Here is a 42,074-nt window from a genome sequence, read left to right as displayed (position 1 = left end):
TGGTAAAATGGGCTGAGATGGTTATAGTCTCACTGCAGAATATCTAGCCCTTGATCGCTCATAAATTTACAATCAAAGTTTGTTTAAATGGTTAACCGTGACGAACTAAAAATATCAAATATCCAATAGCAAATATCAGATAGCAAATATCAAATATCGACCTCAACTATTAGTCAGAATACTAGTAGAATGACAGTCGTTTAGTATCTAATAAGAGCCGTTATTATGCATTCAAAAATACAATTAAGTAAAGAAGACCTCAGACAAGATAAACCGACCCGCGATGAATATGTAAAGCAGGCAAAAATCCCTTTAGTATTGGTTTTAGATCATGTCACTAATAGCTACAACATTGGTGCATTTATTCGTTTAGCGGATGCTTTTGCTATTCAAAAAATTATTATTTGTGGCGAACTCACAATTTCAGATAAAAAATTGAAAAAGGCCTCTAGAAATGAAGCGAAATGGGTCGATATTGAATACAGTGATAGCACAACGGCAAGCTTACAATCATTAATAGACGACGGTTATACTGTTTTTGGGGTAGAACTCTGCCAGCAGTCGGTTGACTATAAAGAGATCACATATCCCACTGCTTGTGCATTAGTGTTAGGTAATGAACGCAAGGGAGTAAGTGAAGCGGCATTAAAACTAAGCCATCATCAAATACACATCTCTATGTTTGGTATGGGTAATTCTCTGAATGTATCAACGGCCGGTGCTATCGTCTTAGCTGAGTGCGCTGATCAAATCCGCAAAATATCAGCAAATATAGTTACGGATTAACCCGTTATAAAACGTTAGTCATTAACGCAGAACGTTTATTGGCTTAACTTGTTTCACCGGGCTTTGGTACATCACCTTTACTGACATTTTGTTGTTCAGATATTTCTTGTGCCCACTTATGCTCGGCCGTGTCTGCTTTTATACCAGCTTGATTATTACAACGCAGTGCAGTAAACGATAGTTGGGTTAACAGCGGAAAATGGTCTGAACCAATTGACGGTAAACGCTTAATTTTTTGCAGTGTAAAATGTTTGCTGTGAAACAAATGATCTAAAGGCCATCGAACCAATGGGTAGTCGACATGAAAAGTGCTAAATACTCCTCGTCCAACGCGAGGATCGAGTAAACCACTAATTTTACGAAACAGTCGTGTGGTAGCAGACCAAGCAACATCATTAAGATCGCCTGTCACAATAACGGGTTGCTCACTGTCAGCAACACTTCGAGCAACAATCATCAGCTCAGCATCACGCTCTGCAGATTCATCATTCTCTGTTGGGCTTGGCGGCGCAGGATGAAGAAAATGCACTCGCACTTTATCGCCGCTACGCAACTCTATTGTGGTGTGTATTGACGGAACATCTTTTTCAACCAAATAACAGATTTCTTGTTCGGCGATAGGTAATCGTGAGAATACATGCATGCCATAGAGGTTATCAAGTGGGCATTTAACGCTATAAGGCATGTCAGTTTCTAGGACGTTAAGCTGTTCTTCCCACCATAGGTCTGATTCTAGTGTGACTAGCACATCGGGCTGATGTTTTTTAATCAGTGCTATCAGTGCATCGGCATTACGATTGGGTGTCAGAACATTTGAAGTAATAATGCTAAGTTGTTTATCAGCATCACATTCAGTAGAGGTTTTAACCTCTTTGGGATAAATAAAAGTATAGGGTATTATCCAAGATAACTGCCATATCAAACACAGCGTTGTGCTAATAATCAGTGCCTGCGTACTTACTCTTTGCGGATCAAGAAAAATAAAATGGGCGAGTAACAAAATCGTTGCAAGTATAGTGAACTGTAAGCGAGGAAAATCCATACCTCTAACAATCCAATGGGGATGTCGAGACAAGGGCAAAAGGGTTGTTAGCACAGTAAACAGGGTGAAAAATATGAGTATGGTTAACATTGAGAGCCTAATCTTGTTCGCTTAATCTTAATGTCTTGCGACTGTCGATATTTTCGTGATTGATTTTTACTGATGCTTATAATAGTTGAAAATATAATGGGCTATTTATTGAAATAAATAGCGCTAAGCCTAGTTTACAAGTAAACACTTATAGGTGTTTACTTGTAAAAATCAACGGTTACTTTACTCTTGTGATACCGATAACAACAGCAATAACACCACCGATCATTCCTGCCCAAGCTTCAACAGGCGTATCACCGCTTAACGTACGAGTAAGTTGAGCGCTAGCTGAGTCATAAATGTTATAACCCCAAATCGCGACAGCAACACCAATAATGATAAGGGTAATACCAATAATTTTATTATTCATTTCTACTCCAAATATTTATAAGACGATAGTCTAATCGCGTTAATACTAACGAAAGCACATAACGCTATGTTAACAGTTTATCTACCACTTTCACCAATCAAAATATAAGTCGACAATTTAATCACGTTGTAAAACGCTAATAAACTTAACATCAGCTTAAGTTATAGGCCTACAAATGAAAATTTCTCATCGAAATTTCCACTTTAAATATGACTTATAATTAATTTTTACTACTTATATTGTAGTTTAGCCGAGCTGACTTACCTTATGAATGTAAGACATAACTTACATAATTAAGTGTATATAGACTACATTTAGCCTTTTTTATACCTGTATAATATTACCCTTAAAATTTTTAACTATTTGTAGTTAATACAATTTTATTAAGACGTTAACGATACATAGAAGTATCGATATTATAAAAAAGGAACGTACCACCATGAAAAAATTGTTAATTGTTTCATCTTTGCTACTTGCATCAGGTTGTGCAACTGTAAAAGATTCAACCGTCACGGAGACGAAACAAAAAAAGGCGGCTGTTAGCCAAACATTGCAAGCGGATGTCGTTAGTAAAAAATACCTTAAGCGCAAAGTCGCGATAGGTCGTTTTACTAATGAAACTAAATACGGACAAAGCTTCTTTATTGATAAAAATAATGATCGTATTGGTAAGCAAGCTATGGATATATTATCGGCTAAGTTGTTTGAAACCGATCGATTTATAATGCTTGAACGTGCAGATCTAGTGCAAGTTGAAAAGGAACTTTCTATTGGCGGTGAGACGAGTCTCAAAAATGCGGCTGACTTTTTAATTGTTGGCTCTATTTCAGAGTTTGGCCGTAAAAACACCAGTGAAGTAGGAATTTTTTCAAGAGTTAAAAAACAAGAAGCTAATGCAACGGTAAACATTCGATTAATAGATGTATCAACAGGCCAGATAATCTATTCTGAGTCTGGTAAAGGGATCGCATTCTCTGAAGCGGGCAGTGTCATGGGCGTTGGTGATAAAGCAGGCTATGACAGTTCGCTTAATGATAAAGTGCTTAATGCGGCTATTACCGACTTAGCCTCAAATGTTATTGAAAACATGCTTGATAAACCTTGGAAATCTTACATTCTCTCTTCAGATGAAGGTAACCTCATTATCTCTGGCGGTAAATCACAAAATATTTCTGAAAATTCTAAATTTACTGTTTATAAATCAGGTAACAAAGTTAAAAACCCACAAACAGGAATGTTTATTACCTTACCCGGAAAACCTATAGGTAACATTGTTGTGCTGACTTCTATGGGTGACACCCCAGAAAGTGAGATATCAATTGCTTCAATTTCAACAGGGAATTTTAGTCAATACATTGCATCAGGTGACTTCTCTTCGTTATACATTCAAGAAAGTAAATAAAGGATTATAAAATGAAATTATTAAAAATATCATTGTGTGTGTTTATTGCCATGTACTTAAGTGCTTGTGGTTATAACGAGGGAGTTCGAACTGCTGAGCCCGTATCATATGTTTACTTCACTGGAAATGCCGAAGGGGCAGAAGTGACAGTAGGTAAAGGAGAGGCTTTCGTTGTTGATAAATTAGGTGCACGTAACATTTATAAGGTTGCTACGGGTAAACAGCAAGTAACCATCACCAAGAATGGTGTAACAGTAGTTAACAGGATTGTACTGTTAGGTGACGGCCAGTCAAAAGAATTTAATGTACCTAAATAACAGCTAAGGACTCACAATGAAAACTAAAATTTTAATGATGGCTTGTGCGGTACTGCTAGCAACTGGTTGTGCAAGTGGCCCTAAGCCGATGTATGACTATGGTGAATATTCAGAGTCATTTTATGCAATGAAAAGGGATGCGGGTGAAATTTCTGAAGGCGAATGGAAGTTTGCGTTAGAAGATGTTATTCAACGTTCTGGTAACCAAGGCTTACGTGTTCCGCCTGGCGTATACGCCAATTTAGGTTATTTGCACTTAAAGTTAAATGATACCACAAAGGCAATTTCCTATTTTGAGTTGGAAAAAAGTGTTTATCCAGAATCAGTTATCTTTATGAATAATTTGATCAGTAAAGTTAAGGTACAGGGATAGTGATTATGTTTAATAAGACTAGAACGTTGTTGGTTGCTCTCGTTGTTGTTTTTGTTTCAGGCTGTGTCAGTAAAAACCTCGTCACTAAATTAGACGAATTCCCAGAGATGTATAATGAAAAACCACGTTCATTATTAATAATGCCACCGATCAATTTAAGTACGGCAGCAGATGCGAAAGATTATTATGCGACTACGGTCGAAATGCCTATCGCGTTTCAGGGGTATTATACTTTTCCATACGAGCTAACATCAGAAATATTGAAACAAGAAGGTATTTATGATGCTGAACTTGTTTACGACATGCCACTTAATAAATTTCATGAGTACTTCGGTGCGGATGCGGTGTTATTTACCAAAATACTTAAGTGGGACACTAGCTATTTGGTTATTGCTTCAAGCTTAACCGTATCAATTGAAGCAGAAATAAAATCAACAAAAACATCTTCGACGTTATGGAAATATACCGGCACGGTTGTTGTTGATCTTAGTGGTGGAAATAATGGTGGTGGTTTAGCAGGGTTGATTGTTGGCGCAATAGCGACAGCGGTAAACACAGCAGCAGCTGATTACACCCGTTATGCAAGACAGGCTAATAGCCAGTTTGTTGGTACAGTTCCGGTGGGGCCTTACCATCCGCTCTACCTTAAAGACCAGAAATTTCAAATTCTGCAGCAAGCCTCAGAAAATAATAGTGCTAATTAACTTACTATAAATAATGCAGGATATTGTGTGATAATAAAATATAAAAGTGGCTTAGTTTCGCGCCACTTTTATATTCTTTCATTGACTCAAATATCTCAGCTTGTGCAATGAAACCATCAGGTAAGCTAGTCGAGTGTTTTCTTAAAACGCAGTGCTGAAACAAGTAAACCAAAACAGGTAAAAGCAATTAACCATAGCATATCAAAACTCATCTCAATAACGGCAACATCACGTAATACTACACCTCTTATTAAGCGAATAAAGTGTGTCGCTGGCAGTGCTTCAGCAATATATTGTGCGGGCAGTGGCATACCTTCATAAGGGAACATAAAACCAGATAATAATATAGATGGCAGTAAAATAAATATTGTCATTTGCATTGATTGTAATTGGTTCTTAGCAATTGTCGATATAACTAAACCCAGTACTAAGCTGGCGCAAATAAACAGTAAAGTCGCAAGTGCTAGTTGGGCAAAACCGCCATTAAAGGGGACGTCAAATAGCCAATAACCTAAACCAAGAATAATACAGACTTGAATCGCACCAATAAAAATATAGGGAAATATTTTACCAATCATCAGCTCAAGTGAGCTAAGTGGTGTCGTAATTAACATTTCCATATTACCGCGCTCTTGCTCGCGAACAATGGCGGCCGAGGTAAACATTATCATTGTCATTGTTAATATCACGGCAACAAGTCCAGGCACTATATTAACCACACTTCGTTGCTCTGGATTATAAAGTAAGGTCACTTCAAACGTTGCGGTATTTCGGTTGGCGGGCTTATCTAATAACTCTGTAAGTGGCATATTACGTAAACTTTTAATACTACCTGCTATAACAGTATCAGAGCCATCAACTAACCACTGTGCTATTGGCCTGCTCGTTTCTTGTTTACTCGAGGGTGGCAAACCAAAACCTACACTTGGGTGTCGAACTAAACGGTGGCTAACATCTTGTGGGATAATTAATACTGCACGCACTTCACTGCTATCGATGGCGGCTTGTGCTTCCTTTACCGAGTAATAACTGTGAGTAAATTTAACAATGCCTGTTGCTGCAACGGTTTGCTGTAATACTCTACTCAAAGATGTCTGACTATGATCTACAACACCAACTGGGATATCTCGCACATTGGTGTTGATGGCAAAAGCGAATAGCAGTAATTGTACTAGGGGGATCATTATGACCATGCCAAAGGTCATTCTATCGCGTCTAAGTTGCAGTAGTTCTTTTATAACAATGGCTTGAATTCTTAATAGTGATATTTTCATTACTGTGTCACCCCTTGGCCGGTGCAACTAACAAAGACATCTTCAAGACTGGGTCTAACAATAACAAGTTTAGCTGTATCATTTAAGCAAGGCTGGCGCTGCAATAATGCGATAGGGTTACTTTCTTCTTTATTTACTAATACACGCAAGTGGGTACCGAGCTGGGCGGCAGAAATCACTTGTGGCAATTTGATCAAGTTCTCTTTTATTTGACGTATATTGCTTGCGCCTACCTCAACCACTTGAGCAGCCATATTATTCATTAAGTTTTGTGGGCTATCATCCGCTCTTTTTATACCATTTTCTAAGATGGCCAGCTTATGACAACGCTCCGCTTCATCCATGTAATGCGTTGAGACTAATATTGTGGTTCCTTGATCGCAAAGATCAAATAATTGTTCCCAAAACTCTCGTCGGTTTTGCGGATCAACCGCCGAAGTGGGCTCATCTAAAAAGAGTAACTTAGGTTTATGTATCACTGCGGCGGCAAGCGCTAGCCTTTGTTTTTGACCACCACTCATACTGCCAGCAAGTTGCTGACTTTGCTGTGTTAATTGATGAATACTTAATAATTCACTCAGTCGTGATTTTTGTTGATTAGCCGTTAGACCATAAATTCGACTGATAAATTGCAAGTTCTCTTTAACGGTAAGATCCTCATAGAGAGAGAACTTTTGCGTCATATAGCCAATTTTCATTCGCAGTTTATTGGCCTCTTGCGGTAAATGACAACCCAAAACGTTAACCTGACCACTCGTTGGAATTAATAAACCGGTCAGCAATCGAATTGCCGTGGTTTTACCTGAGCCATTGGGGCCTAAAAATCCGTAAATAGTTTGCTTCTCTACAGATAAATCTAGCGCAGATACTACCGTTAATTCGCCAAATTTTCGAGTGAGCTTTTCTGCGTTTATCGCAAAAGAGCTATTAAGATTTTTTTCTTGGCTATCGTTTAAGTGCTTCATGGCATTATAACTTGCGCTGGCACACCCATTGGCAGCTCTGCAGCACTATCAGGTAATTGTATTTCAGCCAAATACATAAGATTTGCACGCTCTTCTAGGTTTAATGCAAAGTAAGGGGTAAAAGCAGGTTCAGAAGATATCCAGCGCACAGTACCAATAATCGTATCTGTTAAACCATCAACTTGTACGGTTAATTTATCAGCGACTTTAATTTTTACTCGGTAGGGCTCTGGCACATAGACACGTGCAAAAGGAGCACGTCCCGCTAATACAATTGCTACGGGGCTTCCGAGTGTGACACGTTCACCGAGGTTCCATGGAAGATTGTCTAATAGACCATCACGTTTTGCGGTAATGGTTAAATCATTGAGTTTTTTATTTTCACTGTCGAGTACCGCAACCGCGGTTGCTAAAATAGCTTCAGCTATTTGTAAGTCTTCGATACGAGCACCATTAATTAGTTGTAATAGTTTTTCTTGAGCGCTGTGTAATTTAGCTCTATTTTCATCGCGTAATGCAAGGGAACTTTCGAGCGTTACCTGACTAGATAATGCTTGTTTTATCAGTATTTGAGTGCGTTTATAGTCTGCCTCACTTTTGATCAGTGCGGCTTTCGCGCCCTCGACTTCTGCAGATGCCGCGGCAACTTCTTCTTTACGCGCCCCATTATGTACTTTTTCTAAATTAGCTTTTGCTTGTTGCATCTGAGCTTGGGCTTTAGCAACGAACGCTTTTTGAAGGGTGTCGTCTAGCCTAACCAATATTGTACCTTCAGTAACTTGACTACCTGCACTAACAGGTAATGCCGTGATAACTTCACTCACTGTTGCTGTGTGCGCTATGCGTTCTCTTTCTAACGTACCTAAGGCAATACCTGGTTTTTTGTTATCACAACCGCTAAGTGTTGCTAAGGTTATAAATAATGTGAATAGACAAGAACAAGTAGCGAAAGCTTTAGTAGACATAATAATTTATCTCATTGAAATATAAACTAGTTTTTAGTCTATTCTCAATCAGTTAAAAGTCAATTTATTCTCTAGTATAAGCTAGCTGTTAACTAGGCTGGGGCTGAATATCAAGGTTAACTAGTAGGTCAATAAGAGGGGAGGTAATAGCAGTATTCGTTAAAATAACCTTTAGCAATCAAATTAATGGCTAATAGCGTGCTTATTTAAGATCAAAAAATCAAAGATAGCATCGAAAATATCTAAACTCATTTATCAGCTGAGGTCATTTTTTATGTTTGTTATTATACATAGCTTTATCTGCTGTTGCGATTAAGCTATCGGTGGTAATACCATCGTCAGGATAAATTGAAACACCAATACTACAACTCACGGTTAACTTTTCATCGTTAATCTTAAAGGGTCTGCTAATCGTATCCATAATAGTCTTAATCACAGAATCTACATTAGATTTATCAATCATATTCTCAAGTAAAATAACAAATTCGTCACCTCCAATTCTTGCAACGGTATCTGAATTACGAATTGACTGCTTAAGACGTAAAGATACTTCTACTAGCACTTGATCACCAAACGCATGACCCTTGGTATCATTAATTATTTTAAATTTATCTAAATCAATAAAAAGCAACGCAAAAGTTCTCATATCACGTTCAGACTGATCAATTAGGTGATCAATTCGGTCAAACACTAGGTATCGATTTGGAATTTCTGTCAGTTGATCATAATGAGCTAGGTGCTCAAGACGTTTAGTCTCTTTTACCCGGTCTGATATATCTCGATTTACACCTAATGCGCCGACGAGCTGATGATTAGCATCAAAAAGTGGCACACACATAGATTCAATCCAGCCAATATGACCATCTTTATGGAGCATTCTAACTTCACCAGTCCATTTTCCGTACTTCTCTACAGAGCTGATAACTTCTGAAGTAATATGTTCGGTGTCTTCGGGGAGATGTAAAATATCAACAGGCTGACCAATGATCTCTTTTTTGGAATAGCCGTATAAATTTTCAGAGCCTTTATTCCAGTCAGTAATAATGCCTTGTAGGTCAGTGATCACCAATGAATCAAAGAGGTAATCGAATGCTTTATTAATTTGTTTAAATTTATCTAAATCCATAATTCTTATAACTGCCGTTTTTATATACGATTCCCTAAAAATAATAATATATTACGAATGAGCTTTAGTCATGTTAGTTTGATAAAATTTATTCATTTTTCTTAGCTTAAATATCCAACAGCTACATTGAATGAGAAGGTGATCACTTCCTAATATACATTATGACTAAAACGCCTAAGTGACTATAATCCTAGAACATTATAAGAGATATGATGATTTTGACCGGTTTTTAGAATGGGTGAAATATCTCATTAAATGTCGAAAAATTAATATGTAAATAATACTTTAAGGCCAGTTATTGACGATTCATGTTCGGTTTAAAGGAATTAAACTTACTGTTAAATAACTCATGTATATGAGCTTTTAATATCCAGGGTATTAGCGTTGTTATTAGAAGAAGATAGTGAGCCACTAAAAGTAATTTCACTTAATATGACTATTGTAGGTAACCTAAGAGTGCAATCTTCATTGCTCTAATAATAACTAATGCCACGTTGGCGGCATTAGTTATTTATTTGAAAGAGCACATTTAGATTTTTTATCAAAAAAAGCACTTTAAATTTTAATAAGTGAAACATCACATTTAGCATAATTGGCAACACCATTTGCTGTTGACCCAATCAAAGCATGAATACCTTTTTTAGAGTGGGTACCAAGTATAATTAAGTCTGCCTTTTTTCTTTCTGCAAGTATGCAAATTTGCTCGTAGGGTTTCCCAAATGTGACCGAGACATCTTTCTTTGATATACCTAATGATGCGGCATTTAATTCAATTGAAGGTAATGCACTTTCTTTTAATTCTTTTTGATAGTCTTTAGGAAGCAATGTATATGGGATGATATGAGTAACAAACAATTTAGCTTGGTATAGTTGAGATAACTCATGGGCTTTTGAAAGTACTTCCTGTCCTTCATCACTAGCTTCTATTGCGCAAATAATAGTTTTATACATATTACAGCTTATTCTCTTGAGCATATCGATTATGTTTTGTTAAAAAAAATATAATAAAATATGACTAAGTTTAGTTTACGTATCAGTGTTTCTTAACCTGATAACTAAACCCTCTATTTAAATCAATATTCAGTCGTTCTGAAACAGATATATTCGCTTAGCCTGATGTTGAAATAATCTCATAACCTGGTCTATTCAAAGTTATAACAAAGGTCACTGGTATGACTAGCGACCTTTTTAGGCTTAGTGCTTTAGAGGATAGGCGATAACCCAGTCAGTTGGTTCATTACCTTGTTTATCAAATTTATATTTAACAGAGTCAAATCCACAGCCTTTTACGAGCCCGTTAAAGTCAAAAGGTTGCTTTACGCCTGCTTTGGATTCCATGAATGCCGCATCGCTTGGTATCATAACTTTTGCATGTTCGGCTGAGATCACAAATGCAGCTTCGGCTAATATCAGATCGTTATTATGGCGCTTGATAATCTGAGCATTTCCTAAGCTATTTCCATCTAAATCTTTGAACTCGAACTCTTCTGGATGATTAATCTCGATAACATCACCGCCATCAAGTTGATATGCAATTAACATGTTTACCATTGTTTATTTATCCCTATTCTATTTGTTTTTATTTCTTAGAGGGCTTTGAAAGATCATAGCCTAGTAAGCAAGTCCGATCTTATACTACATTAAAAATAACAAGTTATTATTGATATGAACGTACTTAAAACAAAGTTATTGCTAATAATTTACTATTAACCATGATAATCAATAAGCCGGCGTGAGAATAAAAACCTCTCTAGCTTAACTGAAGCAGCAGAAGACTTTTTTAGAGTAACAAAATAGGGAGTGCTAAAGAGTAAATAATCTACTTAGTTGTGTAGATACAAAATTTGTAAAGCTAAACGCATTTTTATACACAACTAAACCGCTTAGTCATTCGCTTCATTAACACTTTGTGAGTAACGTTAATAGGTTTATTAGAAACCTAAAGCTAGAGGTCGTAAACCACGTCAGAGTATTCCATTACCGAATTTTATAAGAACAGAATAGGGTTGGGATTAGGCGTATAGTAATAACTATCATCATCCTACATGTCAAAATTTAGCACTCACCTTATATTCACACAGTGGATTTTTACACCAATACCACTAGGGTAACCCTAGCGTTTCGGGATATCTTAAAGGGACGGGGTATTCGTACAAATTTCCGACACGGCAAGAGCGAGTGTTATCGTACATAACTTTATTGGAGTTACTACTACAGTGATAACTAAAGTTAATTTCAGATTAAAATATTCTTTAGTAAATTCTTACGAGGATAGTAATATTTGAAATGGTGGCCCCTCCCTGACTTGAACAGGGGACCTGTCGATTATGAGTCAAGCGAAGTATAGTTTTCATCAAATAACATCAAGCAACAAACCCTATATAAACCCTTGATTTAAATGGGTAACAATTCCTTGTGGGCTTTCCTCCTGTTTTATATCCTTTCATTAAGTTACACTCTAACTAGACCCACAACTAGACCCCGTTTCAAATAAGGTCTAGTTAGCAACAAGGATGAAAGATGGCAAAATTAACCCCAAACAAGATCACAGGACTACTTAAAAAGAATTCTGCATACTATGTGTCAGATGATGACGGAACCAAAGGAATGGGGCGCTTATGCGTTAAAATTTATCCTAGTGGCAGTAAACGCTTTGTATTCAGGTATTTTGTTGGAACTAAAGCCAATTTCATTTTAATCGGCAATGTACCGAACGATGGCGGAAAGACTAGCGATAAAGCACTTGGTATGAGCTTGGCAGATGCTAGGGAAAAGGCTAAAGAATACGGAGCTATGTTACAGCGTGGGGTTGATCCAAGACTTGAACAGGGGATCATAAATCAAGAAAAAGAAAACCAAGTAAAGCTTGAAGCACAAAAGGGAAGTATTGAACAATTATTTACAAGCTATACTGCACAAATGGAAAAAGACGGTAAGCGTACATTTAAAACCGTACTATCTGCATTAGAAAAAGAAACCTATCCATTTATACCGCCAGCAACCAAAGCCAAAGACGTAACCAAAGACGATTTAATTAGTGTATTGGCCCACATGATAAAGCGTGGGGCGAATACTCAAAGTAATCGAGTAAGAAGTTATTTGATGGCGGCATTTAATTATGGCCTGTCACATGATAACGACCCTGCAAATTATATCGGCACTGCTAAATTTGGTTTGTTGTATAACCCAGTATCGGCAATTCCTAAGCAAAAATCAGCAGAAAAGGTTGGTGAGCATTTTCTTAGCAATGGAGAGGTTAAGTTGTTGCTCTTGGATTTAGATAGTGAATTTATCCGCTTTCAAATGGGCCAGCATATCCGAAACTTAATGAGCTTATGTTTTTATACAGGTGGTCAACGACCTTATGAGCTTGCTAGCTCAAAGTGGGACGCTATAAATTGGGAGGCTAAAACCTTACTAATCACCGCTGATTTATCAAAAAACAAAAGACCTCATTTAATCCCCCTAACAGATTCAGCTATAAATATTTTAACCAAGCAAAAGGTTGGGAGCTGTAATGGTTTTATATTTCCGCACAGGCTCTCTGAGGAGCGTCATATTAACTTAGACTCATTATCTAAGGCTGTTAGTCGATATTGTGAAAACAGCGAGATACGCTCGTTTATACCTCGTGATATTAGACGAACCTGTAAAACATTAATGGGGGAGTTAGGAATTAGTAAGTCTATTAGGGATAGACTGCAAAATCACGCCTTACAAGATGTTAGTTCAAAACATTATGACCGTTATGAATATATGCCTGAAAAGCTAAGGGCATTAGAAATATGGGAGCGTGAATTGAACAATGTTGCTGTTAACAATGTAATAGCTTTAGGTGGTCAATAATGAACGATAACTACATAACTTTATTCGTAAAGATGTCGGATGAAGATGCTCTTTTAGAGCAGAAGCTTGAGCAACAAAAACTGGATGTTAGTAATAAAATTCATATAGCAATTAAGCATCAAGAACCACTTAAGGAATTACAAGACTTAGAAATGAAATTGCATTGCTCAATACGTGATTTAAAAGGTGGTGTATATGCTAATAAAGGGCAAAGAATGCCAATAAACTCGACTGAGCTGGCGCAGAGTTTATTGGAAAAAGCTAAAAGAGTGGCGAAGTTAGAAATAAATTTTATTAATGATCAATTAGATGAATTAAGAAAAAAAATGAGATTAATAAAAGATCGCATTGAAAGCATAGTGTCTTTTTCTATAGAGCATGAATTAAACAAAAAATTTGATGATTTCGAGTTTATCATTAAATGTTGGGAATTTGAAAAGTCAGATATTTTTGACAAACCTGAACGTTGCGAACGTGCATTTGCTATTAACAGTATACCTATGATTGCCAACAATCTAATAGGTTACTACATTAAAAAGTTAAGGTTAATTCAATTTAGAATTGGTGAGCTTAATTTATATAAAGATAATGGAACTCAAGTTGATGCACTGATTTCAGATTGTGGAATAGTAATGAGTTGTGATGATGACAATCTTGTATTTAATGAGATATTTTTAATGGGGCAAAGAGCTGGAAATTTAAATAATATAGAATCAAATATTAACGCTTTAATCGCAACAGGTCGCTCACAACGAGAAGCATCTTCAAAGTCAGATTGGGCCAATGAATTAGCTCAACAAGTATATTTAAATTTTTGGATATACGGTAAAGCACCCACGACAAATGAAGTCGAAAGAAAATTTCCAAGCTTAATAAATGATAGAAAAACAAAAACTGTCGGTGATCAATTAACTAAACAGAGAAAATATTACTCTAATATCGATAACAGAGTCCCCATTGTAAAATCCAAAGGAAGAAATAAAAAAATTTAATACACCATAAGCCCTTTTGGTGTTTTGCCCTCAGTGTCTATTTTTGATATCTGCGTAGAATTACACGTGCTTTCAACAAACTTTAAGGAATTATAAAGCATGTCAAACAATCAAATAATGACTCTGGCTGACTTAGCCAAACTGATAAATAAATCAAAAGTTACAATTTGGCGATATTGGAAAAAAGATAGAGTATTGCCACCCCCTATTTTACTTAACGGTAAATGCCTTGGATGGAAGACCTCAGTAATCACTCAATGGTTAGATGATAACCAAGGGAGTGTCTAATGAATAATCCAACGCTAACACAAGTGAAAATCATACAAAATCATCTTGAGAATATAGGGCCAATCAACACAGATGAAGCTCGGTTAATGTATGCAATAGTAGACGTGCCAAGAGTTGTTTCTACATTAAGTAAAATAATGAACATTCGGCATATACCTATAAATAATCGTAGCCCCGTAACAGGGAAAATAAGGGGGATTATGAAATATGTATTAGAGCAAAAAGAAAAACCTATATCCGATAAAACATAAATGAATAATCGAAAATAGGCTTAGGTATTAATACTGGTGGTTCAAGTTTGACGGCAAGGGCCACCAGCTAACAAAGGATTATATACATAAATTAGAATTATGAACAACCACCTGATAAAACCTCAGTTAAAAATACTATATTGTGTATGTAATAAGGTGAAATCTGATTATGGGGTTTTAGGTATGCGATTATTTTTATTATCACCTAGCACCTTATTATTTACAGGATTTAAACTGCGATAGTAATTACTAACTTTGGTGGGGGTAATTAATAATATCTAACTATGTCTTTTTATTATGGGTAAATATTCCACTACATCAGAATACATTATTGTAGATAAAGAAATTTGGTCAATTAATGCAGGCTATAGCAAAGCTGGATATCCGTTAGCTATTTATACCAAGCCAATGAAGGCAATCATCAATCAACTTAATGCAATGACTAAGCAATACAGCAGAGTGTTAGTTATTAGGTTTGATCTGCACTTAGAAGAATATACTGGTAACAATGAACAGTTATCAAAATTCATAAAATTACTTTTTAACAGGCTCCGAGCGAAATACAAGCTTAATGATATTGGTTATGCGTGGTGCAGGGAACACGAACGCTCAAAACAGCAACATTATCACATGGCAATATTCATTGAGGGACGAAAAGTTAGAACACCATTTAGCTTATGGGAAATGATTCAAGATGCATGGTGGTTTGTGCGAGGTGGTCACATGACAAAGATACCCTATCGTATGGTTAATCGAGATGACTTTCAATCACGGCAAGATGCCATTTATCACTTATCTTACTTAGCTAAAACGAGAGGTAAAGGGTATCGGTCTTTACAAACAAAAGATTATTCTAATAGTAGATTAAAGTGATGATTTTAAAATTGAAGGGGTCCGAACACAGGCATAATTTCATGTGTCGGACCTTATAGCTTTACAGAATAAATCTATTTAGCAACGTGAACTATTGCGTGTATATGTTTATCTACTTGCTTTAATGACTGGATCATCATTGGCCTTCAAAGTGGCAACTTCTAATCTTAAAGCACTTAACTGCTCGTTAGTTTTTTTAGATTCAGCAATTAACTCACTTAGTTTATCTTTTGTTCCGAAAATAGCGAATGGTAATAAAAACCATAAAACAGCCAAAACAAATAAAAATAAAATAATTGCGACACCAACCCCACCGCCTAATAACTCATTCATCACACTTCCCTTTTATAATATAAGATTCAAATTTCATACGATTCAGACAATTAGTCATAAGATTGTTATCGGATATTTAGTAATGCTCTTTGCATGAATCACATTTAACATCACATAAAACGAATATATTTGATAGAAAGAGATTATAAATACTTTCAATATTAGAGGTATTATCAATCTATAGTTTTCTTGCATTATAAAAAGAGTTTTAAAGACCTTAAAGAATGAACTGGACAATTACATCAGTTGTGCCACCTAATTGCATCAGAACTGCCAGTCATTATCATCTAATACTGTCACCTAATAACATTAGGTTTGCCACTAATAAATATGATCACTTGGTGCGCTTCAATGTCATTAACTTTAAATGATTTTCCATATATTTTCTAATGGGCATTTAACCATTAATTACTAAGCCAGCTTAGTATATTTCCTTATTTTTGTAACATACTAGCCTTTATACATCTGTGTTTTATGAAAAACTTAATTGATGTACTTTTTAATTCATTGAAATTATGGGATATTATCAGAGTCATATTATCTGGTTTGCTAAGACTGTGTAATAAACGTTAAATTACTGCCAAATTGCAAATAAGAATATTATCCGTAGATACGAGTGCTAATGAAAAAAGTTATTCCAAAGATATTGATTTGGTGTTTAGGTTTATCACTATTACCATTTTTGCTTATTCTAGGCTTTGAATTACTCTCAGAGTCGTTTTATGATGAACATGACCTGCCGAAAAACTATGGCAAGGTTGGTGCTAAGTTATATCTGGGAGAAGGAAAAAGACAACCGCTAATCGTAGCGCTGGGAGGCTCGGAAGGAGGAAATATTTGGGATAAATGGGTGGGCTATAGAAAATCTCTAAATAAACGAGGGTATGCTTTTTTGCCCATTGCATATTTTGGAGAGAAGGGAATACCCGAAAAGTTAGATCGTATCGCATTGAATGGGGTTCATGATGCGGTTTTGAATGCTGCTAAAAATCCAAATATAAATGAAAACTGCATCGCTATTATTGGTGGTTCTAAAGGTGGTGAGATGGCTTTATTACTTGCAAGTTATTACTCTGAGTATAAAGCCGTAGTAGCTCTTTCACCAAGTAACGTAAATTTTACATCAACAACAAACCCTATGATCAAGATATCTTTCCCGATAGTAATGAATACTCCTTCATTTTCAATGAACGGTGAATCATTACCATTTGTGCCTGCGAACTGGCGAGCGAAACTAAAAGGGGGTAGTGGTGATTTTCTAGGTTTTTACGAAGATATGCTAACAAACACATTGGCAGTTGAGTTGGCGGCAATTAAGGTAGAAAAGATAAATGGACCCATTTTAATGATGTCGGGTACAAACGATGAACTTTGGCCTTCATCTGTAATGTCAGAAATGATGATAGAGCGTTTAAAATTAAACAATTTCTCTCATAATTACGAACACCTTGAATTATATGGTGGTCATGGTATTTGGGTAAGACACATGAATATGATTGATAATTTTTTATCTAAAAACATAATGTCAAAAAACAATTCAAATTGTAGATAGGAATATCCATAAGAAATAGCATAAGTTAAAATGAGACTCTGATTTAAAAGCATTTCATAAACACAACAAATAATATGATCTCAAATAGTCTATGGTTAACTGTTTCCTGCGGTGTTACCAATACAAAACCTAATCCGAAAGATTCTAGACATTTATTGGCTAATGTCCGCAAAGTGGCAAAAGTGAGCATTAGCAGTGTTCAACTTATCCAAAGTGACAGCTTTAATAAGGCCGAAATATTGTGGCATAGTTAAATGTAATTGGTTTTTTTAGGTAAATGCAATTACGTGGCACTGCTGCTAGAGATTCTCCAATGAACCTCAGATAACCTAAGATAAACCTAACATAACCTAACCTAAACCTCACCTATACGAAAATGCATAAACCTATCAAAACCTTACTTTCAAACTTAAATAATTAACTTAGCATTAATAGTATTTGCGGTTTATAAAAAGACTTTGTAGTGTTAATAATTGTTAATTTTTTCGGAGTGTTTTACTTAAAAAAAGTTATTGATAGTCTTTGAAGAAATATAACTAAGAAAATCATAAGAAAAAGAATAAATAAATGCTAACTAGACCCACAACTAGACCTTGTATAGATAGTTTGCCTATTTTGTTAGTGGTTGTTAACCTGGTGTGTACTAGTAGAAATGGTGGCCCCTCCCTGACTTGAACAGGGGACCTGTCGATTATGAGTCGAATGCTCTAACCAACTGAGCTAAGGGGCCATCTTTTTATCAGCTTTAAATTGAGACTTCAACTTAAAGCGGCGTGAAGTATAAGCATTTTTTATTTTGTTGTCACTAGCGTATTTTTAAAAAATGCTAAATTTTACGTTGTTCGCTTAATTGTTAGGCAATACGGGTGATTTTATATCACTATTGCCTAGATACTATTTATTGATAATGACTTTTCTCTTGGTTAATAAAGATAATGAAAGGATTGTTAGCCATAATATTGTGCCGCCGCTACTTGGTGCGTTGGGCGTTGGTGTTACTACAACAGGTGCGACTACTGAAACAATAACACTCCCTGTACTTGATGCACCTCTGAAATCAGTAGCGGTAAGTTTAAATGTTAACGAGGTAGCGTTATTTGGGGCTGTAAAGCTAGCTGATAACATATCAGCGTTAGTTATTGATACCGTTGAGCCTGCTGTTTGCTCCCATAAGTAGGTCATACTGTCGCTTTCTGCATCGATGGCTTGAGCCGTTAACGTTACACCTTGATTAGTATTTACTTCAAAATTTTCTCTTAGGGTAACCATAGGTGCTGTATTTTGATCATCATCAGCAATAGTGAATATAATCTCTGCATTATTACCTAACCGACTATTATCGATGCTTGATAAGGTTAAGGTGAACGTTTCATTTTCTTCTTCTTCAATATCATCAATAATAGTTAATATAATTTTTTTAGTATCACTTTCACCTTCGCCCCAAGATACTTGCCCCGATGCATCAATGATATCGCTACCAATAATCGCTTGCCCTGAAGTCAGTTGATACTGGAATGAGATACTGCCCGATGTGCTACCCATTCGGTTAACATTTACGGTGTATTCATCAACATTCTCTGCGATTGTTTGCTCGTCGAATTCAAAGCTTCCCGTTCCTTTGTCTATTAACCCAGTAATATTGATAGTGTTGTAACTGTTTGAGCCAAGTGTTGCACCATTTGTTGGATTATATAAACGTATAAAAAAAGACTCTGACAATTCGGTATTTGTTAGGTCATCTGCAATATCAATACTTATTGTCTTATTGGTATTATCGTTTGCAGCCCAAGTGAGTGTGTTGTTTTCTACATCAAAGTCAGTGCCTTTTTTGGCGCTACCTTGAATTACTTGGTAACTTACCGCAGTACTTTCTGTAATGTCTGAACCATTACGTTGCACAATGAGGTTGAGTGTTGTTCCTTGAGCGGTTTCTGTGCTTTTACTGGTAAAGCTGAACATTCCTTTCGTTGAAGCTTTTGCATTATCTTTTAGTACATACAGACCACTGTTAATATCGCTAACGAGAATATTTCCTGACGGTAAAAATGGATAAACGCCCCATGCACCATTAAAGCTTGCTGAGTTACTCGGTGTGAAAGTATCAAAGAACCCAACTTCAGTAGGCGTTGTAGGATCCGTAATGTCTAAAATGGTTAAGCCACGTTCGTAGTTAGACATATAGTATCTATTACCTCGAACAAAACCATTATGATCAATCGCTTGTGTAGGACCTGTCCATTGGCCAACCTGTGTTGGGTTCGTTAGGTCCCCAATTGAAAATATTCTAACGGTGGTGTTTAATCCACCACGAAATTCATCAAATTCATCATGTAATAAAATGAACTGCTTATCTTCAGTGCCCCAACCGGAATGTACATATTTATTGTTCGGAGCTACGTCGTTATATTCAGCCGCACCTAACTGAGTTGAGTTATTTGGATCGGTGATATTCCATAACTTCATGACGTCTTCATTAAAATCAATGAAAACAGTACAGCTACCTGACGTTAAACCACAATCATTAACTGAACGTTGATCATCTATAACAAGAGAAGCCCCATCATGGGTGTAGCCATTACCAAAATTGTTAGCAGTAACGTTGACTAATGTTTTTGGGTTTTCTAATGAATAGCTTTGGAAAGCTCCACCTCTACTGTTTGTGCCAATAAGTTGCAGAGAAGCTGTTTGATCTGGAAGCGTTATATTAAGGGTATGATCAACATTAGTGATATAAACATTATGGGCTCTACTGACCACTTTATTCTTTTCAACTAAGGTTATTGAATGAGGAAGATTGTTAAGATCAATAATAGTCACATAATCTGTTGGACCATTTCGAACACCTTCGGTTGTAACATAAGCATAGGCTTGCCATAAATTGATATTTTCATCAAAGTATTGGTAAACTTTTACATCTCGCCATGTTGACGTTACTCCAGCTATTGTACCCACTTCAACAGGAGTGGTTGGGTTTGTAACATTAACCACAACAACGCCATTTTTTACGCCCATAATAGCAAATTCATTACCCGTATTTAAATCTACATGGCCCCAAATATCATTGCCTTCAACAGGATCACTCGACATTGCAGTTAATGGGAAATGAGCGAGTAAATCAATGTTATTGCAGTCAAAAATATCAGCTTTGCCATTAACACAAGGTTCATTTGCTTGGCTTTCACTGAGTTGATAATAACTTGCAAGTTTTTGTTTTAAATCTTTATCTTTAGCAAAGGCTTTACCATCTGCAATAACGCTAAAACCGTTGCTGCGAAGCTCATCAACCATTTCAATTGGAATATTATGTAAAGTGGTAACATTTGACTGAGGGCTTTGCGATTGATAATGATCAAATTGATTATAGCCTCCGACGACTGAGACAAGAGCGCTTTTTAAATAAAATAGTTCTTCGCTTGAAGTGATTGTAAAGTCGCCAGAAGCAACAAGTACGTTATCACCTTTGTTTGCTTGGCTAACCGCATAGGCAATTGTTTTACAGGGTCTAAGAACATTATCACAGCGGTCTTTATCTACGCCATTAACAGCAACAAACCTCGACTTATCATGCTCTGAATGAGCGAATGTATTTGAAGAGAGTAAAAAATAAGATATTGAAATAATTGCAATGCCAAGATGTAATGATATTTTAGCCATAATGTGCTCGTTTTTTTTTAGCTGCTCAATATTTGATGGCTTTACCATAGCAAGTTAACGTACAATTTAAAACCAACTCGTTAACATTACCTTAACTTCATGTAAATATTACTTTGCATTCAACGATTAAGCCTTATTCAAATGAACCGTTATATATTAAAAAAGATTTTATCTGTCACAACTATTTTTGGGTTAAGTATTACCTTACTTTCAGGATGTTTTCAAAAGTCACAGCCCACAAAAATTTCTTTTCAAGCTGTTTATAAAAATACTGACATTAACTGTGCAAGCAGTTTCTCTGATGTTCATGAATTAAAAAGTAGCGAATCACAAAAGTGGCAATATCAGCAGTTACAGTTTTTTATACATGGCGTTGAAGTGAATACCAATAGTAAGGGTTGGCAACCTTGGCTGATGACAACAAATGCAAATCAAGCAGACAATGTCGCTTTACTGGGAGAGATCTGTGATAGAAAAAATGGCAAAGGTTATTGGCAACTCGAATTAATGCCATTAGATGAAGCGGCTGTTGTTACTGATATTCGTTTTACTTTAGGTGTACCATTTGCACTTAATCACCTGAATCCATTAACCCAGCCTAGCCCATTAAATGACGCTTCAATGTTTTGGGGATGGCAAGGGGGGCATAAATTTATGCGGGCCGAGTTAGTCTCTCAAAATGATGACTGGCTATTTCACCTAGGCTCTACAGGTTGTAAAGCATTAAGCCCAGTACGAGCACCAAAAAATGAATGTTTGTATCCTAATCGCGTGTCTGTTGCTTTACCTTTTACCTTGGAAAATTCTACCATTGAATTTGATTTAGCGTTGTTAGTACGAGATGTTGGATTAGCAAGCAAAAATAGTTGTCAATCGGCAATCGATGAAGAGAGCTGTAAAATGTTATTTAAAAACTTAGGTTTGGGAGTGAATACTAGTAATGAATCGTTGTTATTTAAGACAAAAAATAATGGGTAATTGGCTTCTACATCGACTTAAATTAACACTTCAGTGCTTATTCACTTTTGGCATTTGCTTGGCTTTGCAGTCATGTAGTGATGATAAGAAATTAGAAAGTGATTATCAGTGGCCCATTATCGAGGGATTCCCTAAGCCGCAAGTACCGCAAGATAACCCAATGACCCAAGCAAAAGTTAATTTAGGTAAACAACTCTTTTTTGATAAAAGTTTATCTGCCAATCAACAACAAGCGTGTGCAAGTTGTCATCATCAAGAGTTTGCTTTTGGTGAAAATATCCCACACTCATTTGGCAGCACCGCACAACCACATCGACGTAATGCCTCTGCTTTAGTTAATATAGCGTATAACAAAACGTTAACGTGGGCACATGACGGTTTAACGTCAATTGAACAACAAATACTATTACCTATGTTTGGTGAATCGCCGGTTGAGCTAGGCATAACCGGTCATGAAGAAGAAGTTTTGGCACGCTTTAGCTCAGAAACTTATCAAATGTTATTCACAGAAGCATTTCCAAATCAAACCGTTAGTTTCGATTTAATTGTGAAAGCATTAGCGAGTTACGTGCGCAGTTTAGTTTCTTTAAATTCGCCTTTTGATAGCTATGCATATTTGGCTGATGACAATGCTATCTCTGCCTCGGCTTTGCGCGGTATGAATTTATTTTTCTCAGAGCAGCTTGAATGCCATCATTGTCACGGCGGATTTAATTTCACTCAGTCTACCAGTCATGAAAAACAGCTAATTGATCGTAGGCCTTTTCATAATACGGGTTTGTATAATGTTAGTGATAGTCACAAATCAGGTTACCCTAAACATGATACCGGTTTGTCTGAAATTTCAACGTTAGCAAGAGATAATGGCCGATTTAGAGCGCCAACATTACGTAATATTGAAGTTAGTGCGCCTTACATGCATGACGGCAGTATTGGAAGCTTAGCGGAAGTTATTGATTTTTATGCCGCGGGTGGACGAAATGTTACTACGGGAGAATATCAAGGTGATGGTCGAAGTAATCCACTGAAAAGTCAGTTCATTAAAGGGTTTGTCTTAACAAAAGCAGAAAAAGAAGACTTAATTGCTTTTTTGAAAACCTTAACGGACCAAACATTTCTATCTGATCCCAAGCATATTATTGTTGATAAGTAAGTCTTAAAACGTGAAGGTTAAACCTGCTGATAATTCACTTTGTACCCACATATCGCTCGATATTGCGATTTTACAGGTATTGTTATCACAGAAAAGTGCGTCTTGAGAGTCAATAAGTGTCGCATATACTCTTGCACCTAAACGAATCGCTATACGGTCATTGAGTTGTAATTTACTGTAAAACCCTAGGTTTACAGAGAGTTTAGTTTCATCATCAAGTTCTTTTGCCTTGGGTGAAAAATGCGTAACACCAAAGCCACCAGAAAACCAAAAGGGGACTAAGCTATTTGAAAGTGGCACATTACCACCGATATGTAGGTAAGTTACCGATAAGTCACTAGTATAAGGGCTTAATAAACTGGCAGGGATTAATTCACTTTCATAGTGACTTATCAGTAATTCACCTTGTCGTTTATTGTCATAAGGCCAAGCAACAATCACCCCAAAACTTGAGCCTTCATCTATATCTACTGCTAATGACTGAGGTTCATCAACACCATAAAAATCTCCAGCAATAGTAAAATCTCCTCCCAAACGGTAACCTGCAAAGGGAGTTACCTCGATAGGTCCAGATTTAGCCGCTAAAGTAGGTAGTGTTAAAAATAAAGAAAATAGTAGAATGAGAGAGCGCATTGAAAGTCCTTTTATGCAAAATTTGATTGACTGATAATTGAGTCGAGTTAATTAAAGACAAAAAAAATCCAGTAATTAATTACTGGATTTTAAGTCATCTATTTAAAAATGAAAGCTTTATTCGCCGTCTAAGAAACTTTTAAGTTGCTCAGAGCGAGAAGGGTGACGTAATTTACGTAACGCTTTTGCTTCGATTTGACGAATACGTTCACGGGTAACATCAAACTGCTTACCTACTTCTTCTAACGTATGATCGGTATTCATATCGATACCAAAACGCATTCTTAACACTTTAGCTTCACGAGCGGTTAAGCCAGCTAATACTTCGTGTGTCGCATCTTTCAAGTTTTCAGCGGTAGCCGAGTCAACAGGTAGTTCGCCATTACCATCTTCAATAAAATCGCCCAAGTGTGAATCTTCGTCATCACCGATAGGGGTTTCCATTGAAATAGGTTCTTTAGCAATTTTCAATACTTTACGAATCTTATCTTCCGGCATGATCATGCGTTCAGCTAATTCTTCAGGTGTTGGCTCACGTCCCATTTCTTGTAACATCTGACGAGAAATACGATTCAATTTATTAATCGTTTCTATCATATGTACAGGGATACGAATTGTTCTGGCTTGGTCAGCAATTGAACGGGTGATCGCTTGACGGATCCACCACGTTGCATACGTTGAAAATTTGTAACCACGACGGTATTCAAATTTATCAACCGCTTTCATCAAACCAATGTTACCTTCTTGGATTAAATCTAAGAATTGTAAACCACGGTTGGTATATTTTTTAGCAATCGAGATAACTAAACGTAGGTTAGCTTCAACCATTTCTTTTTTCGCACGACGAGCCTTAGCTTCACCGATAGACATACGACGGTTAATATCTTTAATACCGTGTACATTTAAGAACGTTTCTTTTTCTAATTGGTTTAATTTATAAATACAACGTTCAACGTCTAACTCAATGTCAGACATTTTTGCTGAATAAGCATGACCTGCAGCTTTTTGCTCGTTAAACCAATCTTTAGAGGTTTCATTACCTGGAAAGATTTTGATAAACGTTGTTTTAGGCATGCCAGCACCAACAACACAGTGCTTCATGATTAAACGTTCTTGAATACGTAATCTATCCATTACGCTACGCATGTTTTTAACAAGCTTATCAAAAAGTTTAGGGATTAAACGGAATTCTTTAAATACTTCAGCTAAATCATCAATCGCTGCTTGTGCGTCTTTATGACCGCGACCTTTAGCATTAATAACTTTATTTGCTTTTTCGTAGGCATTGCGAAGTAGAGTGAACTTTTCTTTAGCAAGTTCAGGACAAGGACCGGTATCTTCTTCTTCCTCATCTTCTTCGTCGCCATCAGACTTATCTTCGTCGTTGAGCTCTTCTTTTGAAAGCTCTGAACCAATATGCGTCGCTGCTGCTGGAATTTCTTCTTCTTCAGCATCAGGGTCTAAAAAGCCAACGATAATATCGGTTAAACGTACTTCTTCAGCTTCAAAGTTGTCCCACATATCGAGTAAAAAATTGATTGCCGGCGGATATTCAGCAACACTACGCTGAACTTCCTTAATGCCTTCTTCAATACGCTTAGCGATAACAATTTCGCCTTTACGCGTTAATAGCTCAACCGTACCCATTTCACGCATATACATGCGGACAGGATCAGTTGTTCTACCAATTTCGCTTTCAACCGTAGCAAGTGCTTGGGCAGCTGCTTCAGCAGCATCTTCATCAGTATTACCTTCTGTCATCATCAAGGTATCTTGATCTGGAGCAGTTTCGAATACCTGAATACCCATGTCGTTGATCATTCTAACGATGTCTTCAACTTGGTCTGAATCGATTATATCTTGTGGCAGGTGATCGTTAACTTGAGCAAAAGTTAAGTAACCTTGCTCTTTACCTTTGGTAATGAGCTCTTTAAGTCTAGATTGTGGGGCTTGATTCATTGACGAGTGTCCACCTAAATTATGGCTATCAAAATGAAAACAGTAAGCCGGAAATTATAGCTAATTGCTTAGTATATTGCCAGCGTTAAAGTTTGTTCAACTTATTTTTGTTTGCTACGCACTTAACAAACTATGTAATTCTTGTTTCTCACTTTTACTTAAGCCAGTTGCATGTTCTTTGGCAAGCAATTGCTCCGTACGTTGTTCAATAAATTTGTTTAAAAAACTTTCTATTACATCAATAAACATCGATTCAGCATTTTCAGGTTCAACATGATGTTGTAAGCACATTAACTTTGTTAATTGGCTACCTTCAGTGGTCCCTCGAAAATGTTCAATAAGCTGAGCACTGTTAATTTTTGAATTTTGTTTACATAAAACTAACAGTCGATTTAGCAAAGGAATACCTGGCATATCGAGTTGTTGTAAAATAGTAATATCCGGTAATGCACTAATGATATGGGGGTGCTCAAGTAATAATGCAATAGCAAGGCGTAATGGTGTGATCTTACTTTGCTTCTTTACCGTACTCGCCTTGTTGTTTTGATTGTTCTTTTTACGTAATTCGTCTAAACGTTTTTCGTTGCCACGGGCGAATTTATTGGCTAATTCAGTCAAAATTGAATCTTTCAAGGTACTATCAGGCAGCTTATTTAAGTAAGGCTGGAAGAGCTCAATCATTTTTGATTTTCCTTCCAAAGTACTCATATTGACTTGCAGAGAAAGGTGATCAAAAAGAAAAACTGACAAGGGTGTGGCGTTATCTAGAATTTCTTCGAAAGCTTGTTGACCTTTTTCTCTGATCAACGAATCAGGGTCTTCACCGTCAGGCAAAAATACAAATTTTAAACTCGTACCATCGTTGATTAAAGGCAGGGCATTCTCCATGGCTCGCCATGCAGCATCTCGGCCTGCTCGGTCACCGTCATAACAACAGATAACTTCTTTAACGGTTCTAAATAAAGTTTGGCATTGTTCTGGGGTGGTTGATGTACCGAGCGACGCTACAGCATAGTCGACACCATGTTGTGCTAATGCCACAACATCCATGTAGCCTTCAACCACGACCAATCGAGACAATTGTTTATTGGCTTGTTTTGCTTCAAATAATCCGTAAAGTTCATGGCCTTTATGATAAATACGTGTTTCTGGAGAGTTTAAATACTTTGGCGTACCATCACCCAATACACGACCACCAAAACCAATAACGCGACCTCGCTTGTCACGAATGGGGAATTGAATACGACCTCTAAAACGATCATAAGGACGATTCTTATCGCCAGGGATTGCCATACCTAAATCTACAAGTTGCTGAGTGGTTTCAGGATTTTTGGCAAAATGGTTCATCATCCCATCCCAAGCGTCACTGATATAACCAATACCAAAGCGCTTCACTACTTCACCGCTTAAGCCGCGACCTTTTAAATAATCAATGGCGGAATCTTTATCGGTAGCAACTTTTAATTGTTGTTGATAAAAACGACTGATTTTTTCCATCAGTTCGTAATCATCTTGTTTTTGTTTATGAACTTGTTGTTGCTGCTTTAGTTGCGCAGGGCTCTGGTTATTCTGTTCACGTGGCACCTCCATATTATAATGGGAGGCAAGTTCTTCAATCGCATCAGGGAACTCTAAACGGTCAAATTCCATCAAAAAGGAAATAGCATTGCCGTGTTCTCCACAACCAAAGCAATGATAGAATTGCTTATCTTGGCTAACACTGAACGAGGGAGACTTTTCGGTATGGAATGGGCAACAAGCTTGATAATTTTTGCCGGCTTTTTTTAGCGGCACTCGAGAGTCAATTAATTCAACAATATCAGCGCGCGCTAATAAATCATCAATAAATTGTCGAGGGATCATACCAGTCATGTCTACATTTTCTTTGGTTGTTTGTGCGAAGGTTATTTTAAACCTAATTGACCTGTACTGGATAGGTGTTTTTTAACTTCTCACCCAAGTGAAACGATAAATAGGTATTATATAAAACAATAAAGCCGTGAAAATAAATTTCACGGCTTTAAAATGTACATTTTAATAAAACGAAAACAGTAAGCTTTAGTAAAATCCGTTATGCATTTAAGGTATTACGAACTTGGCCACTTACTGCACCTAAGTCTGCTTTGCCTTGCATTAATGGTTTTAATACCGCCATTACTTTACCCATGTCAGCCATTGAAGCAGCACCGGTATCAGCAATAGTTTTGGTAATTAACTGACTAATTTCTTCACTTGAAAGTGGCTGCGGAAGAAAAAATCCTAACGCGGTTACTTCTTCAGCTTCTTTAGCAGCTAACTCATCACGACCACCGTCAGTAAACATTTTGATCGACTCTCTGCGTTGTTTAACCATTTTGGTTAAAATCACAATGATGTTCTCATCAGTTGGTTCAAGGTTATGATCGATTTCGGCTTGCTTAATTGATGAAATGGCCATACGAATAACACCAAGACGACATTTGTCTTTAGCACGCATCGCAACTTTCATTTCATCTCTGAGTTGGTCTATTAAACTCATTTATTTTACTCGATAGTCTTAAATACTACTAAGGTATCTTAGTACATGCGAACGCGGCGAGCGTTTTCACGAGAAACTTTTTTAGCAGCACGCTTAACAGCGGCAGCTTTCTTACGTTTACGTTCCCAAGTAGGCTTTTCGTAAGATTCGCGACGGCGAACTTCTGAAAGGATCCCTGCTTTTTCACATGAACGTTTAAAACGACGTAATGCAACGTCAAATGGTTCGTTTTCTCTAACTTTAATTACTGGCATGTATAACCTTAGTATGTATCTATATGATTGGTGTATCGCTTAAGCATTATTGCTTCGCAAACACCCACTCTATCAAAATTGGGTGACGTATTCTAAAGCTAAGCACTAGTTAAAGTAAAGTGTAATATTTTCTAAAATTAAAATTAACTGATTTAATACCAATTTTATTATATATCCACTGACTTTCACGGGGGGAAAACGAATAATAATTTATTAAACGTTGTCGCTGACCATTATCTATTTTTCTGATAAAAAAGTAGATCACAACCTTGTTCAAATGGGTATAATAGCTAACGTATTTGGCGTTAAAATCGCTCAATAAAATGAAATAAACATTATTTAGGCTTTTAGGTTAAGGGTATTATGCGAATTTTAGGTATAGAAACATCTTGTGATGAAACGGGTATTGCTATTTATGATGACGGAGAAGGTGATTTACCTAAAGGTATTGTAGCCCATCGTTTATATAGTCAAATAGCTGTTCATGCTGACTACGGCGGAGTCGTTCCTGAATTAGCGTCACGAGATCATGTCCGTAAAACAATACCTTTAATTAAAGAAGTGTTAAAAGAAGCTAACTTAACCCCTGCTGATCTAGACGGCGTTGCTTATACTGCAGGGCCTGGTTTAGTGGGGGCATTATTAGTAGGCTGTTCAATTGGCAGAAGTTTAGCTTATGGCTGGGGACTTCCGGCAGTGCCTGTTCATCATATGGAAGGGCATTTACTCGCGCCTATGTTAGAAGAAAACGTGCCAGAGTTTCCTTTTGTTGCCCTGCTCGTTTCGGGTGGACATACTATGCTAGTGCGTGTTGACGGCATTGGTCGATATGAATTACTCGGTGAATCAGTTGACGATGCTGCGGGTGAAGCGTTTGATAAAACAGCTAAGTTACTTGGGCTTGATTACCCCGGCGGGCCTGCTTTATCGAAGATGGCTGAAAAAGGCACAAAAGGGCGTTATAAATTGCCGCGTCCAATGACAGATCGTCCAGGTTTAGATTTTAGCTTTAGTGGTTTAAAAACCGCTGCGGGTACCGTTATTCGCAAAGAAATAGCGTTACAAAAAGCACAAGGCAATGAAGGTATGGATGAACAAACTCATGCCGATGTCGCTTATGCATTTCAAGAAGCGGTTGTTGATACCTTAGCAATAAAATGTCGCCGTGCTTTGCAGCAGTGTGAGTTAAAACGTTTAGTGATTGCTGGTGGCGTTAGCGCCAACACATCGCTTCGAGAGAAATTAGCGGAAATCACTAAAAAGCTCGGTGGTGAAGTTTTTTATCCACGTCCTGAGTTTTGTACTGATAATGGCGCGATGATAGCTTATGCTGGCTTGCAACGTTTAAAAGCAGGAACAGATGCAGATTTATCGTTTAAAGCGACACCACGTTGGCCGTTAGATACTTTACCAGCGGTATAACTAGCGGTAAAGTTGGCACATTAATGACTTCATTTGGCCTTAGTAAAGGATATTTTACCTTCATCTCCTTTCATTAATCGCCAAATGTTGTCCTTGTGGCGAAAAATAATTAATACCGAGAGCATCATCACTGGGTACATATATAGAGGTTTTAATAGCCAAATATAAAAAGGCGCAAGCGATACGGTAATAATAGCGGCTAAGCTTGAATATCGGCTAAAATAAATCACACTTACCCAGGTCAGTATCAATAAACCCCCAAGATCTAAACCTATCGGTAATAATACACCCAGTGCGGTTGCAACGCCTTTTCCGCCTCTAAAGTTAAAAAATATAGGGTACATATGGCCTAAACAAGCAGCCAATGCTATTAACCCTAAATTAAGGGGGTCTAAATCAAGGAAATAAGCGCCCCACACCGGAATAGTGCCTTTGAGGATATCAAAGACCAGCACCAGTGCAGCGATGAATTTGTTACTAATACGCAAAACATTGGTTGCGCCAGGATTGTTTGAGCCGGTAGTGCGAGGATCTGGAAGTTTTAATAGCTTACACAATAAAATAGCACTAGAAATCGAACCGACCAAATAGGCAGCAAGCATTATTATCAGTGTTACTAATAGAGCGCTAATACAAAAACCTCTCAATTCATTGTTAAAATGATGGTTAATTATAACAAGTTTTCAACAATTTTAGATATTCTAGCCTTTCATAATGTCAATGGAAATAAGTTTTTCTATCGTCTATTAATAAAAAAAATGAATTGATCCGTCAACCACTAGTTTTTATAACTTTGCACAGGTAAAATCGACCTATATTTTTAGTTGTTTTATTAAAGATGAGTGTACGTTAATGGATAAAGTTTATATTGAAGGCTTGAGTATTCAAACCACCATAGGTTTTTTCGATTGGGAAAAAGAAATCAAACAAACCTTAGTGATTGATTTAGTTATGGGGTGGGATACCGCCAAACCGGCCGAAAATGATGAGCTAGCTAAAACACTCGATTATGCCGACATATCAGTAAAAATAGCTGAATTTGCTAATAAAAATCCCGTAGATTTAATTGAAACATTAGCAGAGCGTTTGGCTAAATTCTTAATCGAAACTTATCAGATCCCTTGGCTTAAATTAAAAGTAGCCAAGCCTAATGCGGTGCATAATGCCATCACAGTTGGCGTTGAAATTGAACGTGGTAGCCAATCAAATAACAGTAATCATGGGTAATGGCGCGTTTATATATTTCGCTTGGCAGTAATGTAGACCGTCAGCACTATTTACAGACAGGATTGACTGCCCTTGAAGCGCTGCTTGGTGAGTTAACGCTATCATCTTTATTTGCTAGTAAAGCCGTAGGATTCGACGGTGCTGAATTTTATAATATGGTGATCGGTGCGACGACCGAACTTAATATAGTACAAGTGGCTAAAGCACTCCGCGAAATTGAGCTTAAAAACGGTCGAGAAATTGATGCTAAAAAATATAGCCCACGCACCTTAGATTTAGATTTATTGCTGTTTGACGATTTAGTGTTGGACACTCCAGCACAAATTCCACGTGCCGAGATCACAGAAAATGCCTTTGTTTTATGGCCATTGGCTGAAGTAGCGCCAGATCTTAAACACCCCATTTTAAAAAAATCGTACCAACAACTTTGGCAAGCTTACGATAAAACACAACAACAAATAACCACAGTAGACTTTTCTTGGTCAAGCCAATTATAAAAGTTAGACATTAAAAAATTGAATTATACATAAGGAATATAATAAGCAATGACCATTACAGAGATATTTATTTTAGCTATTCTCCAAGGATTAACGGAGTTTTTACCCGTATCAAGTTCAGCACATTTAATCTTGCCATCAGCTGTTTTAGGCTGGAAAGATCAAGGTTTAGCACTCGATGTTGCTTTGCATGTTGGAACATTACTCGCAGTTGTTTTATATTTTCGTAAAGATGTCGCTAATATGGCTGTTGCTTGGGTGGGTAGTATAAAAGGTGATAATACTAGCTTTGATGGCAAGCTTGCCTGGTGGATATTATTTGCGACTATTCCATTAGGAATATTTGGTTTGCTCGGCAAAGACTTCATCGAAGCACATTTACGTACTGCGTTGGTTATTGCTGCTACTACCTTAATTTTTGGATTTTTACTGGGTTTTGCTGACATTAAAGCGGGTAAAAGAAAAGCGACTGAGCATATTGATTTTGAAAAGCTAGGATTTAAAGGTGCTATGCTAATTGGTTTAGCACAGGCGGTAGCATTAATTCCGGGTACATCGCGTTCAGGTATAACAATGACTATCGGTTTGATGCTTGGCTTAAGTCGAGAAAATGCGGCTCGATTTTCTTTCTTATTGTCAATTCCTGCCATTGCGATGGCGGGGAGTTATTTAACATTAAAATTAATTACTGAAACGGGTCCTGTTGATTGGAATGCTATTGGTATTGGCAGTGTGTTAGCTTTTTTTAGTGCTTATGCCTGCATTCACTACTTTCTTATTCTATTGGAAAAAGTCGGTATGATGCCATTTGTTATCTATCGCTTAGTTCTGGGTGTCGCATTACTTTGGTTTGTGCTGGGTTGATTGATCTAAATCGGTGCAGCTATCGTTTAGTTAATTAGAAAAAAATAATAATAAATTTAAATATGCGATTTAATTTTTAAATACGCATCTAAATACAAATAAATACAAATTTAATATATAAAAGTGAGTAACGAATGAATTTATCATTAACCGAAGAACAGATGATGATTCAAGATATGGCAAAAAAATTCGCTGAAAGCGAATTAGCTCCTGTAGCTGCCGAACTTGATGAAACCCAAGATCAAACACTTTTCCTCAACAACCTTGCGCAGTTAACTGAACTGGGTTTTATGGGCTTAAATATTAAAGCAGAATATGGTGGCGTTGAAGCAGGCACGGTTGCTTTTAGCTTAGCGATAACAGAAATAGCACGCGCATGTGCAGCAACCGCAGTAACAACATCAGTGACAAATATGGTTGCTGAAGTTATTCAAGCGGTTGGTAATGAAGAGCAAAAGCAAAAGTATTTACCTAAAATATGTAGTGGTGAATATAAAGCAGGTGCTTTTTGTTTAACAGAGAATGACGCCGGTTCAGATCCTGCTGGCATGAAGACCTCTGCGGTACTCGACGGTGATGCATACGTACTCAATGGCAGCAAACTCTATATTACCAGTGCCAGCTTTGCTGACATCTTTGTTGTTTGGGCGGTAACGGACGCGACCGCTCGAAAAGGTAAGGGTATTTCATGTTTCTTAGTGGAAGCAAATACACCAGGTATTACGGTCAGTAAGCCAGAAGAAAAAATGGGGCAAAAAGCATCACCTACTAATGAAGTGAGCTTTAGTAATTGTCGGATACCTGCTAGTGCCATGATGGGCAAAGAAAATAAAGGCTTTGGCGTTGCGGTCGGCGAACTTGCGGGCGGTCGAATTGGTATTGGTTCATTAGCGCTAGGCATTGGTTTAGCCGCCATGGATTACGCTCGTGCTTTTATCACTGAACGTAAGCAGTTTGGCCAAGCATTATCAAACTTCCAAGGTTTACAATGGAAACTTGCTGAACGTTACACAGATTTAGAGGCAGCCCGTTTATTGTTAATGCAAGCTGCTTATACTAAAGAACAAGGGTTACCCTTTGGTAAAGCCGCTTCTATGGCGAAGTTATTTGCCGCAGAAAAAGCGAATACTGCTTGTTATGACGCTTTGCAATTAATGGGCGGTGCCGGCTATATTAAAGAATATCCGCTTGAGCGCATGGCTCGCGACGTACGTATTACCACTATTTATGAAGGCACCAGCGAGATCCAAAAAATCATTATTGCTCGTGAGTTATTAAACGAAGTCTAATTATTATTAGACTTATATGATACGAAAGCTGAACGTCCCTTTATTGATAGGCGTTCAGCTTTTTGTATTAAGGCACTTGCGCTTTTTATAATTGCCCCAAAATATAGATTATAGACGCTCATCAATAAACTAAATGGAAGTGAATGTGACTACAAATGCCATTGAAATTACCCTAGAAAATTTTCAACAAATTATTTTAGAAGAATCAAAATCGAAGTTAGTCTTAGTTGACTTTTGGGCGGCACAGGTCCCTGAAAGTTTGGAGCTAAAAGATAAGTTAGCCATCGGCTTGCAGGGTTTTGAGCAGTATATATTATACGCCACGGTTGATTGTCAAACTCAGCAACAAATTGCCCAACAATTTGGTATTCAAGGTTTACCTACGGCGATTTTAGTGAAAGATGGCCAACCACTTGATGGTTTAACTGGGCCACAAGATGACGACAATATAAAAGAATTTTTAGCGAATCATTTACCTAAAGAAGAAGACTTATTACTCATTCAGGCGCAAAAGTTATTAGCTGATAATAATATTAATGATGCCTTCACGGTCATTAATAGTGCTTATCAACTTAATAGTGAACGTGCCGACATTAAATTAATGATGGCAGATGTTTATTTACAAACGGGTAAAATAAGCGAAGCAGAATCTTTATTAACCACTATTTTAATGGTTGACCAAGACAGTCACTATCAAGCGCTTATCGCTAAACTTGAGCTTGCCAGTCAAGCCGCGGACTCACCAGAAATTAAAGCACTAGAAGCACAGTTAGTGGACGACGTTGACAACATTGCTTTACAACATCAACTTGTTGCGCAATACAGCCAAGTCAATCGACATGAAGAAGCGTTGACGTTACTGTTTCGTTTAATGCAAAAAGACAGTAGTGATGCTGCGAGCAAAGATCTTTATCTTGATGTGTTAAAGGCTTTACCTGATGGCGATCCATTAGCCAATAAATTTCGCAGAAAACTGTATACCTTAATGTATTAAATCAGTACTGGCAGTAGATGCGTGACACTGATTATTTCAGTGTTACGCACTTTGTGAAAGGTGAGGTTTAATTCTCAAGCTGACGATATTGCTTTAAGTCTATGATGATTTTAATTTATCCACGAACGTTTTTCTAAATTTTGCGAGCTTAGGCGAAACAATCGCCTGACAGTAAGGATTACCAGGATTATTATTGAAATAGTCTTGATGAACATCTTCACCAGAAAAGAACTCTGACGCTTGAGTTACTTCGGTCACAACCGCTGAGCTATACATATTGCTGGCGTCGACTTCTTTAATAATATCTTCAGCAATTTGCTGTTGTTCTTTGTTGTGATAAAAAATCCCTGAGCGATACTGGGTTCCTATATCGTTACCTTGACGATTTAATTGGCTGGCATCGTGTAGCGTGAAAAACACTTCTAATATTTCACGAGAAGTGATCGCTGCGCTATCAAAAGTTAACTGCACGACTTCTGCATGGCCGGTTTGACCCGAGCAAACGTCTTCATAAGTTGCTAACGCTGCGCTACCGCCCATATAACCTGATACGGCAGATTTAATGCCGATTAATTGGTTGTATGCACCTTCAATACACCAAAAGCAACCGCCTGCCAGGGTGATTTTTTCTTCATGTGATGACATTAAAATAAACCTTAATAAATTTGATTAAAATAACTGTATAACAATAGACGTTTAGATGTCTATATGTTTTTATCTGAAATTTAAAATAAACTGTTTTTGATCAGTTAAAATTATAAAAATTAGCGTAACATCAACAAATACGATTAACCAATATAAAAATATTATGTCTTTATTTTTTAGAAAGTTTAACCAAGTTCGCACCGTTCTTTTATTGCGCAGTGCGGCAATTATTATTCAGCTGATATTAATACTTTTTGTTAATGGCGTTTTAAACTATCAGCTGCCTTGGTTACCGCTCATTATTGTTATTTCAATTGAAGCTTTATTTACGTTAGTCAGCTATTTATATTATAAATCTGGGAAAGAAGCCGATAAGCTCGCCTTACTTGGGCAGATTTGCGCTGATATCTTATTTCTCTCACTTATTTTATATTTTAGCGGCGGAGCAACTAATGCTTTTGTCTCGTTATTACTTATTCCTATTGCTATTGCTGCTGTGACGTTAACACCGTTATTACTTGGAAGTGTCGCACTATTAGCGATTGCTTCATACAGTGTTTTATTGTGGTTATTACCCATGTCAGTAATGCATGGCAATATGCAAAGCCACTTTATTGGTATGTGGATCAATTTTCTCTTTTCTAGCATTGTTGTTGCAACCGTTGTTGGCCAAATGGCACGAAGAATTTCTCAAAAAGAACAGGCGATAGCTGCTTTTCGGGAAGAGCAATTAAAGCAAGAAAAAATTATGTCATTAGGGGTCGCTTCTGCGCAAATAACTCATCAGCTCGCTACTCCGATAGCAACTGTACAGCTGCTTGTCGATGAACTCAGTGAAGAGCTACCTGAGCACCCTGCGATTGTTGACCTACAAGGACAGTTATTACGTTGTAGCAGAAGTTTAGCTGAGTTTCGTAAAATGGTTTTCGAGATTAAAGAGCAAAAGTCAAAAGAGGTACTTTGTGCTGATATTGTGCAAGAAATGCGTGATCATATTAACTTAAATTATCCTGATGTTAGGGTGAACTTTTTGTCTGAGACGCACCAATCAATACTCAGTGAAAACGCTAAAGTATTGGCTGATGCTTCATTATTGCCAGCGATTTTAAATTTAGTTAATAATGCGATTCGAGCCACTAAAGCCAGCGGTAGTGATAAAATTGAGTTATCTAGCTTGTTTGATGAAAAAAATTGGCAACTCAGTATTCGTGATTTTGGTTGTGGTTTTACCCAATTAACACTAAGTGAGTTAGGCGTTAAACCCGTAAACAGCAAGCAAGGATTAGGTATGGCGGTATTTTTGAGTCATGCAAGTTTAGAGCGATTAGGTGTGACACTTACCTTAACCAATCACGTTGCTGGTGGCGCATTAGTAACGTTGAAGTTACCGTTAGTGGTTAATGATATGCAGGAAAAAAGTGAATGAAATTATTAATTGTTGAAGATGACAGTACCTTTGCTAATACGCTTAAAAGGCGTATGGAAAAACATGGCTACAGCTGTTGGTTGGCCGATAATATTAACGATGCATTATTAACCTGTCATCGTCAATTGCCTGAATTCATATTGCTCGATATGAAACTCCATCATGAAAGTGGCTTAAATTTGATTAATCCGATGAGGAAGCTATTGCCAAAGAGTCGTATTATTTTGTTAACCGGTTTTGCCAGTATCGCTACTGCCGTTGACGCAATAAAGCTTGGCGCAGATGATTACTTAACCAAGCCGGTCGATACACAGACTTTATTATCGGCTTTAGCTAAAAACGCTAACAGTTCGTCGCTAAAAAAATCAACATTGGCTGCAAATCCAGCAACAAACATTATAAATGAGCCAACGTTGTCAACCGAGCAGGTTGAATGGGAGTATATTCAACAAGTCTTAAAATTTAATAATGGTAATGTTTCAGCAACGGCTCGTCAGCTTTCAATGCACCGCAGAACCCTACAACGCAAGCTACAGAAAAAACCAACGGTTAATGGCGAAGTTGATTAACCTTAGTTTTCAATATTATAAGCAATATGCTGGTGAAACCTTAACGTTAATTCATCTTTATTAATGGGGATTTCGAGTTCGGTCGCTAATAAACGCATTGCCTGTTCTATTTGGTTAATAAACTTGCCATAGCCGCTGTGCTGGGAATCTTCTGCGGTAGCCACAAAGATAAGTTGTACGTTATCAACTAACTCATCGGCTTTCCATTTACTCACCAAGCCACAGGGACTCTGTTTAGGGTTATAACCTAACATTTGTAACTCACCCATCTTAGAAATTATTTCATGCAAACTATGTCGGACAATGGGGACTAAACCATTAGCGATTAACGCCCCATTATTTAAATTAAAACGCTTAGCCACCAGTGAAAAAGTATCAGTTAAATAAGTATAAAGCGGATTGTATGGATCTTTAGAATTGGGATCAATGTCGACTAAACCCAATAAACGATTATCAATCGTTAGATTAATTACCGCATAACTTATTGCCGATGCGTTCGGTGTTATAACAACGTTTTGTGATTTATAGCGTTCATCAATCGGCCGTAACTTATGTGCTTGTGTGCCTAAGCAGCCTTTATTTTTAGCAAATAAATCATAGGTAAGATGTTGATGATCACGTAAACGTATCGCTTGGTTAGGTAATTTTGTTTGCTCGATAAAACTATGCAGTAACCGAGTCACTTTTTGATGAAATGCCGCGGCATTAAAACGAATGTCGTCGCCAGAGGCTAAAAACAGCAGGGTGATCTTTTTTGCGCGAATACTGGCATCAAAAAAAGAATTTTGTAATTGATGATTTTGAGGATCGTAATAAAATAAAATTTGCTGGCTGGTTTGCCATTGGTGCATTTCTTGACTGTAGCGAACGCGAACTAATTTATCGTTAGCAATAAATAAGCTACTTTGTATCGCATAGTCATTACTTAGCGTAAATAATAATTGTGATAAACTTTGATAAAAATCATAGTAAGGTTGAGTGCTATGCGTTGAAATATTTGGAGAAATTAACTCTATTAATTCATCGGTAATGGCAAACTCAGCTAAAATATATTGGTTATCTCGCGCATTTGAAGGAATATAAGCTTTGTGCGCCGCACTGCGTTTTCTTATTATAGACATGTTCGTTCCCTGTTTGAAGTTAGTCGATAAACTTAGGATGATTATAAATAGACCTTGTGACACTTTTATGATGTTAAAAGGTTTTGAGTTATTATCCCGACAAGAAAATTTAATAAGTAGAGAAACTATGTTTTCAGATCAACAAGCTTTGCTCGATGCTGTAAATCAAATAATGCCTTTTGGAAAATATGCAGGTAGACCCTTACTAAAATTGCCAGAGCCTTACTTAGTGTGGTTTAAATCAAAAGGTTTTCCTGAAGGTAAGCTAGGACAGCAACTTGAATTAATTTATGAAATAAAACTCAATGGTCTTGAAGGCATGTTAGAACCACTGTTACGCTCAAGTCGCTTAGGTATTCCACAACATTAAAATAATTTTTTATATAAAAATAACTTTTAATAATCATAGGTAATAACGCTTGTTGCTAACAAATTGTTTTATTTATTTAATCTTATAATTAGGATTTTTTCAGCTCTCAATCATTAACTGTCGAACACTTTTTAATCGTAATTTTACTTGATTTAGCCTCTTGCTTATTCTTAACTGAATTGTCGACTGCTGTTTTATTCGACAAGTATTAATAAGTATCACCAAGACAATGATGGAGAGTTATCGATGCAAACAAAGAAAAGAGATCGTCTAGGCAGAGCACATTCCAATGGTTATAAAGCAGGCCTCACCGGAAAAACAAAAGAAAAATGTCCTTATCAAAATACGGATGCAAAATCAGAATGGCTAGGGGGTTGGCGTGATGCGTTAACGGATAAAAATCTAGGACTATTCAAGTTATAAGTTAACATCTTATTTTTAATAAAAAGGAGCCCTTTGCTGATGTTTACTAAGGGCTGTATCTTTTTTTAGTTAACCTTATGCTTGTTCAGGCAACTGCCAGTTTATCGGAGTCATATTTTTTGATTGTAACCATTGGTTGGTTTTTGAGAAATGCTGACAGCCAAAAAAACCGCGATATGCCGATAAAGGTGAAGGATGTGGCCCGTTTAATACAAAATGCTTTTCGGTATTAATGTTTTTTCCTTTCTTTTGCGCATGAGCTCCCCAAAGTAAGAATACACAACCGCTACTTTCTTGATTAATGTGCTTTATTACTGCATCAGTAAATGTTTCCCAACCTAACTTAGCATGAGAATGAGCCTGTGCTTGTTTGACGGTTAAAACCGTATTCAGTAATAACACCCCTTGCTCTGCCCACTGCGTTAAGCAACCGTGGCTTGGCTTATTAAAGTCAGCAAACTCATTAACAAGCTCTTTATAAATATTGACTAAAGAAGGTGGGACTTTAATGCCGGGTTGCACAGAAAAAGCGAGTCCGTGAGCTTGATCTTCACCGTGGTAGGGATCTTGCCCTAAAATAACCACTTTAGTGTCTTTAATATCTTGATAACAAAAAGCATTAAAAATATCGTTTTGCGCAGGAAAGATAACTTCGCCCTTTGCTCGTTGTTGAGAAATTACTTGGTTTAGTTCGATGAAATATGGCTTGGCTTGTTCTTGATTAATAAGTTGTTGCCATTGCGGCTTAATATTTTGATTTATCATTAGGTATAAAAATGGCCGTTAATCTAAATTAACGACCATTATAAACGTGTTTTTAACTGAACGAAATTAGTGATCGTTTAATAATAAATAATCACGTAAGTCGCTAAAGTTAGCGGCCATATCTTTTGATAAAATGGTTTCGCTGGCGCAGTCAGCAAGCTCTTTTGGTAGACCTATTGGTTGTCCTAAAATACTTTCAACCACCTCTTTGAATTTTGCTGGGTGTGCGGTGCCTAAAAATACACCAAATTCACCTTCATCTGCATTGTACTGTAACGCTTTATAGGCAACGGCTGCATGTGGTTCACTGATGTAACCCAGCTTGGCTAACTGTAAAACAGTTGACTGTGTTTGTTCTTCATCAATTGAAACTGAACTAATACAATCGCTAGGAACTATGCCAGACTTTAGCATATGTTCAACGCGAGGCCAGTTGTTAGGATCGCTAACATCCATAGCATTTGAAATTGTCGCTACAGTAGCATTAGGCGTCCACTCACCTGTTTTTAGGTAACGAGGCACAGTATCGTTGGCATTTGTTGCCGCAATAAATCTTTTTATCGGTAAACCGAGTGCTTTAGCAAATAAACCAGCGGTTAAGTTACCAAAGTTACCACTGGGAATCGATACCACAACATCGTTTAATTCGCTTTTACACTTTTGACGAGATAACTGTGCAAACCCTTCAAAGTAGTAACATACCTGAGCTAATAAGCGGCTGATATTTATTGAGTTAGCTGAATTTAAACCTATAGTAGTAGCTAGCTCTCTATCATCGAATGACTTTTTAACTAACGCCTGACAATCATCAAAACTCCCGTCAATAGCGAGTGTTTCAATATTGCCGCCTAAGGTCGTAAACATTTTTTCTTGTAGCAGGCTGATTTTTCCTTTCGGATATAAGATCACCACACGAATATTTTCAATGTTATGAAAAGCATGAGCAACCGCCGCCCCTGTGTCACCTGAGGTCGCCGTTAATATAGTGATCTTTTTATCTTTGCTAAAAACTTGCAAACATTTAGCCATAAAACGCGCGCCAAAATCTTTAAAGGCGAGTGTTGGACCATGAAAAAGCTCTAATATAGCTCTGTCTTTATTGATGGGTTGAATTTGTGCTGGAAAGTTAAAAGCACTGGTCACAATCTCAGTTAATTGCGCTTTAGTTAAATCACCTTCTACAAACGGGTAGAGGACATGTACACTTCTTTCAACTAAAGGCATAGCGAGTAATTCATCGATATTATCTAACACTGGGATTGTTTCAGGAAAAAAGAGTCCCTGATTTTTTCCTAGTCCTTGCTTAACCGCACCAGCAAAACTGACTTGTTCATCGTTTTCTTTTAAATTATAAAATTTCACAACATATTCCTAATAAATTTGGTATTTTTAATAAAGTGATTAAGCGGGCAATCTCTCAGCACCCGTTAAGTCAACCTGACAGACATGAACAAAACCTGAGTCTGTTTGTAAATAATTTTTTTGTAACCAAAGCGCGCTATCTTGGGCTTTTTCAAGCGAATCACAGACACAAAATAAGGTAGGCCCTGATCCTGAAATGCCTACAGCTAAATGACCTTGAGCGCTTAAATAGTCTTTAGCTTCGATAAATTTTGGTAACAAGTGCTGACGATAAGGCTCTGCAAGTACATCTTTGAGTACTGAAAATGCTTGTTGTTTATCATTACGGTGGCAAGCATCAACAAAAGTTGCTAAATTTTGACCGAAAGTAATGGCGTCAGCACGACTGTATTGCTTGGGTAA

General features: G+C 37.1%; 44 protein-coding genes and 1 tRNA gene (1 of these 45 running past the window's edge). 23 read left to right on the top strand and 22 right to left on the bottom strand.

The genetic code is table 11. The features are described from left to right. Positions 1-225 precede the first annotated feature (225 nt). Positions 226-786 (top strand): TrmH family RNA methyltransferase, encoded by a 561-nt coding sequence (locus H4J57_RS02225; RefSeq protein ID WP_182241797.1) that lies wholly within the window; start codon positions 226-228, stop codon positions 784-786. 43 nt (positions 787-829) lie between these two features. Here H4J57_RS02225 and H4J57_RS02220 read toward each other — a convergent pair whose 3' ends face one another. Further along, positions 830-1,918: an endonuclease/exonuclease/phosphatase family protein gene (locus tag H4J57_RS02220; protein ID WP_182221190.1), complete on the bottom strand. Its 1,089-nt coding sequence runs from the start codon at positions 1,916-1,918 to the stop codon at positions 830-832. 178 nt (positions 1,919-2,096) lie between these two features. Continuing rightward, a complete protein-coding gene (locus H4J57_RS02215) occupies positions 2,097-2,288 on the bottom strand; it encodes a DUF3185 family protein (protein ID WP_070374865.1) in 192 nt (63 codons plus the stop codon). Between the two features lie 439 nt (positions 2,289-2,727). On the opposite strand from H4J57_RS02215, the gene H4J57_RS02210 reads away from it, so the two are divergent. From H4J57_RS02210 to H4J57_RS02195, 4 genes are read left to right on the top strand one after another with little or no spacing between them, the layout of a single operon-like run. After that, a complete protein-coding gene (locus H4J57_RS02210) occupies positions 2,728-3,690 on the top strand; it encodes a CsgG/HfaB family protein (protein WP_182241796.1) in 963 nt (320 codons plus the stop codon). 11 nt (positions 3,691-3,701) lie between these two features. Then, entirely contained in the window at positions 3,702-4,007 is a 306-nt protein-coding gene (locus H4J57_RS02205) for a hypothetical protein (RefSeq protein ID WP_182176360.1), read from the top strand. 16 nt (positions 4,008-4,023) lie between these two features. After that, on the top strand, positions 4,024-4,380 hold the full coding sequence (locus H4J57_RS02200) for a DUF4810 domain-containing protein (RefSeq protein WP_182176359.1): 357 nt from the start codon (positions 4,024-4,026) through the stop codon (positions 4,378-4,380). Positions 4,381-4,385: 5 nt separating this feature from the next. After that, the gene (locus H4J57_RS02195) at positions 4,386-5,084 is read left to right on the top strand and encodes a GNA1162 family protein (protein WP_182241795.1); all 699 of its coding nucleotides are present in this window, start codon (positions 4,386-4,388) and stop codon (positions 5,082-5,084) included. A gap of 125 nt (positions 5,085-5,209) precedes the next feature. Here H4J57_RS02195 and H4J57_RS02190 read toward each other — a convergent pair whose 3' ends face one another. From H4J57_RS02190 to H4J57_RS02165, 6 genes are all read right to left on the bottom strand, one after another. Continuing rightward, entirely contained in the window at positions 5,210-6,358 is a 1,149-nt protein-coding gene (locus H4J57_RS02190) for an ABC transporter permease (RefSeq protein WP_182241794.1), read from the bottom strand. Next, the gene (locus H4J57_RS02185; protein WP_182241793.1) at positions 6,358-7,323 is read right to left on the bottom strand and encodes an ABC transporter ATP-binding protein; all 966 of its coding nucleotides are present in this window, start codon (positions 7,321-7,323) and stop codon (positions 6,358-6,360) included. The genes H4J57_RS02190 and H4J57_RS02185 overlap by 1 nt, the downstream gene beginning before the upstream one ends. Then, positions 7,320-8,288, bottom strand: coding sequence for an HlyD family secretion protein (locus tag H4J57_RS02180; RefSeq protein ID WP_182241792.1), 969 nt, complete (start codon positions 8,286-8,288; stop codon positions 7,320-7,322). Before H4J57_RS02180 ends, H4J57_RS02185 begins: the two co-directional genes overlap by 4 nt. Positions 8,289-8,553: 265 nt before the next feature. Beyond that, positions 8,554-9,414, bottom strand: a complete 861-nt coding sequence (locus H4J57_RS02175) for a sensor domain-containing diguanylate cyclase (RefSeq protein WP_182241791.1) — start codon at positions 9,412-9,414, stop codon at positions 8,554-8,556. A 555-nt stretch (positions 9,415-9,969) separates the two neighbouring features. Then, positions 9,970-10,365, bottom strand: a complete 396-nt coding sequence (locus H4J57_RS02170) for a universal stress protein (protein ID WP_182241790.1) — start codon at positions 10,363-10,365, stop codon at positions 9,970-9,972. A gap of 243 nt (positions 10,366-10,608) precedes the next feature. Further along, positions 10,609-10,965 (bottom strand): hypothetical protein, encoded by a 357-nt coding sequence (locus tag H4J57_RS02165; RefSeq protein WP_182241789.1) that lies wholly within the window; start codon positions 10,963-10,965, stop codon positions 10,609-10,611. 969 nt (positions 10,966-11,934) lie between these two features. Between H4J57_RS02165 and H4J57_RS02160 the strand changes: the two genes are divergently transcribed. The 5 genes from H4J57_RS02160 (at position 11,935) to H4J57_RS02140 (ending at position 15,664) form a co-directional block, all read left to right on the top strand. After that, entirely contained in the window at positions 11,935-13,260 is a 1,326-nt protein-coding gene (locus H4J57_RS02160) for a site-specific integrase (RefSeq protein ID WP_182202512.1), read from the top strand. Beyond that, positions 13,260-14,252, top strand: a complete 993-nt coding sequence (locus H4J57_RS02155; protein ID WP_182202514.1) for a hypothetical protein — start codon at positions 13,260-13,262, stop codon at positions 14,250-14,252. Before H4J57_RS02160 ends, H4J57_RS02155 begins: the two co-directional genes overlap by 1 nt. Before the next feature lie 99 nt (positions 14,253-14,351). Beyond that, positions 14,352-14,540: an AlpA family transcriptional regulator gene (locus H4J57_RS02150; protein WP_182202516.1), complete on the top strand. Its 189-nt coding sequence runs from the start codon at positions 14,352-14,354 to the stop codon at positions 14,538-14,540. Further along, entirely contained in the window at positions 14,540-14,791 is a 252-nt protein-coding gene (locus H4J57_RS02145) for a hypothetical protein (RefSeq protein ID WP_182202517.1), read from the top strand. Before H4J57_RS02150 ends, H4J57_RS02145 begins: the two co-directional genes overlap by 1 nt. Positions 14,792-15,088: 297 nt before the next feature. Then, entirely contained in the window at positions 15,089-15,664 is a 576-nt protein-coding gene (locus tag H4J57_RS02140) for an inovirus-type Gp2 protein (protein ID WP_182241788.1), read from the top strand. A gap of 108 nt (positions 15,665-15,772) precedes the next feature. Here H4J57_RS02140 and H4J57_RS02135 read toward each other — a convergent pair whose 3' ends face one another. After that, positions 15,773-15,997, bottom strand: coding sequence for a hypothetical protein (locus tag H4J57_RS02135; RefSeq protein WP_182241787.1), 225 nt, complete (start codon positions 15,995-15,997; stop codon positions 15,773-15,775). Between the two features lie 622 nt (positions 15,998-16,619). Between H4J57_RS02135 and H4J57_RS02130 the strand changes: the two genes are divergently transcribed. Further along, complete coding sequence (locus tag H4J57_RS02130) at positions 16,620-17,549, top strand: acyl-CoA thioester hydrolase/BAAT C-terminal domain-containing protein (RefSeq protein WP_182241786.1); 930 nt, start codon at positions 16,620-16,622, stop codon at positions 17,547-17,549. A 653-nt stretch (positions 17,550-18,202) separates the two neighbouring features. On the opposite strand, the gene H4J57_RS02125 is transcribed toward H4J57_RS02130, so the two are convergent. Together H4J57_RS02125 and H4J57_RS02120 are read right to left on the bottom strand one after the other, a co-directional pair. Beyond that, positions 18,203-18,279, bottom strand: a tRNA-Ile gene (locus H4J57_RS02125). Positions 18,280-18,443: 164 nt separating this feature from the next. After that, entirely contained in the window at positions 18,444-21,203 is a 2,760-nt protein-coding gene (locus H4J57_RS02120) for a choice-of-anchor B family protein (RefSeq protein WP_182241785.1), read from the bottom strand. Positions 21,204-21,344: 141 nt separating this feature from the next. Here H4J57_RS02120 and H4J57_RS02115 point away from each other — a divergent pair, with 141 nt between their 5' ends. Beyond that, the gene (locus H4J57_RS02115) at positions 21,345-22,181 is read left to right on the top strand and encodes an MbnP family copper-binding protein (RefSeq protein WP_182241784.1); all 837 of its coding nucleotides are present in this window, start codon (positions 21,345-21,347) and stop codon (positions 22,179-22,181) included. After that, entirely contained in the window at positions 22,174-23,334 is a 1,161-nt protein-coding gene (locus tag H4J57_RS02110; RefSeq protein ID WP_182241783.1) for an MbnH family di-heme enzyme, read from the top strand. The genes H4J57_RS02115 and H4J57_RS02110 overlap by 8 nt, the downstream gene beginning before the upstream one ends. Positions 23,335-23,337: 3 nt before the next feature. Here the strand turns inward: H4J57_RS02110 and H4J57_RS02105 are convergent, their stop codons facing one another. From H4J57_RS02105 to rpsU, 5 genes are all read right to left on the bottom strand, one after another. After that, entirely contained in the window at positions 23,338-23,967 is a 630-nt protein-coding gene (locus H4J57_RS02105; RefSeq protein ID WP_182241782.1) for a hypothetical protein, read from the bottom strand. Between the two features lie 117 nt (positions 23,968-24,084). Then, positions 24,085-25,926 (bottom strand): RNA polymerase sigma factor RpoD, encoded by a 1,842-nt coding sequence (gene rpoD, locus H4J57_RS02100; RefSeq protein WP_146798012.1) that lies wholly within the window; start codon positions 25,924-25,926, stop codon positions 24,085-24,087. Between the two features lie 114 nt (positions 25,927-26,040). Next, positions 26,041-27,798, bottom strand: a complete 1,758-nt coding sequence (dnaG, locus tag H4J57_RS02095) for a DNA primase (RefSeq protein WP_182221176.1) — start codon at positions 27,796-27,798, stop codon at positions 26,041-26,043. A gap of 199 nt (positions 27,799-27,997) precedes the next feature. Continuing rightward, positions 27,998-28,444, bottom strand: a complete 447-nt coding sequence (locus tag H4J57_RS02090; protein WP_182218037.1) for a GatB/YqeY domain-containing protein — start codon at positions 28,442-28,444, stop codon at positions 27,998-28,000. A 38-nt stretch (positions 28,445-28,482) separates the two neighbouring features. After that, the gene (gene rpsU / locus H4J57_RS02085) at positions 28,483-28,698 is read right to left on the bottom strand and encodes a 30S ribosomal protein S21 (RefSeq protein WP_011045067.1); all 216 of its coding nucleotides are present in this window, start codon (positions 28,696-28,698) and stop codon (positions 28,483-28,485) included. A gap of 363 nt (positions 28,699-29,061) precedes the next feature. Between rpsU and tsaD the strand changes: the two genes are divergently transcribed. Beyond that, positions 29,062-30,120 carry a tRNA (adenosine(37)-N6)-threonylcarbamoyltransferase complex transferase subunit TsaD gene (gene tsaD / locus H4J57_RS02080; RefSeq protein ID WP_070374848.1) on the top strand — a complete coding sequence of 353 codons (1,059 nt, stop codon included), beginning with the start codon at positions 29,062-29,064 and terminating at the stop codon, positions 30,118-30,120. Between the two features lie 29 nt (positions 30,121-30,149). On the opposite strand, the gene plsY is transcribed toward tsaD, so the two are convergent. Beyond that, the gene (gene plsY, locus H4J57_RS02075) at positions 30,150-30,752 is read right to left on the bottom strand and encodes a glycerol-3-phosphate 1-O-acyltransferase PlsY (RefSeq protein WP_310733556.1); all 603 of its coding nucleotides are present in this window, start codon (positions 30,750-30,752) and stop codon (positions 30,150-30,152) included. Between the two features lie 220 nt (positions 30,753-30,972). Between plsY and folB the strand changes: the two genes are divergently transcribed. The 5 genes from folB (at position 30,973) to H4J57_RS02050 (ending at position 34,991) form a co-directional block, all read left to right on the top strand. Continuing rightward, the gene (folB, locus tag H4J57_RS02070; protein ID WP_070374846.1) at positions 30,973-31,347 is read left to right on the top strand and encodes a dihydroneopterin aldolase; all 375 of its coding nucleotides are present in this window, start codon (positions 30,973-30,975) and stop codon (positions 31,345-31,347) included. Beyond that, positions 31,347-31,844, top strand: a complete 498-nt coding sequence (folK, locus tag H4J57_RS02065; protein ID WP_182241781.1) for a 2-amino-4-hydroxy-6-hydroxymethyldihydropteridine diphosphokinase — start codon at positions 31,347-31,349, stop codon at positions 31,842-31,844. The genes folB and folK overlap by 1 nt, the downstream gene beginning before the upstream one ends. A gap of 48 nt (positions 31,845-31,892) precedes the next feature. Next, the gene (locus tag H4J57_RS02060; protein WP_182221174.1) at positions 31,893-32,708 is read left to right on the top strand and encodes an undecaprenyl-diphosphate phosphatase; all 816 of its coding nucleotides are present in this window, start codon (positions 31,893-31,895) and stop codon (positions 32,706-32,708) included. A 134-nt stretch (positions 32,709-32,842) separates the two neighbouring features. Beyond that, the gene (locus tag H4J57_RS02055; protein WP_070374843.1) at positions 32,843-33,997 is read left to right on the top strand and encodes an acyl-CoA dehydrogenase family protein; all 1,155 of its coding nucleotides are present in this window, start codon (positions 32,843-32,845) and stop codon (positions 33,995-33,997) included. Positions 33,998-34,142: 145 nt separating this feature from the next. Further along, positions 34,143-34,991, top strand: coding sequence for a tetratricopeptide repeat protein (locus tag H4J57_RS02050; protein WP_310733497.1), 849 nt, complete (start codon positions 34,143-34,145; stop codon positions 34,989-34,991). A 99-nt stretch (positions 34,992-35,090) separates the two neighbouring features. On the opposite strand, the gene msrA is transcribed toward H4J57_RS02050, so the two are convergent. Next, positions 35,091-35,636, bottom strand: a complete 546-nt coding sequence (msrA, locus tag H4J57_RS02045; RefSeq protein WP_182241780.1) for a peptide-methionine (S)-S-oxide reductase MsrA — start codon at positions 35,634-35,636, stop codon at positions 35,091-35,093. A gap of 163 nt (positions 35,637-35,799) precedes the next feature. On the opposite strand from msrA, the gene H4J57_RS02040 reads away from it, so the two are divergent. Continuing rightward, complete coding sequence (locus H4J57_RS02040; RefSeq protein WP_182213213.1) at positions 35,800-37,062, top strand: HAMP domain-containing sensor histidine kinase; 1,263 nt, start codon at positions 35,800-35,802, stop codon at positions 37,060-37,062. Next, positions 37,059-37,631, top strand: a complete 573-nt coding sequence (locus tag H4J57_RS02035; protein WP_182241779.1) for a response regulator transcription factor — start codon at positions 37,059-37,061, stop codon at positions 37,629-37,631. Before H4J57_RS02040 ends, H4J57_RS02035 begins: the two co-directional genes overlap by 4 nt. 2 nt (positions 37,632-37,633) lie before the next feature. Here the strand turns inward: H4J57_RS02035 and H4J57_RS02030 are convergent, their stop codons facing one another. Continuing rightward, positions 37,634-38,752, bottom strand: a complete 1,119-nt coding sequence (locus H4J57_RS02030) for a DUF3083 family protein (protein WP_182241778.1) — start codon at positions 38,750-38,752, stop codon at positions 37,634-37,636. 127 nt (positions 38,753-38,879) lie between these two features. Here H4J57_RS02030 and H4J57_RS02025 point away from each other — a divergent pair, with 127 nt between their 5' ends. After that, a complete protein-coding gene (locus H4J57_RS02025; RefSeq protein ID WP_070374839.1) occupies positions 38,880-39,122 on the top strand; it encodes a DUF3820 family protein in 243 nt (80 codons plus the stop codon). 246 nt (positions 39,123-39,368) lie between these two features. After that, entirely contained in the window at positions 39,369-39,545 is a 177-nt protein-coding gene (gene rmf, locus H4J57_RS02020) for a ribosome modulation factor (protein WP_070374838.1), read from the top strand. A gap of 75 nt (positions 39,546-39,620) precedes the next feature. Here rmf and ung read toward each other — a convergent pair whose 3' ends face one another. From ung to thrB, 3 genes are all read right to left on the bottom strand, one after another. After that, positions 39,621-40,310 (bottom strand): uracil-DNA glycosylase, encoded by a 690-nt coding sequence (ung, locus tag H4J57_RS02015; protein WP_070374837.1) that lies wholly within the window; start codon positions 40,308-40,310, stop codon positions 39,621-39,623. Positions 40,311-40,376: 66 nt separating this feature from the next. Further along, positions 40,377-41,672 carry a threonine synthase gene (thrC, locus tag H4J57_RS02010; protein ID WP_070374836.1) on the bottom strand — a complete coding sequence of 432 codons (1,296 nt, stop codon included), beginning with the start codon at positions 41,670-41,672 and terminating at the stop codon, positions 40,377-40,379. 39 nt (positions 41,673-41,711) lie between these two features. Then, a protein-coding gene (gene thrB / locus H4J57_RS02005; protein WP_259366768.1) for a homoserine kinase crosses the window boundary here: on the bottom strand, positions 41,712-42,074 show its end. Its footprint extends 603 nt past the window's final position; 363 of the gene's 966 nt are visible here — the last part of the coding sequence; the start codon falls outside the window, past its right edge — the gene reads right to left on this strand; it ends in the stop codon at positions 41,712-41,714.

Origin of the sequence: Colwellia sp. BRX8-7 (genome assembly GCF_014077275.1) — a bacterium.
Classification (GTDB): domain Bacteria; phylum Pseudomonadota; class Gammaproteobacteria; order Enterobacterales; family Alteromonadaceae; genus Colwellia_A.
The sequence above is the reverse complement of the archived record's forward strand: the minus strand, read 5'-3'. Positions and strand labels throughout refer to the sequence as shown.

What these genes read in the sequence shown, in the direction of transcription:
- H4J57_RS02225 (WP_182241797.1), top strand. Translation starts at nt 226, where the DNA reads ATGCATTCAAAAATACAATTAAGTAAAGAAGACCTCAGACAAGATAAA.
- H4J57_RS02220 (WP_182221190.1), bottom strand. Translation starts at nt 1,918, where the DNA reads ATGTTAACCATACTCATATTTTTCACCCTGTTTACTGTGCTAACAACC.
- H4J57_RS02215 (WP_070374865.1), bottom strand. Translation starts at nt 2,288, where the DNA reads ATGAATAATAAAATTATTGGTATTACCCTTATCATTATTGGTGTTGCT.
- H4J57_RS02210 (WP_182241796.1), top strand. Translation starts at nt 2,728, where the DNA reads ATGAAAAAATTGTTAATTGTTTCATCTTTGCTACTTGCATCAGGTTGT.
- H4J57_RS02205 (WP_182176360.1), top strand. Translation starts at nt 3,702, where the DNA reads ATGAAATTATTAAAAATATCATTGTGTGTGTTTATTGCCATGTACTTA.
- H4J57_RS02200 (WP_182176359.1), top strand. Translation starts at nt 4,024, where the DNA reads ATGAAAACTAAAATTTTAATGATGGCTTGTGCGGTACTGCTAGCAACT.
- H4J57_RS02195 (WP_182241795.1), top strand. Translation starts at nt 4,386, where the DNA reads ATGTTTAATAAGACTAGAACGTTGTTGGTTGCTCTCGTTGTTGTTTTT.
- H4J57_RS02190 (WP_182241794.1), bottom strand. Translation starts at nt 6,358, where the DNA reads ATGAAAATATCACTATTAAGAATTCAAGCCATTGTTATAAAAGAACTA.
- H4J57_RS02185 (WP_182241793.1), bottom strand. Translation starts at nt 7,323, where the DNA reads ATGAAGCACTTAAACGATAGCCAAGAAAAAAATCTTAATAGCTCTTTT.
- H4J57_RS02180 (WP_182241792.1), bottom strand. Translation starts at nt 8,288, where the DNA reads ATGTCTACTAAAGCTTTCGCTACTTGTTCTTGTCTATTCACATTATTT.
- H4J57_RS02175 (WP_182241791.1), bottom strand. Translation starts at nt 9,414, where the DNA reads ATGGATTTAGATAAATTTAAACAAATTAATAAAGCATTCGATTACCTC.
- H4J57_RS02170 (WP_182241790.1), bottom strand. Translation starts at nt 10,365, where the DNA reads ATGTATAAAACTATTATTTGCGCAATAGAAGCTAGTGATGAAGGACAG.
- H4J57_RS02165 (WP_182241789.1), bottom strand. Translation starts at nt 10,965, where the DNA reads ATGGTAAACATGTTAATTGCATATCAACTTGATGGCGGTGATGTTATC.
- H4J57_RS02160 (WP_182202512.1), top strand. Translation starts at nt 11,935, where the DNA reads ATGGCAAAATTAACCCCAAACAAGATCACAGGACTACTTAAAAAGAAT.
- H4J57_RS02155 (WP_182202514.1), top strand. Translation starts at nt 13,260, where the DNA reads ATGAACGATAACTACATAACTTTATTCGTAAAGATGTCGGATGAAGAT.
- H4J57_RS02150 (WP_182202516.1), top strand. Translation starts at nt 14,352, where the DNA reads ATGTCAAACAATCAAATAATGACTCTGGCTGACTTAGCCAAACTGATA.
- H4J57_RS02145 (WP_182202517.1), top strand. Translation starts at nt 14,540, where the DNA reads ATGAATAATCCAACGCTAACACAAGTGAAAATCATACAAAATCATCTT.
- H4J57_RS02140 (WP_182241788.1), top strand. Translation starts at nt 15,089, where the DNA reads ATGGGTAAATATTCCACTACATCAGAATACATTATTGTAGATAAAGAA.
- H4J57_RS02135 (WP_182241787.1), bottom strand. Translation starts at nt 15,997, where the DNA reads ATGAATGAGTTATTAGGCGGTGGGGTTGGTGTCGCAATTATTTTATTT.
- H4J57_RS02130 (WP_182241786.1), top strand. Translation starts at nt 16,620, where the DNA reads ATGAAAAAAGTTATTCCAAAGATATTGATTTGGTGTTTAGGTTTATCA.
- H4J57_RS02120 (WP_182241785.1), bottom strand. Translation starts at nt 21,203, where the DNA reads ATGGCTAAAATATCATTACATCTTGGCATTGCAATTATTTCAATATCT.
- H4J57_RS02115 (WP_182241784.1), top strand. Translation starts at nt 21,345, where the DNA reads ATGAACCGTTATATATTAAAAAAGATTTTATCTGTCACAACTATTTTT.
- H4J57_RS02110 (WP_182241783.1), top strand. Translation starts at nt 22,174, where the DNA reads ATGGGTAATTGGCTTCTACATCGACTTAAATTAACACTTCAGTGCTTA.
- H4J57_RS02105 (WP_182241782.1), bottom strand. Translation starts at nt 23,967, where the DNA reads ATGCGCTCTCTCATTCTACTATTTTCTTTATTTTTAACACTACCTACT.
- rpoD (WP_146798012.1), bottom strand. Translation starts at nt 25,926, where the DNA reads ATGAATCAAGCCCCACAATCTAGACTTAAAGAGCTCATTACCAAAGGT.
- dnaG (WP_182221176.1), bottom strand. Translation starts at nt 27,798, where the DNA reads ATGACTGGTATGATCCCTCGACAATTTATTGATGATTTATTAGCGCGC.
- H4J57_RS02090 (WP_182218037.1), bottom strand. Translation starts at nt 28,444, where the DNA reads ATGAGTTTAATAGACCAACTCAGAGATGAAATGAAAGTTGCGATGCGT.
- rpsU (WP_011045067.1), bottom strand. Translation starts at nt 28,698, where the DNA reads ATGCCAGTAATTAAAGTTAGAGAAAACGAACCATTTGACGTTGCATTA.
- tsaD (WP_070374848.1), top strand. Translation starts at nt 29,062, where the DNA reads ATGCGAATTTTAGGTATAGAAACATCTTGTGATGAAACGGGTATTGCT.
- folB (WP_070374846.1), top strand. Translation starts at nt 30,973, where the DNA reads ATGGATAAAGTTTATATTGAAGGCTTGAGTATTCAAACCACCATAGGT.
- folK (WP_182241781.1), top strand. Translation starts at nt 31,347, where the DNA reads ATGGCGCGTTTATATATTTCGCTTGGCAGTAATGTAGACCGTCAGCAC.
- H4J57_RS02060 (WP_182221174.1), top strand. Translation starts at nt 31,893, where the DNA reads ATGACCATTACAGAGATATTTATTTTAGCTATTCTCCAAGGATTAACG.
- H4J57_RS02055 (WP_070374843.1), top strand. Translation starts at nt 32,843, where the DNA reads ATGAATTTATCATTAACCGAAGAACAGATGATGATTCAAGATATGGCA.
- msrA (WP_182241780.1), bottom strand. Translation starts at nt 35,636, where the DNA reads ATGTCATCACATGAAGAAAAAATCACCCTGGCAGGCGGTTGCTTTTGG.
- H4J57_RS02040 (WP_182213213.1), top strand. Translation starts at nt 35,800, where the DNA reads ATGTCTTTATTTTTTAGAAAGTTTAACCAAGTTCGCACCGTTCTTTTA.
- H4J57_RS02035 (WP_182241779.1), top strand. Translation starts at nt 37,059, where the DNA reads ATGAAATTATTAATTGTTGAAGATGACAGTACCTTTGCTAATACGCTT.
- H4J57_RS02030 (WP_182241778.1), bottom strand. Translation starts at nt 38,752, where the DNA reads ATGTCTATAATAAGAAAACGCAGTGCGGCGCACAAAGCTTATATTCCT.
- H4J57_RS02025 (WP_070374839.1), top strand. Translation starts at nt 38,880, where the DNA reads ATGTTTTCAGATCAACAAGCTTTGCTCGATGCTGTAAATCAAATAATG.
- rmf (WP_070374838.1), top strand. Translation starts at nt 39,369, where the DNA reads ATGCAAACAAAGAAAAGAGATCGTCTAGGCAGAGCACATTCCAATGGT.
- ung (WP_070374837.1), bottom strand. Translation starts at nt 40,310, where the DNA reads ATGATAAATCAAAATATTAAGCCGCAATGGCAACAACTTATTAATCAA.